Source organism: Hyphomicrobium sp. DY-1 (assembly GCF_047497105.1).
Lineage (GTDB): Bacteria > Pseudomonadota > Alphaproteobacteria > Rhizobiales > Hyphomicrobiaceae > Hyphomicrobium_B.
The window spans coordinates 4150528-4206197 of sequence record NZ_CP134870.1 but is presented as its reverse complement, the minus strand read 5'-3'; the positions used below and the strand labels follow the sequence as shown (position 1 = coordinate 4206197).

The 55670-nt window shown below is 61.0% G+C and carries 55 protein-coding genes (2 of these 55 only partly in view); 23 read left to right on the top strand and 32 right to left on the bottom strand.

Translation table 11 applies throughout. The features are described from left to right. The 3 genes from RLW41_RS20385 to RLW41_RS20375 all read right to left on the bottom strand — a co-directional run. Window positions 1-251, bottom strand: partial view of a peroxiredoxin gene (locus tag RLW41_RS20385; protein ID WP_414462672.1) — the 5' end (the start) only. 295 nt of this gene lie to the left of the window's left edge; 251 of the gene's 546 nt are visible here — the first part of the coding sequence; it begins with the start codon at window positions 249-251; its stop codon lies off the left edge, out of view. A 132-nt stretch (window positions 252-383) separates the two neighbouring features. Next, complete coding sequence (locus tag RLW41_RS20380) at window positions 384-1259, bottom strand: ParA family protein (RefSeq protein ID WP_414462671.1); 876 nt, start codon at window positions 1257-1259, stop codon at window positions 384-386. 174 nt (window positions 1260-1433) lie between these two features. Further along, window positions 1434-1622 carry a hypothetical protein gene (locus RLW41_RS20375; RefSeq protein WP_414462670.1) on the bottom strand — a complete coding sequence of 63 codons (189 nt, stop codon included), beginning with the start codon at window positions 1620-1622 and terminating at the stop codon, window positions 1434-1436. 212 nt (window positions 1623-1834) lie between these two features. Here RLW41_RS20375 and RLW41_RS20370 point away from each other — a divergent pair, with 212 nt between their 5' ends. After that, window positions 1835-2263 (top strand): hypothetical protein, encoded by a 429-nt coding sequence (locus RLW41_RS20370; protein WP_414462669.1) that lies wholly within the window; start codon window positions 1835-1837, stop codon window positions 2261-2263. A gap of 11 nt (window positions 2264-2274) precedes the next feature. Here RLW41_RS20370 and RLW41_RS20365 read toward each other — a convergent pair whose 3' ends face one another. The 4 genes from RLW41_RS20365 to eno all read right to left on the bottom strand — a co-directional run bounded on the left by RLW41_RS20365 (window position 2275) and on the right by eno (window position 5646). Next, a complete protein-coding gene (locus RLW41_RS20365; RefSeq protein ID WP_414462668.1) occupies window positions 2275-3267 on the bottom strand; it encodes an SDR family oxidoreductase in 993 nt (330 codons plus the stop codon). A gap of 20 nt (window positions 3268-3287) precedes the next feature. Further along, on the bottom strand, window positions 3288-3782 hold the full coding sequence (locus RLW41_RS20360) for a hypothetical protein (protein ID WP_414462667.1): 495 nt from the start codon (window positions 3780-3782) through the stop codon (window positions 3288-3290). A gap of 108 nt (window positions 3783-3890) precedes the next feature. Continuing rightward, window positions 3891-4205, bottom strand: coding sequence for a hypothetical protein (locus RLW41_RS20355; RefSeq protein ID WP_414462666.1), 315 nt, complete (start codon window positions 4203-4205; stop codon window positions 3891-3893). A 154-nt stretch (window positions 4206-4359) separates the two neighbouring features. After that, window positions 4360-5646, bottom strand: a complete 1287-nt coding sequence (eno, locus tag RLW41_RS20350; RefSeq protein WP_414462665.1) for a phosphopyruvate hydratase — start codon at window positions 5644-5646, stop codon at window positions 4360-4362. Between the two features lie 154 nt (window positions 5647-5800). Here eno and RLW41_RS20345 point away from each other — a divergent pair, with 154 nt between their 5' ends. The 3 genes from RLW41_RS20345 to RLW41_RS20335 are packed head-to-tail and all read left to right on the top strand — an operon-like array spanning window position 5801 to window position 7102. Beyond that, complete coding sequence (locus tag RLW41_RS20345) at window positions 5801-6160, top strand: GFA family protein (RefSeq protein WP_414462664.1); 360 nt, start codon at window positions 5801-5803, stop codon at window positions 6158-6160. Then, complete coding sequence (queC, locus tag RLW41_RS20340) at window positions 6141-6878, top strand: 7-cyano-7-deazaguanine synthase QueC (RefSeq protein ID WP_414462663.1); 738 nt, start codon at window positions 6141-6143, stop codon at window positions 6876-6878. The genes RLW41_RS20345 and queC overlap by 20 nt, the downstream gene beginning before the upstream one ends. After that, window positions 6857-7102, top strand: coding sequence for a hypothetical protein (locus RLW41_RS20335; protein ID WP_414462662.1), 246 nt, complete (start codon window positions 6857-6859; stop codon window positions 7100-7102). The genes queC and RLW41_RS20335 overlap by 22 nt, the downstream gene beginning before the upstream one ends. A gap of 180 nt (window positions 7103-7282) precedes the next feature. Here RLW41_RS20335 and RLW41_RS20330 read toward each other — a convergent pair whose 3' ends face one another. Both RLW41_RS20330 and RLW41_RS20325 read right to left on the bottom strand, forming a co-directional pair. Then, on the bottom strand, window positions 7283-7771 hold the full coding sequence (locus tag RLW41_RS20330; protein WP_414462661.1) for a PaaI family thioesterase: 489 nt from the start codon (window positions 7769-7771) through the stop codon (window positions 7283-7285). A gap of 12 nt (window positions 7772-7783) precedes the next feature. Then, window positions 7784-8491 carry a queuosine precursor transporter gene (locus RLW41_RS20325; protein ID WP_414462660.1) on the bottom strand — a complete coding sequence of 236 codons (708 nt, stop codon included), beginning with the start codon at window positions 8489-8491 and terminating at the stop codon, window positions 7784-7786. A gap of 64 nt (window positions 8492-8555) precedes the next feature. Between RLW41_RS20325 and queE the strand changes: the two genes are divergently transcribed. The 3 genes from queE to queF all read left to right on the top strand — a co-directional run bounded on the left by queE (window position 8556) and on the right by queF (window position 10129). Next, entirely contained in the window at window positions 8556-9188 is a 633-nt protein-coding gene (gene queE / locus RLW41_RS20320; protein WP_414462659.1) for a 7-carboxy-7-deazaguanine synthase, read from the top strand. An 86-nt stretch (window positions 9189-9274) separates the two neighbouring features. Then, a complete protein-coding gene (locus tag RLW41_RS20315; protein ID WP_414464623.1) occupies window positions 9275-9661 on the top strand; it encodes a 6-pyruvoyl trahydropterin synthase family protein in 387 nt (128 codons plus the stop codon). 6 nt (window positions 9662-9667) lie between these two features. Next, window positions 9668-10129 (top strand): preQ(1) synthase, encoded by a 462-nt coding sequence (gene queF, locus RLW41_RS20310; protein ID WP_414462658.1) that lies wholly within the window; start codon window positions 9668-9670, stop codon window positions 10127-10129. Between the two features lie 42 nt (window positions 10130-10171). On the opposite strand, the gene RLW41_RS20305 is transcribed toward queF, so the two are convergent. The 3 genes from RLW41_RS20305 to RLW41_RS20295 form a co-directional block, all read right to left on the bottom strand. Continuing rightward, on the bottom strand, window positions 10172-10471 hold the full coding sequence (locus tag RLW41_RS20305; RefSeq protein WP_414462657.1) for a hypothetical protein: 300 nt from the start codon (window positions 10469-10471) through the stop codon (window positions 10172-10174). Between the two features lie 235 nt (window positions 10472-10706). Beyond that, window positions 10707-11630, bottom strand: coding sequence for a pirin family protein (locus RLW41_RS20300; protein ID WP_414462656.1), 924 nt, complete (start codon window positions 11628-11630; stop codon window positions 10707-10709). 34 nt (window positions 11631-11664) lie between these two features. Continuing rightward, the gene (locus RLW41_RS20295; protein ID WP_414462655.1) at window positions 11665-12126 is read right to left on the bottom strand and encodes a thiol-disulfide oxidoreductase DCC family protein; all 462 of its coding nucleotides are present in this window, start codon (window positions 12124-12126) and stop codon (window positions 11665-11667) included. Window positions 12127-12294: 168 nt separating this feature from the next. Between RLW41_RS20295 and RLW41_RS20290 the strand changes: the two genes are divergently transcribed. From RLW41_RS20290 to RLW41_RS20280, 3 genes are all read left to right on the top strand, one after another. Further along, window positions 12295-12717 (top strand): lysozyme inhibitor LprI family protein, encoded by a 423-nt coding sequence (locus RLW41_RS20290; protein WP_409559850.1) that lies wholly within the window; start codon window positions 12295-12297, stop codon window positions 12715-12717. A 269-nt stretch (window positions 12718-12986) separates the two neighbouring features. Further along, window positions 12987-13481 carry a DUF992 domain-containing protein gene (locus RLW41_RS20285; RefSeq protein ID WP_013947579.1) on the top strand — a complete coding sequence of 165 codons (495 nt, stop codon included), beginning with the start codon at window positions 12987-12989 and terminating at the stop codon, window positions 13479-13481. Window positions 13482-13799: 318 nt separating this feature from the next. After that, window positions 13800-14198 carry a hypothetical protein gene (locus RLW41_RS20280; RefSeq protein ID WP_414462654.1) on the top strand — a complete coding sequence of 133 codons (399 nt, stop codon included), beginning with the start codon at window positions 13800-13802 and terminating at the stop codon, window positions 14196-14198. An 18-nt stretch (window positions 14199-14216) separates the two neighbouring features. On the opposite strand, the gene RLW41_RS20275 is transcribed toward RLW41_RS20280, so the two are convergent. From RLW41_RS20275 to speB, 3 genes are all read right to left on the bottom strand, one after another. Next, window positions 14217-14915, bottom strand: coding sequence for a ParB-like protein (locus tag RLW41_RS20275; protein ID WP_414462653.1), 699 nt, complete (start codon window positions 14913-14915; stop codon window positions 14217-14219). 135 nt (window positions 14916-15050) lie between these two features. Further along, a complete protein-coding gene (locus tag RLW41_RS20270) occupies window positions 15051-15362 on the bottom strand; it encodes a hypothetical protein (protein ID WP_013947576.1) in 312 nt (103 codons plus the stop codon). A 127-nt stretch (window positions 15363-15489) separates the two neighbouring features. After that, complete coding sequence (gene speB, locus RLW41_RS20265) at window positions 15490-16515, bottom strand: agmatinase (RefSeq protein WP_414462652.1); 1026 nt, start codon at window positions 16513-16515, stop codon at window positions 15490-15492. A 219-nt stretch (window positions 16516-16734) separates the two neighbouring features. On the opposite strand from speB, the gene RLW41_RS20260 reads away from it, so the two are divergent. After that, entirely contained in the window at window positions 16735-17034 is a 300-nt protein-coding gene (locus tag RLW41_RS20260) for a hypothetical protein (RefSeq protein ID WP_414462651.1), read from the top strand. A gap of 173 nt (window positions 17035-17207) precedes the next feature. On the opposite strand, the gene RLW41_RS20255 is transcribed toward RLW41_RS20260, so the two are convergent. Further along, window positions 17208-17468 carry a hypothetical protein gene (locus RLW41_RS20255; protein WP_414462650.1) on the bottom strand — a complete coding sequence of 87 codons (261 nt, stop codon included), beginning with the start codon at window positions 17466-17468 and terminating at the stop codon, window positions 17208-17210. A 149-nt stretch (window positions 17469-17617) separates the two neighbouring features. Here RLW41_RS20255 and RLW41_RS20250 point away from each other — a divergent pair, with 149 nt between their 5' ends. Further along, window positions 17618-17965, top strand: a complete 348-nt coding sequence (locus tag RLW41_RS20250; RefSeq protein WP_013947571.1) for a DMT family protein — start codon at window positions 17618-17620, stop codon at window positions 17963-17965. A 135-nt stretch (window positions 17966-18100) separates the two neighbouring features. Here RLW41_RS20250 and RLW41_RS20245 read toward each other — a convergent pair whose 3' ends face one another. Continuing rightward, entirely contained in the window at window positions 18101-19150 is a 1050-nt protein-coding gene (locus tag RLW41_RS20245) for a hypothetical protein (RefSeq protein ID WP_414462649.1), read from the bottom strand. A 210-nt stretch (window positions 19151-19360) separates the two neighbouring features. Between RLW41_RS20245 and RLW41_RS20240 the strand changes: the two genes are divergently transcribed. Next, window positions 19361-19747 carry a YidB family protein gene (locus RLW41_RS20240; RefSeq protein ID WP_414462648.1) on the top strand — a complete coding sequence of 129 codons (387 nt, stop codon included), beginning with the start codon at window positions 19361-19363 and terminating at the stop codon, window positions 19745-19747. Window positions 19748-19756: 9 nt separating this feature from the next. On the opposite strand, the gene RLW41_RS20235 is transcribed toward RLW41_RS20240, so the two are convergent. The 3 genes from RLW41_RS20235 to RLW41_RS20225 form a co-directional block, all read right to left on the bottom strand. Next, window positions 19757-21400, bottom strand: coding sequence for an isovaleryl-CoA dehydrogenase (locus RLW41_RS20235; protein WP_414462647.1), 1644 nt, complete (start codon window positions 21398-21400; stop codon window positions 19757-19759). Window positions 21401-21421: 21 nt separating this feature from the next. Next, entirely contained in the window at window positions 21422-21856 is a 435-nt protein-coding gene (locus tag RLW41_RS20230; protein ID WP_409559841.1) for a GNAT family N-acetyltransferase, read from the bottom strand. 87 nt (window positions 21857-21943) lie between these two features. After that, complete coding sequence (locus tag RLW41_RS20225; protein WP_414462646.1) at window positions 21944-24046, bottom strand: alkyl/aryl-sulfatase; 2103 nt, start codon at window positions 24044-24046, stop codon at window positions 21944-21946. Between the two features lie 611 nt (window positions 24047-24657). Between RLW41_RS20225 and RLW41_RS20220 the strand changes: the two genes are divergently transcribed. Together RLW41_RS20220 and hspQ are read left to right on the top strand one after the other, a co-directional pair. Then, window positions 24658-25719 (top strand): HpcH/HpaI aldolase/citrate lyase family protein, encoded by a 1062-nt coding sequence (locus RLW41_RS20220; protein ID WP_414462645.1) that lies wholly within the window; start codon window positions 24658-24660, stop codon window positions 25717-25719. A 50-nt stretch (window positions 25720-25769) separates the two neighbouring features. After that, window positions 25770-26102 (top strand): heat shock protein HspQ, encoded by a 333-nt coding sequence (hspQ, locus tag RLW41_RS20215; protein WP_414462644.1) that lies wholly within the window; start codon window positions 25770-25772, stop codon window positions 26100-26102. 264 nt (window positions 26103-26366) lie between these two features. On the opposite strand, the gene RLW41_RS20210 is transcribed toward hspQ, so the two are convergent. Continuing rightward, window positions 26367-27179, bottom strand: a complete 813-nt coding sequence (locus RLW41_RS20210) for an invasion associated locus B family protein (RefSeq protein ID WP_409559837.1) — start codon at window positions 27177-27179, stop codon at window positions 26367-26369. Between the two features lie 344 nt (window positions 27180-27523). Here RLW41_RS20210 and RLW41_RS20205 point away from each other — a divergent pair, with 344 nt between their 5' ends. Continuing rightward, entirely contained in the window at window positions 27524-29314 is a 1791-nt protein-coding gene (locus tag RLW41_RS20205; protein ID WP_414462643.1) for an extracellular solute-binding protein, read from the top strand. Continuing rightward, complete coding sequence (locus RLW41_RS20200; RefSeq protein WP_414462642.1) at window positions 29311-30843, top strand: class I adenylate-forming enzyme family protein; 1533 nt, start codon at window positions 29311-29313, stop codon at window positions 30841-30843. Before RLW41_RS20205 ends, RLW41_RS20200 begins: the two co-directional genes overlap by 4 nt. 46 nt (window positions 30844-30889) lie before the next feature. Here RLW41_RS20200 and mfd read toward each other — a convergent pair whose 3' ends face one another. Beyond that, the gene (mfd, locus tag RLW41_RS20195; protein ID WP_414462641.1) at window positions 30890-34375 is read right to left on the bottom strand and encodes a transcription-repair coupling factor; all 3486 of its coding nucleotides are present in this window, start codon (window positions 34373-34375) and stop codon (window positions 30890-30892) included. 9 nt (window positions 34376-34384) lie between these two features. Further along, the gene (locus RLW41_RS20190; RefSeq protein WP_414462640.1) at window positions 34385-34732 is read right to left on the bottom strand and encodes a succinate dehydrogenase assembly factor 2; all 348 of its coding nucleotides are present in this window, start codon (window positions 34730-34732) and stop codon (window positions 34385-34387) included. A 127-nt stretch (window positions 34733-34859) separates the two neighbouring features. Between RLW41_RS20190 and recG the strand changes: the two genes are divergently transcribed. Next, a complete protein-coding gene (recG, locus tag RLW41_RS20185; protein ID WP_414462639.1) occupies window positions 34860-36974 on the top strand; it encodes an ATP-dependent DNA helicase RecG in 2115 nt (704 codons plus the stop codon). 160 nt (window positions 36975-37134) lie between these two features. Here recG and RLW41_RS20180 read toward each other — a convergent pair whose 3' ends face one another. The 4 genes from RLW41_RS20180 to glmU form a co-directional block, all read right to left on the bottom strand. Next, window positions 37135-37965: a DUF502 domain-containing protein gene (locus RLW41_RS20180; RefSeq protein ID WP_013947558.1), complete on the bottom strand. Its 831-nt coding sequence runs from the start codon at window positions 37963-37965 to the stop codon at window positions 37135-37137. Window positions 37966-38010: 45 nt separating this feature from the next. Beyond that, window positions 38011-39384 (bottom strand): SPOR domain-containing protein, encoded by a 1374-nt coding sequence (locus RLW41_RS20175; RefSeq protein ID WP_414462638.1) that lies wholly within the window; start codon window positions 39382-39384, stop codon window positions 38011-38013. 120 nt (window positions 39385-39504) lie between these two features. Continuing rightward, complete coding sequence (glmS, locus tag RLW41_RS20170) at window positions 39505-41325, bottom strand: glutamine--fructose-6-phosphate transaminase (isomerizing) (RefSeq protein ID WP_414462637.1); 1821 nt, start codon at window positions 41323-41325, stop codon at window positions 39505-39507. Between the two features lie 128 nt (window positions 41326-41453). After that, window positions 41454-42815 carry a bifunctional UDP-N-acetylglucosamine diphosphorylase/glucosamine-1-phosphate N-acetyltransferase GlmU gene (gene glmU / locus RLW41_RS20165; RefSeq protein ID WP_414462636.1) on the bottom strand — a complete coding sequence of 454 codons (1362 nt, stop codon included), beginning with the start codon at window positions 42813-42815 and terminating at the stop codon, window positions 41454-41456. Window positions 42816-43177: 362 nt separating this feature from the next. Between glmU and RLW41_RS20160 the strand changes: the two genes are divergently transcribed. Beyond that, window positions 43178-43987 carry an SPOR domain-containing protein gene (locus tag RLW41_RS20160; protein ID WP_414462635.1) on the top strand — a complete coding sequence of 270 codons (810 nt, stop codon included), beginning with the start codon at window positions 43178-43180 and terminating at the stop codon, window positions 43985-43987. 91 nt (window positions 43988-44078) lie between these two features. Here RLW41_RS20160 and RLW41_RS20155 read toward each other — a convergent pair whose 3' ends face one another. Beyond that, window positions 44079-45041 (bottom strand): neutral zinc metallopeptidase, encoded by a 963-nt coding sequence (locus tag RLW41_RS20155; RefSeq protein WP_414462634.1) that lies wholly within the window; start codon window positions 45039-45041, stop codon window positions 44079-44081. Window positions 45042-45179: 138 nt separating this feature from the next. Further along, window positions 45180-46622, bottom strand: a complete 1443-nt coding sequence (locus tag RLW41_RS20150) for a malonyl-CoA decarboxylase (protein WP_013947551.1) — start codon at window positions 46620-46622, stop codon at window positions 45180-45182. 86 nt (window positions 46623-46708) lie between these two features. Between RLW41_RS20150 and RLW41_RS20145 the strand changes: the two genes are divergently transcribed. The 3 genes from RLW41_RS20145 (at window position 46709) to RLW41_RS20135 (ending at window position 50023) form a co-directional block, all read left to right on the top strand. Continuing rightward, window positions 46709-47206 carry a hypothetical protein gene (locus tag RLW41_RS20145; protein WP_013947550.1) on the top strand — a complete coding sequence of 166 codons (498 nt, stop codon included), beginning with the start codon at window positions 46709-46711 and terminating at the stop codon, window positions 47204-47206. A 337-nt stretch (window positions 47207-47543) separates the two neighbouring features. Continuing rightward, a complete protein-coding gene (locus RLW41_RS20140) occupies window positions 47544-48989 on the top strand; it encodes a YcjX family protein (protein ID WP_409559824.1) in 1446 nt (481 codons plus the stop codon). Then, a complete protein-coding gene (locus RLW41_RS20135; RefSeq protein ID WP_414462633.1) occupies window positions 48986-50023 on the top strand; it encodes a YcjF family protein in 1038 nt (345 codons plus the stop codon). The genes RLW41_RS20140 and RLW41_RS20135 overlap by 4 nt, the downstream gene beginning before the upstream one ends. A 28-nt stretch (window positions 50024-50051) precedes the next feature. Here RLW41_RS20135 and mdoH read toward each other — a convergent pair whose 3' ends face one another. From mdoH to RLW41_RS20120, 3 genes are all read right to left on the bottom strand, one after another. After that, window positions 50052-52025 (bottom strand): glucans biosynthesis glucosyltransferase MdoH, encoded by a 1974-nt coding sequence (gene mdoH / locus RLW41_RS20130; RefSeq protein ID WP_414462632.1) that lies wholly within the window; start codon window positions 52023-52025, stop codon window positions 50052-50054. Continuing rightward, entirely contained in the window at window positions 52010-53584 is a 1575-nt protein-coding gene (locus tag RLW41_RS20125; RefSeq protein ID WP_409559821.1) for a glucan biosynthesis protein, read from the bottom strand. Before RLW41_RS20125 ends, mdoH begins: the two co-directional genes overlap by 16 nt. A gap of 182 nt (window positions 53585-53766) precedes the next feature. After that, entirely contained in the window at window positions 53767-54123 is a 357-nt protein-coding gene (locus RLW41_RS20120) for a hypothetical protein (RefSeq protein WP_414462631.1), read from the bottom strand. 557 nt (window positions 54124-54680) lie between these two features. Between RLW41_RS20120 and RLW41_RS20115 the strand changes: the two genes are divergently transcribed. Next, window positions 54681-55670, top strand: partial view of a porin gene (locus RLW41_RS20115; RefSeq protein ID WP_414462630.1) — the 5' portion only. The gene runs 333 nt beyond the window's last position; the window shows 990 of its 1323 coding nt (coding positions 1-990); its start codon is at window positions 54681-54683; its stop codon lies off the right edge, out of view.

Genomic DNA, 55670 nt, shown 5'->3' with positions numbered 1-55670 from the left:
AACTGCCCCATCGCCTCAGCGAAATCGTGCGCCTCCTCGGTGCAGCCCGACGTGAAGGCCTTCGGATAGAAATAGACGACGACGGGCCCTTTCTTGAGCGCCTCAGGCAGGGAGAACGTGAATTGCTTGCCTCCGAGTGACGCCTGCGCCTTGAACATCGGCGCCTTGTCACCGGGCTTGAGCTGTGCCAGCGCCGGCGTCGTGACTGCCGCTAGAGAAATCAGCAGGTATCCCAGGAAACGGATCAGCATGATTGGTCCCCTCACTTATCAAAACCCAAAGCCGAAGGGCGATCCGACCTTGGCTCGAATAGCCGGACTTATAGCGCGCGCATCGGGTTCCGGCATCCCCAAATGGTCGCTGATCCACTCAGTATCCGACTATCAGCTATTTGCGCTCACGCGCTCGACAACCGCCTTCGTCAGCGCCACGACATCCGCCAATGCGTTGCCGTATTTCTGCCGCGCCGTCCGCAGGTTGCCCATCCCCGGATGCGCGGCAGCGTTCTGTAGAGCCGCCGTATAAGGCACCGGTCGGGAGATCGCGTTGAGGTGCGCCAGCCCTTCTTTGATGTGCTGGAGCATCTCGCGTTGTAGAGAATTCGTCGCCTGATACTGCGTAATCAGCGGATGTACCTTGACCTGCGCCGCAAGATCGAGATCGTCCGCGAGAATAAACTTCAGGAAGTCCGTCAGTGTCGAATAGGCATTCGTCTCAAGGCTCGTCGGCGCCAGGATATGATGCGCCAGCCGGATGCCCGCCAGCGCGAGCGGTCCTGGCCCCGCTGGACAATCGACCAGAACGGCATCGTATTCGTCATCGAATTTATTCAGCTCTGCGCGCAGAGCCTTAGCAAGCTGCACATCGAGGCGGTCGCGCCGTCGTTTCCGGTGCGCCGAACGTTCGAAGTCGGCCATGTCACCTAGCAGTTCATGGTTCGACGGCACGATATCGATAAAACCTTTTTCCCGGTCCTGAAGCTCGACGAGATCGCTCGCAGCCACCCGATGCGAAGCAAGACGGATATCGCGTCCGCGCGCAAAGGCCTGAAGCATGGCGCCGAGGCCGATCCGCCTCTCGCGTAGTTCCTGCTCCGCGTCGATTCCGAGCAGCGCCTTTGTCGCCCCGGCCTGCGGATCCATGTCGAGCACGAGCACGCGAGCGCCGTAGGATAGCGCCAGCCCATCGGCCAGCATCATCGTCGTCAGCGTCTTGCCGACGCCGCCTTTCGGATTGGCGATCGCAATCGTAACGCTCATCGCCACACTCCCCGGCCCACCAGCCAGGACGTCAAAGTGTTGTATAGAAGCCCGACGAGACCACGCACGAGCATACCGGAACGCCCCCAGCTCCCCGGAGAGACACTACGTTCCACATCGAGCAAATGCCAGCGCGGCGATGCCACAACGCGCGGGCTGACAAGGTAAACGGGCCTATTTGCCGCCGACCGGGCGGCGTGACGGGCCGTCGTCGTACCGCCACGGGCTATTTTTGCGCGCCCGCTCTCTGGCGACTTCAGGATCGATCTTCGGCCGCTTGTTGACGGGCGTCTGCACCGGGGTTGGCGTCACCTCCGCATCCGGTTTGCGTTCGCGCCGATGGACCCATCCGAGCATGCTCATCAAAGATAGCCTTCACGATAACATTGCCAGTCGCCGTTCGGCGCGTGGCGCCCCTTCGAGTGGCACCGAAGAATCAAATCGATCATAACAAACGGACACCGCGGGCGCGCATGTCATAAAACTGGAAGTTTGTTATCTGCGCGTCCCACTCACGGCATATTTCGCACATCATTGCTGTCGTGCGAACGATCCCGCTGCGAGATGCTATTGAGATGAGATTAAGATCGGCTGCCAGGTTTGCGATTGCAGGTGTCATCGCTGCCGTGCTGTCCGGATGGCTCAATCCACCGACGGACGCTTGGGCCAAACACAAAAAGCCGAAAAGTTCTTCCGCGGCCAACAGCGATCCCTGCGCCGAGCCGACAAAATTCGTCAACGACCAGCTCGTAAAAATTCGCGCCCTACAGGCCTCTCAGGCAGCGCGACCGACCAACACCGTTTTCAGCTTGTTCAGCTCGAACGCGCACGTCGATCCCGACAGTTACGCGCAAATCGCTAATTTGCGTCGCGACGCCGATACCGTGAACGAGATGCTGCGTACCGGCGGCTGCAAACCGATCGATATCGATCTGGTGCTCAAAAACATGCCGGCCCCGGCGCCGACTCCGGCAACACCGAGCCATAAGAAACATCGGCAGTAAGCGCGATTGCGTTAAGCGCCATAACCGCCGATGACGGGAAGTATTTCGCCCGTGATGTAGCTTGAGCAGCAGGGCGCTGCCATGAATACGAACGCGGGCGCGATCTCTTCCGGTTGTGCCGCGCGTCCCATCGCCGCCGACGTTCCGAACTTGGCAACATCCTCGGCCGGACGATCGGCAGGGTTGAGCGGCGTCCACACCGGCCCCGGCGCGATGGCATTGACGCGAATGCCGCGCTCTATGAGTTGAGACGACAGCGAACGCGTAAACGCATGAATGCCGCCCTTGGTCATCGAATAATCCAGCAACTCTTTGCTGCCTTCGATGCCGGTCACCGATCCCGTCATGATGATCGCAGAACCAGAAGCCATATGTGGAACGGCAGCCCGCGCCATGTAGAAATAGCCGTAGAGATTTGTCTTCAGTGTCCGATCGAAATGCTCGTCGCTGAGGTCGAGAATATCCGACGTGTGCTCCTGGAAAGCCGCGTTGTTCACGAGCACGTCGAGCTTGCCGAGCGTCTTCACCGTTTGCGCGACGGCATCTTCGCAAAATTTGGAATCCGACACATCGCCTTCGATCAGTAGGCAGCGTCGTCCTTCCTTTTCGACGGCTTCCTTCGTGTCGAGCGCATCGTTGCGCGATTCCAGGTAACAGATCGCGACGTCGGCGCCTTCGCGCGCAAATAGCACCGCGACGGCCCGGCCGATGCCGGAATCCCCGCCCGTGATTAACGCGACGCGATCCTTGAGCTTCGCCGAACCTTGATATCCCGGCGCATCATACATCGGCGCAAGTTGAAGCGCGGCTTCATCGCCGGACTTTTCCTGATGCTGCGCCGGAAAATGCGAAGGGTATTCGCGCGCCCCCGCCTGCATGACCGGCTTTGATTTTTTCTTTTTCTCCTGCCCGGCTTCCTTGGCATCCAGGAGATCGACCTCATCCTGAATGTCGCGGCCTTGTTGCGCCGTACGCTCAGGTTCTGACTTTGCTTGCGTTGCCATGATTATCCTTCGCAAATGGACTAGTGGCCGCCGCCCGACGAAGCTCCGCCGCCTGCGCTGCCGCCCGCACCACCGGCGCTCCCACTTGCACCCGAGCCACTTGACGCGCCCGTTCCCGGCGATGATCCGATGCCGGACGTCCCGGTGCTCGTGCCGCTGGTGGAAGGCGCCCCGCGCATGATCGTGTTGTAAGACGATCCAGACGGCCCCGGATGCAACGCGTCCGCATCAGGATTGCGCACCGAGGCGCTGGTGCCATCTTCAATCTGCAGTCGTTGCGGACTGGGCGCCGCCGGATCGAGCCGATGCCGTTCAACCGGTCCAGCCGCGCTGCCCGGCGCTTCCGTCGTCGGCTGCGAGCTTCCGCGGTTGGCGGGCATGTTCTGATCGCTGGCGTTCTGCTGCGTCACGCTTTGTTGGATACGCATGCTTTCCGGCAGCGTGCTGTCCTGTGCCAACGCTGATGCAGCAGGAGCGGCGATCAGAGTTAGGGCTATCGCTGTTAAATGTTTCATGTCGCAGCTCTCCTTTGCGAGGCAAACGACCTGACAGCGCGACAGTTCCAACAAAGAAAAAGCCCCGACGCGGGGCTTTAACAAATGGCTTGCATGAAGACGTAGGCGTCAGCCTTTTTGCGGCCTCGCATCCGTCAATCGCTTCGCGCCACGATAGAGAAACCAGATTGCGAAGAACGGCGACAGCACTGTTAATATCGTGACGTCCCAGGTCAGGCAGATGGTACGCTTCACCGCCACGAAGAGTGGCGATTGCGGCTCTTCGAACTCGCCCGGAATATAGTTGCTCGCAACAGTCGGTTCCGAAATCTCGACCGGCACCGACCTGCGAACTGTTCGTGGCGTCCACGATTTACGCCGGAAATTCTCGACCCGTCGCGGGCGAGCAATCACCTGCTGAGCCAATACTCTCGATTGTCGCATTACTAACCCACCCTCTTACTCGCGGCAGAAACGCTCGCGAGGGGCAAAACGTTCCGACATCAGATCAGCATAGAAGATCGCAAGCGAAAGTGACGGAAAGTCGGTGAAAAACGACCTCGGTTCCGTAATGTTCGAAAAAAACGGCCCTTAAAGTTTATGCTGAGGCACGTTTAATTACTGATCGTCCAGCATAAACGGCGACATCGCCAAGCTCTTCTTCGATGCGGATGAGCTGGTTGTACTTTGCCAAACGATCCGAACGCGACAGCGATCCTGTCTTGATCTGACCGCAATTCGTCGCGACCGCGAGATCCGCAATCGTCGAATCTTCGGTCTCGCCGGAGCGGTGCGACATGACGGCAGTATATCCGGCGCGCTGCGCCATGCTGACCGCATCGAGTGTTTCGGAGAGCGAGCCGATCTGATTGACCTTCACGAGGATCGAGTTGGCCGTCCCCTTCGCGATGCCGTCCGCAAGCCGTTTCGTGTTCGTCACGAAGAGATCGTCGCCCACAAGCTGCACGCGATTGCCAACAAGATCGGTCAGGATCTTCCACCCGGCCCAATCGTCTTCTGCCATACCGTCTTCTATCGAGATAATCGGGAAACGGTTGACGAGATCTTCGAGGTATTTGGCGTTCGCCGCGCTGTCCAGCGATTTGCCGTCGCCGGCAAGCTCGTACTTGCCATTCTTGAAGTATTCGGTCGAGGCGCAATCGAGCGCCAGCATCACGTCGTCGCCCGGCTTGTATCCTGCCTTCTCGATCGCCTTCATGATGTAGCCGAGCGCCTCGTCGGCGCTTTTGAGGTTTGGCGCGAACCCGCCTTCATCGCCAACCGAAGTGCTGAGGCCGGCGTCATGCAGGTTCTTCTTCAGCGTCTGAAAAATTTCCGAACCCATCCGGATCGCATCGGCGCAGGTCTCCGCCGCCACCGGCATGATCATGAATTCCTGAATGTCGATCGGGTTATCGGCATGCGCGCCGCCGTTGATGATGTTCATCATCGGCACCGGCAGGATGTGCGCATTGACGCCGCCGACATAGCGATAGAGCGCCAGGTTGTTCGCAATCGACGCTGCCTTGGCGACGGCCAGCGAAACGCCGAGGATCGCGTTGGCGCCGAGACGGCTTTTGTTATCCGTACCGTCGAGCTGGATCAGTGCCGCGTCGATACCGCGCTGGTCTTCCGCGTCCATACCCGACAGCGCATCGAAGATCTCGCCGTTGACCGCATCGACCGCCTTCTGCACACCCTTGCCCTGATAGCGCGCCTTGTCCCCGTCGCGCAGTTCGATGGCTTCGTGCGCGCCGGTCGAAGCGCCCGATGGCACCGCCGCGCGTCCCTCCGAGCCGTCTTCCAGCACCACATCCACTTCGACTGTCGGATTGCCACGGCTGTCGAGAATTTCGCGGGCAATGATGTCAACGATGGCGGTCATGAGCGTTTCCGATATTTTCTGGTTGGCTTGTCGAGAGACGACGGGTGTGACAGGTTCGGGCGGGTTTTAGCCGCAATCGCTAATAAGGCAAAGTCCCTGCGGGCAGTCGAACGCCTACCCGAAAGGACATTTACCCGAGAACCAAGGTATACCAATGTCGGAAACGAAGAAGTGGACCGGAGGTTGCCACTGCGGCCGCGTCCGTTTTGAGGCGGAGCTGGCCCTCGAAGGCCTGAAAATCTGCAATTGCTCCTTCTGCCAGAAGCGCGGCGCCATCATGGGCTTCGTACCGGAGAGCGCTTTTTCCCTTTTATCGGACAAAGACGCACAGGCCGAGCACCAGTTCAACAAGAAGGTGATCCACCACACCTTCTGCCCGGAATGCGGCATCGGCTCCTATTCCTACGGCACCACACCGAGCGGCGCGACGATGGTCGCCGTCAACGTCCGCTGCCTTGATGGTATCGACGCGGCGTCCCTGAAACCGACGCTGTATGACGGCAAGAGCCTCTGATCGTACCCCCATGACGACACCTGAAACATCCGCGCTCGTATTGTTCTCAGGCGGCCAGGATTCGACCGTCTGCCTCGCCTGGGCGCTCGCGCATTACGACCGCGTCGAAACGATTGGGTTCAAATACGGCCAGCGCCACAGCGTCGAGCTTGTCCAGCGCGACGTCGTTCGCGACAAGCTCGCGAAGTTGGGAAAGGTCGGCGCCCGGCTCGGGCCTGACGCGGTGCTCGATCTTCCTGCCTTACAGAGCATCAGTGACACGGCGTTGACACGCGAAACAGAGATCACGTTCGCGGCGACCGGCCTGCCGACGACGTTCGTGCCGGGGCGCAATCTCTTGTTCCTCACCTACGCTGCGGCACTGGCCTACCGGCGCGGCATCACCACCCTCGTCGGCGGCATGTGCGAGACCGATTTCTCCGGTTATCCCGACTGCCGCAACGAAACGATCCAGACGCTCGCGCAGGCGATCTCGCTCGGCCTTGCAACGCCGATGACCATCGAAACGCCGTTGATGTTCATCGACAAAGCCGGAACTTGGGCGATGGCGTCCGAACTCGGCGGCGACGATCTCATCAAGATCATCATCGAGGATACGCACACCTGCTACATGGGCGACCGCACCAACCGTCATGACTGGGGGTACGGCTGCGGCATCTGCCCTGCGTGCGAGCTGCGCGCGAAAGGCTGGATCGAATGGCAGTCTCAGCAGACCTGAAACGCGCCGTTGATCTCGCCATCGCAGGCGATTGGGACGGCGCCCACCAGATCGCCCAACGCGACGAGCGCGCTCCGATGCATCGCTGGCTGCACGCCATTCTGCACAAGATCGAAGGCGACGACTTCAACAGCCGCTATTGGTACCGCGGCTCGGGGCATTCCTACGAAGATTTCCCCTCGCCTGAAGCCGAGCTTCAGGCGATCGCCGAAGCGTTAGAGTGATCCGGCCTTATATCGAGGCAGAACAACGTCATCCCGGCGCAGGCGGGGATCCAGTCGAACCGCTGCACCGCAAATGTCGATCGTTGTCTGGGGGCCGGCCTACGCCAGAATGACGATACTGAAGAGACGGCGTAAACCTAGAACAGGTCATCTCCGATCTAAATCCGAGGATAACAAACATCAAAAACTGAAAACCAGACACGTCGTCGTTGCATGCGCGATGAGCTTGCCGCGCTTGTCCGTCAAACGTCCCTCAGCCGTGGCAGCGCGCCGCCCACGGCTCATGATGAGCCCTTCCGCACGCACGAGACCGGTATCCTTCGTCATCGGCCGCAGCAGCGAAATCTTGAACTCCATCGTCGTGAAGCCCGTGCCTTTCGGCAGCGTCGAAAGCACGGCGCACGCCATGCAGGAATCGAGCAGCGTCGCCGTGTAGCCCGCGTGCACGGTCGCGATGGCGTTGTAATGTCCGACCTGCGGCTCGGACTCGAACACCGTCCGTCCCTCTTCCGCCTCGACCATCTGAAACCCGAGCGTGGCCTCGATCGGCATTCTCGGCACGTCGCCGCGCATCATCGCTTCGAGGTACTGCAGCCCGCTCATCGACGCCATCGTCGCGACGTCGATGATGGCGTGATGCTCTCCTGCGGACATGCTTTCGTCAGCCAATATGAAGCTCCCTCACGCGTCCAGCTTGAACGGATTGAAATCAGTGTGGCGGTCGAAATAGTCCTCGTTCTCCGCCCGCTTCAACGCGGCGACCACGCGCACCGTAATCGGCAGGAACACGATCTCGACCAGTGTCTTCACAACGAACTGCGAGATCATCAACGTCAGCACGAGATCGTTCGGCATGATCCCAGAGTTGTAGAATGCTAACGGATAGAACAGCGAGGAATCGACCGCCTCGCCCGCAATCGTCGACGCCACGAAGCGCCAGCTCATGTGCCGCCCTTCGCTGCGCACCTTCATCTTCGCGAGCACATAGGAATTGACGAACTCGCCGCAGAAATACGCGATCATCGAAGCACCCGCGATCCGCCACGTGTTGCCGAAGGCGACTTCGTAGATGTGCTGGTTCGGCCATCCCGGCGCTGGCGGCAGCGCGACGATCACGGCCGCCATCACCGCCGCAAAAATAAGCGCCGCAAAACCTGTCCAGATCACCCGGCGGGCGCGCGCGTAGCCATAAACCTCCGTCAGCACATCGCCGAAGATGTAGGAGATGGGGAAGAACAGGACGCCTGCTCCAAACGTTACCGGCCCGATGACGGGAAGCGTCAAGGTCGCGGCCTTGGCTGGCCCGATCAAATTCGAGCATATTAGGACGACGACAAAGGCGACCATGACGAGGTCGAAATACCGATAGGTGCGCTGCTCGGTCACCATTGCCCCCTCTGAGACTTGGATAAGTCGCACTTGACTGGCGCCCCCGGCGCCGTAGGTATCCGGCATGTATGCCGTCAAAGAAATCTTCTATACGCTACAAGGCGAGGGTGCGAACGCCGGGACGCCTGCGGTGTTTTGCCGGTTCGCGGGCTGCAATCTCTGGAGCGGCCGCGAGCAGGACCGCGCCAAAGCCACCTGCCAATTCTGCGATACCGATTTCGTCGGTACGGACGGCCCAGGCGGCGGACGCTTCGACACGGCCGAAGCCCTCGCCCGCGCCTGCCGCGACGCCGCGATGCCCGCAACGGATGCGCCGAAGTTCGTTGTTCTGACCGGCGGCGAGCCGATGCTGCAGGTGGATCAGGACCTCGTGGATGCACTCCACGCCGAAGGCTTCCGCATCGCCATGGAGACGAACGGCACGCTCCCCGCGCTCGATACCATCGACTGGGTCTGCGTCTCGCCGAAAGCGGGTTCCGAGCTGAAACAGCGCCACGGCCACGAGTTGAAGCTCGTCTTCCCGCAAACGGGCATTGATCCGGCCGGCTACCTCGATCTCGCCTTCGAGCAGCGTTTCCTCCAGCCGATGGACGGACCCGATCAAGTCGCAAATACCCAAGCCGCTATCGCCTACTGCAAGGCCAATCCGGCCTGGCGGCTGTCGGTGCAGACCCACAAATTGCTCGGGATCCCTTAACGTTCGGGCTTTCCGCGCCTGTTTGGCGCGGATTTGGCCTGCTACCGGGGGTGGCGGACGCCGGGAAAATCCCCTATTTGAGCGCCATGCAGATCTATAAGGAATTCCGGTTCGAGGCGGCCCATTTTCTGCCGTCGGCACCGCCAAGCTCGCCGAATTCGCGCGTGCATGGCCATTCTTTCCGTGCGCGCATTGTCATCGACGGCGAACCCGGACCAAAAACGGGCTACATCTTTCATTTCGATGAGCTTGCCGCCGCGCTTGCCGACACCGAAGACGCGCTCGACCACCGTATGCTGAACGACATCGACGGCCTCGAAGCCCCGACGCTCGAACGCATCGCCATGTGGATCTGGAACCGCCTCGCCAACCGCATCCCCGGTTTGGCCCAGGTCGAAGTTCACCGCGATAGCTGCAACGAGGGTTGCATTTACCGTGGGCCCGCGCCCGAAACGCGTCTGGCTGCGGAGTAACGCGCCATGGCGGCATCGAAGCCGGACGTCACGCAGCTCGGTAAACAGGTCGGCATTCCCGAAAGCCCTGAGAAAGCCGAGCTTGAGCGCGTTGCCAATCCGCACACCGATACGGATTATGTCGCTCGCTTCACGGCGCCGGAATTTACCTCGCTTTGTCCGGTGACCGGCCAGCCCGACTTCGCCCATCTCGTCATCGACTACGTGCCGGGAAAGTGGCTGCTCGAAAGCAAGTCGCTGAAGCTTTACCTCGCAGCATTCCGCAATCACGGCGCGTTTCACGAGGACTGCACGGTTGCGATCGGCAAGCGCATCGCCGCGCTCATTAAGCCGAAATATCTGCGCATCGGCGGCTACTGGTATCCGCGCGGCGGCATTCCGATTGACGTCTTCTGGCAAACAGGCGCGGCGCCGGCGGACATCTGGCTGCCCGATCAAGGCGTCGCGCCCTACAGGGGACGAGGCTAAGCTCGTCCCGTCCCCCTGAGAGAGTTCGCTGTCTAGGTTCGATTACCAGCGATTGTAGTAACCGTGGCGCCAGTGACGGCGATACGGACGATATCCGTAGTAGTACGGCCGCCCGTAGTAGCGGCGCCGCCAGTATGGACGGTGGCCGTAATAGCCACGACGCCAGTAGCGATGGCGGCCATAATATCCGCGCCGGTAGTACGTCTTCTCGACCGCGCTATTGCCGCTCTTAGCGACCGCGTCGATTGCGGCGACGTTGCCGCCGACCGCTGCAGCCTGAGCGCCCGTCGCCGCGAAGCCGAGGCCCAACGCCAGGGCGACGGCTAGGAACAAGTTTCGCATTTTGGTCTCCCGAGATTGTTGCTTCACGAGTTCGCTTGTCCCTTCACACCGCCCACCCAAATGCGGATCTGTGAACTGACCAGCGGAGTGATCCGCACCCACCACGGAACACCAACTCAGGATGAAATATGAGCGTCCCTGCCGCCGGATTTGCGACCCGCAAGTGAACCGCAGCTAACACGCTGCTTTATTCAAAAAAAATCGCCACGCGCGGAACTTTAAGATGAGAGTCCGGTTAGCGGTCGTCCGGCAGCGGAATAAATTCCTCCGCGTCGCCTGGGACAGTGTCGAAACGGCCTTGCCGCCACTCGTCTTTCGCCGCCTCGATGCGGTCCTGCGATGACGACACGAAATTCCACCATATGTGCCGTGGCCCATCCATCGGCTCGCCGCCGAGCAGCATGAGTCGTGCATTCGACTCCGCAAGAATGGAAATCCGGTCGCCCGGCTTGAAGACCAGAAGCTGTCCGGCGTCGAACGACTGCCCGGCAATGTCAATGCGGCCCGACGCGATATAAACGGCACGCTCGTCGTAATCGGGATCGAGCGGCAGAACTGCGCCCGGCGCCAGCATTGCTTCCGCATAGAACGAGGCGTGCGGAAACTCGGCAGGCGACGTCTCTCCGTAAAGACTGCCCATGATGAGGCGCACGCGCTTTCCATCGCCTTCCAGCCGAGGCAACGCGGCGACGTCGAGATGCACGAAGCTCGGCGCCGCCTCTTCGTGCGATTTGGGCAGCGCCATCCACGACTGGATTCCGAACAGGTCTTGCCCAACGGCGCGCGCCTCGGGCCCCGTACGTTCGGAATGAACGATGCCGCGCCCCGCCGTCATCAGATTGACCTCGCCGGGCCGAATGGACAACGCCGATCCAAGGCTGTCGCGATGCGTGATCTCACCGTCGAACAAATACGTCACGGTCGCCAACCCGATGTGCGGATGCGGCCTGACGTCGATCCCCTTCCCTGCAATGAACTGCGCCGGTCCCATCTGATCGAAGAAGATGAACGGCCCGACCATCTGCCGCTGCGCCGAAGGCAAAGCGCGACGCACCGAGAAGCCGCCGAGATCGCGTGCCCGCGGCACGATCACTTGCTCCACCGCATCGCAAGATTGCCAGTCGCCCGGAATCGGATCGTTATGGGTCAGCCAGCTCATCGATGCCTCCACTGCTTAAACGTTTGAAAGACCTTCATGGTCCGACGAGAAAGCGAGACATCTCGCTCGGCGTCGGACGTCGGCATGCCTGCCGCTCCCCGAACCACTTCAGTCTGTTGCGCTGGACCCAATCATAGATCCGGTCGCCGATGGCATCAGGAACAACGCGCCCGGCAAAACCGAGGAACCGCCACGGTTGCGGCAGCGTCCGCGCCGCCGCGAGAACACCGGCCCATCGCGTATAGGGCAAACCGTCCCTGAGAACCATGAACGTATCGAATGCCGCCGCGTCGAGGCCGTAATGCCGATAAAGCGATTGCGGCAACGGATCCTGAATGATGGCGAAGCGGGTCTCGCCCTTAGGATCGCGCTCAAGCATCCACTGCACGCCGCCCGAGCACAGCACGCAGAGCCCATCGAAAATCACGATCGGACGCGTGTCGTCGAACGGCGGCACAGCCGCATCGTCGCGATAGCTGTAAGCTTCGGCACGCATCGGATCTCTCATCCCCAGACAATGTGGGGGTTACGGTAAAGGACGGCAATTGCAGAGAAAACGTTTCATTCGCCATGCTGCCGAAATCTTCGCTCCGACAGCCTTCCGATAGGGCGCCGCTCCGTCTAACACATCGGCTTGAAACCGCAGCCGCCCGGAGTTCGCCCCATGCCACATCTCGACGCCAGAACGCTTTGCATGATCGTCGGAGTTTCATCGCTCGCGTTCGCCGCACCCGCCACAGCCGACGAACCGATCGATTGCGCCAAAGCGGAATCGACCGTCGAAATCAATTTCTGCGCCGACAAAGAATATCAAGCCGCCGACAAGGCCCTGAACGCTGCTTACGCTTCGGCGTTGAAGGTCACCCGCGCCCGCAACCTTGAGAAGCCCTACGACGCCAAAAGTTTCGAAGAGGCGCTGCGGGGCGCACAGCGCGCCTGGGTCGCCTACCGCGATGCCGACTGCAAGGATGTCATGGCGCAGGTCTGGACGAACGGCACCGGTGCGACCTCCGCGATTCTCGGCTGCATGACCGACAAGACGCTGCGGCGCACCAAGGAATTGAAAGAGATGCTGGAACCGCAGTAGGCGCCCGACTCGCTCAAGATTGAACGGCGCATAAAAAGTCAATTATCTGTGGCGTCATCCGTCTAATTGATAAGCATCAATTGGCGTCCGCTTCCATCCGAGGTACGTCTGCACCACATCAGTTGCAGCCACTGTTGGGTGCCTTTAGGAAGCTACCTCACAGTGTCAGTACGGGGCTCGAAATATCCGACCGTTTTGAGTTTTCTTATCTGCGTCGTCCGTGGCCAATAGTGGCTGCGAACGATCGAGCGATGTCAGGAGAGACGACAATGACCCTTTCGCCCATCCGTTTGCGCCTGTTGGCAGGCAGCGCCGCGCTCCTCGCAGCAGCGCTCGCAACGGTTTCGCCCGCATCAGCCGACCCGAAAGTCGCGCTCGGCACGCTGACCTGCCACGGCCATGGCGGCGTGGGCCTCATCTTCGGTTCGAAAGAGAGCATGAACTGCGAATTCACGACGGCGGTCAGCGGACGCGTGTTCCCCTATCACGCGACGATCACCCAGGTCGGCGTCGACATCGGCTTCACCGGCGCCAGCACGCTCGTCTGGACAGTTCTTGGCGGCACGAACGCCATGCCGGGCGACGCTCTTGAAGGAAGCTACGGCGGCGTCACCGCGGGCGCAGCCGTCGGCATCGGTGCGAGTGCCAACGCTCTCGTCGGCGGCTCGAATCAGTCCGTCGTACTCCAGCCGGTCAGCGTCGAAGGCCAGACGGGTCTCAATCTCTCAGCGGGTGTTGCAGGCTTGACGCTGACGCGGTCGTAATCGATCGCCAGTCGCGGCTCGCTCTTACCTTGTTGGTGATGACGTCACCGGCTGAAGCCAGACGCATCGTCCTTACGCGGCGGTGTTAACGCGCGATCCGCGACGGCTTGATCTTCCCGAAAAAAATAGCGCTCCGCATCTCGTGCGGGGCGCTTTTAATTTGCTCGCCGATACCCAAACGAACCACGACGAAAGTCTGCATGCCGACGACTCAAGCTGTGCATAGATCATTCGCTGAGTATATCTGCAACATTTTTTAGCCATGCGAATCAAGCGGTTTGGTCTACTAAGGCTCAACAACCCTGCGAGGAGAAACCGATGACGGACCTATCCAAAAACGTCGAAGAAATGTTGAGCCGCCTCGCCGAGAATGCCCGCACCGAGCAGGACTTCGTCCGCACGCTGTCCGATGCGCTACGCCGCGTCGACGAGCAGTTGCTGCGCGACGTCCGCAACGTCTCACTGCAGCATGAGCTTCGCCGCGAAGCGATCCTCGGCGAACTTCAGGAACTGGCTTCCCGTCTTTGCGCGCTGCCGGTGCGCGGACCCGCTCAGCCTGTTCAGGCCATCGATCAGCAGGACCATCATCATCAGGTCCAGGGCGAGATCGAACCGCCGCCGGGCATGGCAGTCGGAGCCGACTGGCGCCAAGCAGCTCAGAACATGCAGAACATGAACGACGAGTTCGAGTTCAGCTTCAACGCACCACGCCACTGATCTGCAGCGCCGGCCGCTTCAGCGGCCGATGAAACCCGGCATTCTTGCCGCCTCTCGCGACCGGGCAAGCCACATGGCCCGGTCGTGCGCATAGTCAAAATCGCGCCGGACCGTCGAACGCGGGATGCGCGTGCGGAAGAAATCTGCCCATCGGAATTCGGCATAGGGCTTGCCCGTCTTGGCAAAGCCACCCGCCCCTCTCACCGACCACGCGAGATCCCGGTACGGATCGCACCGCATATCGTCGAGCCGCTCGGGCAGTTTCGTCGGAGCGACCGCGCGGCCATGCCCGTCGTAAGCGTGCAGCAATCCGAGCCCGGCCATCTTCTGCAAAAATCTCTTGCGCGGCAGATGCGAGAGATCGCCGACCACCGTCACGAACGCCTCTTCGACGTCGCTTTTGAGCAGCGCCAGACTCAAATGATGATGATCGATAATGAAGAGATCGTCGTTCGGCCCGCGGACGGCAGGGATCGGCCGGTCTTCCAGAAAGCGGCGGAGCTTGCGGTTGTTTCGCGCCCGCCGCTCCACTTTCTCGCGCTTGGCGGCGACCGCCCGCATGCCGACCGCCATTTGCGTCGGCCGCAATTCTTCGAGCGGCACGCTCAGCAGTTTTGATTTTCGAGGCTGCACCCTGATGGGCGGCAGCGAGACAAGGAAAGGAGGGACTACTGGCGACGCGAACGCCGGTTCACGCGAGACGGCAACCAACGACATGACTTCCCAGAGTGCGAATTGAACAGTGGCTTAATCATTTCGTCGCCATGGTTAAAATTTCATTGCCACCCGTTCGCACACGCGCATCGTCCGCCGCCGAGCGCGCCTAAAACACCTTTGAGATACCGGAATATTTTACCGCGCCGCCGTCTCGGAGATGCCGCGCCGATGAGCCACCTCTTTGGCCGACACTTCACCTGCCGCAACCAACGCATCGACACATCGCTTCGAAAGCCCGGCACCGACGGCCCGCATGCACGACCGCACCTGCGGACTGTTCGGGCTATAGGCGCTGCAATGCGCATAATAGTCGGTTGCACACGCGATCTGCACACGAAGACTGACGGCATTGGCGTTGCTCGCAAGCAGTGTGGCCGTAGCCAGCGCTATGATCGAGACGCCTGCCGAACGGGTGCCGGTTCGCAGCACACAGGTCCAAGACGCCATGGGAAACCTCCTTCTCGTCGCTGAAAGAGAGCCACCACGGCTCTCGGGACGAGGAGACATAGCGGCAGGCAGCAGCCTCCCGCTGTTCCCGGCGAAACGGGTCATCCGTATGCAAACGATGCCAATGTCAGTCGGGAGCGTTTCCGACGCGCGGAACCGGATATGAGGCCGCGACGGCCCCGTTTTGCCGCGCGACCCGGCACGCCTGCTCATAGACGACCGTTGCGGCCGCCAACGCCGTGACACCGCCTTGATCGTACGACGGAGCCACCTCGACGACATCGCAGCCGACGATCTTCAAAACATCGAGTTGCCGTAACATGGCGAGCAGCTCCCGCGGCATCAGCCCGCCCGTCACCGGCGTGCCCGTTCCCGGCGCGAAAGCCGGATCGAGACAATCGATATCGACCGTGAGGTAGCAAGGACTGCCACCGGCAAGTGCCTTCACCATCGATGCGACGGCCGATGCGCCTTTATCGGCGACGACCATGTTGTCGAAAATGTTCATGCCTTTCGGATCGTCCACCCATGTCCGGATGCCGATCTGGCTCGACTTTACCGGATCGATCAGCCCGTCGTCGATCGCCTGAGCGAACATCGTGCCGTGATTAAGTTCGACGCTGCCGTCTTTGCCGACTCGCGGCGTCCACGTATCGGTGTGCGCATCGAAATGGATGAGCGTCAGCTGGCCGTGCACCTTCGCGTGCGCTTTCAGCAGCGGATAGCTGATGAAATGATCGCCACCCAGCGAGCACAAGAATGCGCCCGTTTCGACCACCTTGGTCGCCGCATCTTCGATGGCAGCCGGGATTGTTTGCGGAAAGCCGTAATCGAGCCAAGCGTCGCCGAGATCGACAACATTCACATAGCTCAGTGGATTGAATCCACCTGGATAGGCCTTGAGCTCGGCAAGTTGCGCCGATGCGCACCGAACCGCATCCGGCCCCAACCGTGCGCCGGGCCGGTTCGACGTCGCGATATCGAGCGGCACACCGAGGACCGCGAAATCACCCGCCTTCGCCTGCTTTACGCGCGGCGACCTCAGGAACGTGTGCGTCCCTGAATAGGTTTGTTCGGAAGAAAGACAGTCGGGAGAAGGAGATGCGGTCCACGCGTTCGCGTGCACACCGCCGGGAATGGTACCGGAATGCATGACGACCTCGATTGTATACGATGTCGTCCGGCCGACACCTTCACAATCTACCGGGCCGAGCCCGGTGCCTCCGTTTCGCGGCCCAAGGAGAATGCCTGACCCAATATTCTAGTCAAGCCCTCAAACGCATGGCTGCTTTTCCGGCAAAAAGGGGCCTAAAAGAACCGCTTCCCCCGTCAGCGCGTTAGCACAGGAGAATAGGCTTGATGGATGCAAACCATGACCGATCTCGTCGATCTCGATGCTGAAAGACTGCTGCGCGCCGAGCGTGCTGCCGAGCTGGCACGCGCCGAACTTCTAGCGAAATGCGAAGCGGCCATCGAAGCCGTCGGCAACGACGTCGCTGGATTTGCGCTGATCGTGTGGAACGGCAACGGCGAGATGCGAACGGTCTACGACGCCTCGAAGGGACCGATCGGAGCCGCCCTTCTCCCGACGCTTGCATCGGATGCTCTGAACCGGCACGTCGCGGTCATGCTGGCGAAAGACGAAGCTGTCGACGATTCAAGCACAAGCTGATGGGTCGTGAGCTGCAAACAACGCAAAACAAAACCCAGAGCGTGCGCTCTGGGTTTGTGCGTTCAGGCTCCCTCGGGGCTTAGTGAAGGAAGCCGAACAGATGCAGACCGATGATGACGACCAGCGGAACGCCGGCGAACCAAAGGATGAGATCGCGTGCCATTCTTTTCTCCTCAATGCTTGATCGGTGATGTGGGAAGCGGCTCGTCCGGAACGTCGCGGTGCGGTTCGTCGTTTCGCGCCGGTTCGTCTGCACGAGCATTTTGCGCGAGGCTGAGAACCGCATCGAGATTGCGCCGCGCGTCCGCCAAATGTCGTTTGGCTTCGTCCCGGCGCAGCACAACACTGTTTTGAGCAGCGCTGCGTAAGTCCTTCTCGAGTTCCCAAAGCGTTTTAAGGAGCTTCGGAACCGTTTCCTGAATGCTGCGAGACATCCATCCACCTCGTCACGTGCAACTGAGGCGTGAACGCGTGCGGATTATTTCCGGTTCCGTTTTTTGGTGATCCGTCGTAGGCGGTAAATTTCGAGGGAACAAAAAGCCTCGAACGTGAATTCTGCAACGCGCCCCATAACGGACAACCAATGATCCCTCAATCGCTTCTGCCCATCGTCCTGCTGACGATGTCGAACGTCTTCATGACCTTCGCTTGGTACGGTCACCTTAAATTCACGAACAAGCCGCTGTGGCTTGTCATCATCGTGAGCTGGGGCATTGCATTCTTCGAATACTGCTTAGCAGTTCCCGCCAACCGCTACGGCAGCGCGGTCTATAATCCCGCCGAACTGAAGACCATGCAGGAAGTCATCACGCTGACGGTTTTCTCGATCTTTTCCGTCACGTATCTTGGTGAAACCCTCACCATCAATCACGCCGTCGGCTTTGCATTCATCGCCCTCGGCGCGTTCTTCGTCTTCAAGGCGCCGCTGTAAAAGCGCGACTTCGCGACCAAGCGAACTCGACCCACCACCATCCTCGGCTTTATGCCGAGGATCTATCGTGCAGCAATGCGGGTCTGGAAACGGCATCCAAGCACGACGCCAAGGGATTGAGCCAAATATGCTCCGCTATTTGTTGAGCGGCACGTTCAACTGCAACTTGCTCGATACGCTCTGCGCTTCATCAGCAACGCCGAAATTATCGACCCCGGCCGAAACGCTCAGCGAGTACGCGCTTGAATCCGTGTAGGTCACACCCGCGCCGACCGATTGCGTCGCATCGAACGAGGTGTCGATGCCGTCCTTGTGCGACGTCGAGAGATCGAACTCGCGCTGATAGCTGAGATAGGGCGAAAGCTTCGAGCCATCGTCGAGCTTGAAATCGTGATTGATCTTCGGCGCTAGGATAAAAGAGCTGCGTTCGTCAGCGCCCGTCGACTCTGCGAATTCGGCATTCCCGGTTTGCCATTGCGTGCGCGCGTCGAAACTCAACAGGGGCGTCGCTTGCAAGGTCACGTAGGCAGAAGCCTTCTGATCCGCGACGACGCCCGGCGTGCCGTAATTACGCGTATCGCCGCGCTCGATCGAGACGCCGACCTTCGCCGCCTTGTTGAAATTATAGTCGGCGCCCAGCCCCGTCCGCGTCGACTGATCGGGCGACCCGTTGTAGCCGTTGAGATCGACGTTGGTCCAAACGTCGAGCGGAGTCTTACGTTCGACGGGCGCCGACGGCATTGCGAAGTCGGGTTTGATGGTCTCGCCGAATGCGGGCTGCTCCAGCGTCACGGACGCGCTGCGCTTGTTGTAGTCGCGCAAGGTGCCAAGGCTGGTCCGCACCGAAACGCCGGTATCCGTCGTGCTGAACGTCGCGGGAATGTCGTTGGTGTCGGTCGCAATCCAAGGAATGCCATCCGACTTCGGCGCCGGCTTCTTCGGCTGCGGCAAGTCCGATGGCTGCGTGCTGAGGTCAAGCTCCACACTGTAGCCTTCGCACGGCTGAAACGTCGTGAGCGCCGTCGTCGTCGTCACGTCCGCGCAGTCGTCGCCGCGGGCGGCGGCGGTGGCGGCAACAAGTGCGGCGAGGCTCACGCAGCCGAGACGCAGGCTGCGATATCTCAGGGAGGCGATTGAGGTTTTCACGATCATGAGTGCGAGGTAGCCACGAACTTTGATCATCATGTGGCGATATGGTGAATCGCCGGCCGCCGAAACCCTCCTATGCCATTCGTTAATAGGTCGTTTTTCCTAGACAGCATTTACGGCAATGTCGCACAGTTTTGGTATACTGTGAGTTTGGTTTCCTGCACGAAACGCGTGCGCTCGCACCCGCTAATGCACGTAGAATTTGCAGTCGCCATCGGCAAAAATTATCACCAGAAAGGGCAATGCATGACCTGGAGCGACGCGCTGAAGGGAGTTGTCGGCAATCTCGTTGGACAAGCCGAGCAAGCAGCCCTTCACGATCTCATCAAGGGCGTTCTCGGCACCGAAGGGCTGCAGACGATCCTTTCCAAATTGCAAAGCGCCGGTTTCGGCGATCAGGTGCAGTCGTGGTTCGACAAGAACAAGGACAGCTTGCCGATCACGCCGGACCAGATCAAGACCGCGCTCGGTGATGAGCACGTTCAGCAGATCGCGAAGTCGCTCGGCATTCCGGTCGATGCCATCCTGGCAGCCCTCGCCAAGGAACTGCCGCAGGTTGCAGAGACGGCAGGTCCTGCCGCAAATCCTTCGGCGTCGGCGGATGCATCATCCACGCCCGACCCGAAAGGCTGATCGGACGCCTTAATTCAAGGCCGGAGCCGCGCGTTCGATGATGGCCCTGGTGTCGGTTCCCGCCGGTAATAATCCGAACGCGCCGCCTGCCTCGCCCGCAAGACGCGTCGCGCAGAACGTCTCTGCGATTTCGCTCGGCGCGTGCCGGATCAGCAGCGCTGCCTGCAAGGCCAGCACCAGACTGCGAACGAACACCCGCGCCTGCGCTTCATCGAGGCGCCCTGCGCTCTCCTGAAGCTTTGTAACGAACGCCGCCAGCCTGCGATCCGCCGTCGCCGCCTCACGCAGTTCGGCCTCCAGCATGTCCATCGCCGTCTTCGATCGCGTCAACGCCCGCAGCACATCCAGGCACATGATGTTGCCCGAACCTTCCCAGATCGAGTTAAGCGGCATCTCGCGATAGATGCGCGCCAAATTGAATTCCTCGACGTAACCATTGCCGCCGAGCACTTCCATCGCCTCAGCCGCGAACGCCGGACCACGCTTGCAGATCCAGAATTTCGCGGCGGGCGTCACTACGCGCCGATAGGCGAGCGACGCTTCGTCGTCTTCGTCGTAGGCGCGCGCAAGCCGCATCGTCAGCACGGTCGCAGCCTCGGATTCGATCGCAAGATCGGCCAGCACGTTCGCCATCAACGGCTGATCGACGAGAAACTTCTGAAACGCCCGCCGGTGCCGCGCATGGTGGATCGCCTGTGCCAAACCCTGACGCATCAAGCCCGACGTTCCGATGGCGCAGTCGAGCCGCGTATAATTGCCCATCTCGATGATGGTCGGAATGCCCCGCCCTTCCTCTCCCAGAAGCTCCCCGTGCGCGCCCTCGAACTCCACTTCGCTCGACGCATTCGAACGATTGCCGAGCTTGTCTTTCAACCGTCGAATGTGGATCGCATTACGCACGCCATCGGGCGTCCAGCGCGGCACGAGAAAGCACGTCGGACCAGCAGCCGTTTGCGCCAGCACGAGGAACGCATCGCACATCGGCGCCGACATGAACCACTTATGTCCGCTTAGCTTGTAGAAGCGACGTTCCCCGATGCTGCGATAGAACTCCGCGCGCGTGACGTTGGCGCGCAAATCCGAGCCGCCCTGGTTCTCCGTCATCGCCATGCCGATCAGCGCCCCGGTCTTTTGCGCGACGGGCCGGAAATTCGGATCGTATGTTCGCGAGTAAATTCTCGGCAGCCATTCGTCTGCGATGGCGGGCGCGTGTTTCAGCGTCGCGACTGACGCATACGTCATCGACACCGGGCAGTAGACCCCGCTTTCGATCTGCGCCAGCATGAAACAACCCGCCGCCCGCGCGACATGCGCACCTTTCCGCGGCTCGGCCCACGGCGCTGTGTGCAGCCCGGCCTCCAGCGCCAGCCCCAAGAGCTTGTGCCAACTCTGATGAAAGTCGACCTCATCGAGACGATGACCATAGCGGTCGTAGATCTTGAGTTCGGGCACATGGCGGTTGGCTTCCGCGCCTACCGCGATCATCTCCGGCGTTCCGAGTTGCCGCCCGAGCATCGCGAGACGCGCGGCCGCCCAGCCTGCATTCTCGCGCGCCAAAGCCTCGCCAAGCACCGTGTCGCTCGACAGCAGATTGTAATTTTCGAGCGGCGGCGGCTGGTTTGTAACGTCGATCATCGGCGCACCTTCGGGCATGATGCGGCACTCTCGTTGCGGCTAAATCGACATTTCCAGCTGCACCTGATCGCGCCGTCCGTCAGCATAGCCTTTTTCTGGACTGAAGAAGCCCCGGTTGACGTTGATTATCCGGAAACCGCGACGAACATAGAAATTGATGTTGTCGGTTTCCCACGCGCCCGTGCCGACAATCAGGCGGCCAATCTTATTCGCACAACAATGATAAACCACAGCTTCGATCAAGCGCGTGCCGAAACCCTGCCGTTGAAATTCGGCGCGAACCGCGAGGCTCACCAGTTCGGTATACCCCACATCATCGAAGACAAGCGCCAAACCGGCAACCGACGTGCCGTCATACGCCGCAAAGACTGTCCCCAATTGGTAGTAGCTTTCGATTTGGCTGTCGGACTCGTCGGCAAGCCGAAAGAGCGGCAGCAATTCAGCTCGGCTGCCCTCATAGATTTGAATAGTCACACGGTCGCTCCTGTTCCCTAGTGAAGTACGCGAGCGACGCGCGAACTGTTTCGTCGGGACAGGTCAGACGGGCATTGACGCCAGCGGCTACTCCGCGACGATTTTCTCCGGTACCGCCTGGTATGGATCGGCATGTGCGACCGACGCAGTTCGAGCTTTTGTGCCGGGCATGATTTCAAAGCGCGGGTCGAAGTCAACCATCGTCGCGGCTAACTTGCCGAGAATTGAAATATCGCCTTCGAACGTCGCCTTGCCTTCTGCAATCTGCTCATCAAGCGACTTCACACCCATCATCGTCAGCTCGAGATCGGCCCTGTTGATCTTGAGCGTCAGATCGGCCTTCGCCGCTTGGTGCCCCTCGATATTGGTCAGCGTGGCATTTGCCAATTCCACGACAAACTTTTCGCCATTGTCCGGCGTGATCAAATTCATCGTGAAGTTGAGACCTTCGGCCTTCCGGCTATCCATCCGGATGCCAAGAAAGTTCAAGAACAGCTCGGTCGACATCGCGCGGATGACGTCCGGAGAGCTGGAGTTGGCAGTCTCGCCTTGGGGTATTCCGGAGCGCAACTCATAAGCTGCTGCGAGGAAACTGTTCCGCAGGCCAGGATTTTCCTGCTGATATCCGAGCTGCTCGAAAATATCGGCCAGCAAATCCTTGGCATCCGCGTTTTCCGGCTCGGCCTGCACCAGCTTGTTCACGATTTCCGACGCGAGAAGATATTGACCGGCATCGTGAAGCTCGCGGCCCTTGTCGATGATCCTGGACGAACCGCCCATCATCTCGACGTAAAGCGGCGCAGACTCTTCGGGCGACAGCGGTATCAAACTCGCCGGGTTACAGTCCCAATAACCCAGATACCTCTGAATCACGCCGCGCGCATTATTCTCCGCCGAGCCGTGATATCCGCGGCAATGCCACTTCTGCAGAATGCTTTTCGGCAACGCGTACACGTTATGGATCTGATTGATCGTCACGCCCTGGTTGGCGAAATGCAGCACTTGGTTATTCATGTGCGCATAAAGATCGCGCTGATCGCGCAGCACTTCCTGCACGCGATCGTTGCCCCATCGCGGCCAGTGATGCGAGGCGAACATAACCTCTGCTTCCAACCCAAACAGATAGAGCGACTCGTTGATGTATTTCGACCAGCGCAACGGATCGCGCACCTGCGCGCCGCGAAGAGTGTAGATGTTGTGCAGCGACGCGACGACATTTTCCGCCATCCAAAGCGCCTTCAACTCCGGGATGTAAGTGTTCATCTCGCGGGGCGCTTCAGTATTCGGCGTGCTCTGGAAAATCATCCGAACGCCGTCGACCTCAAACTCCTCAATTGCCCCCGAGACATAGCGGTTGGGCGCGATCAGCCCAGTCGCTCCGGCAGAGACGCCTTGGCCAAGACCTTGCCCGACATAGCCGTAGGGACTGGCGGGAAGCAGCAGTCCGTATTGATAAAAAAGTCGCCGGTTCATCGCGTTCCCGGCATAGACGTTCTCAGAGATCGTGAAATCCATGAAGTCGATTGGCGCGATCAACGCGACCTTGCCCGAGCGCACATCCGCCTCATCCACGATCCCGCGGACACCGCCCCAATGGTCGCCGTGCGTGTGCGAATAGATGACGGCTGTTACCGGCAATCCATTCCCCACATGCTTCTGAAAGAGCTGCCATGCCGCGCGAACGGGTTCAGCCGAGACGAGCGGATCAAACACGATCCAACCGGTCTTGCCGCGCACGAATGTGATGTCGGACAGGTCGACGCCCCGCACCTGATAGATGCCGGGCACAACCTCATAAAGACCGTAGTTGTTGTTCAATCGGGACTGGCGCAGCAACGACGGGTGGATACTGTCGAAATCGCGGTCCTCGTTCAGGAATTGAAATCGCTCCATGTCCCATGCTGTGTGGCCGGCGTCGGCCATGATCTTGAGATCTGGCATCGGAGCGATAAAGCCCTTCGCCAGCTCGTCGAAATCGCGTTTGTCGGCAAATGGCAGCGCGCTTTTCGACTGCTCCAGAATTGCCTTCGTAAATTTCGATGGCGCTTTGCCCTTGGGATGGAAATGTCCAGGCACCGGAGCAGCCTCTTCGGCCCACGACGAAGTCGCCTCCAGCACGAAATTCGATCCGACCACAAATGCCGCTCCAACAGCAGGAACGGCCTCAAGGAACGCCCGTCTCGTCGTCATTGCCAACTCCCCGGTTACCAAAACTGCGGGCGGCATTGAACCAGTGGCAATACGTGCACGGATTGATTTAGGGCAATAGAACGGGAGACAAGAACAAGCAACGACCGGTAATCGACGGGCTTTGATCAAAAAACTTATCCCCGCTCGTGCCGCAGGCCGCATACTGACCCCACCTCGCCTCGAAGATACGACGGACAGTCTCGAGACCGTTTGGAGATTGGGGGTGAGCGGCTGGTCGAACGTTTGCGGCACAAGGGGGTAACGGCCCGAGGCCCGAACGGAGCGAACCGTCCGGTGATCCGCGCGAATACGGTACCAACCGTCGGAGGAGTAAGGAACCTCCCATGCCGGACCGGTCGATCAGAATCCCAGCTACGGAGCGCGCCAAGGCGCTGTTTCATTCTTCGGAACGAGAACGGCACCAGGTGCCGGCGCGCTCCGTCTCCGATTTTCCCGCCGGTGCGACAAACACGCGGCGGCGAGAGTGTGTGGCGCGCCTTGCGGCCAGCTCCCCGCAGAGGAGTCGCAAGGCGCCCTCAAAGAGTTGACAGCCGCCGCACGTCCCCTAAAGGATGCACGATCCTCCAAACGTTTGAACAGGATAGCTGCCGATGGCTTCGACGCGCACGCCCGCCAAGCACTTTTCGCCCCTCGCCATTGGCGCGCCGGAGCCCTATCGCGCACTGCCCGTGAAGCTCGAGCGCATGATCCATTTCGTGCCGCCGCATAACGAGAAAATCCGCTCCAAAATCAAGGACCTGGCGTCTCAGGTCGACGTCGTGCTCGGCAATCTCGAGGACGCCGTGCCAATGGACCAGAAAGAGAACGCCCGCAAAGGCTTCATCGAGATGGTCCGCGACAACGACTTCGGTGCAACCGGCGTCTGGACCCGCATCAACTGCCTGAACTCGCCTTGGATTCTCGATGATGTCACCGAAATCGTCGCCGCCGTCGGCAACAAGCTCGACGTCATCATGCTACCCAAGGTCGAAGGCCCGTGGGACATCCACTACCTCGACCAGCTTCTGGCCCAGCTCGAAGCCAAGCATGGCGTCAAGAAGCCGATCCTGATCCACGCCATTCTCGAGACCGCCGAAGGCGTCAACAACGTCGAAGCCATCGCCGCAGCCTCGCCGCGCATGCACGGCATGAGCCTCGGCCCGGCCGACCTCGCCGCCTCCCGCGGCATGAAGACGACCCGCGTCGGCGGCGGCCACCCCGATTACGGTGTGCTGGCCGACGCCCAGAAGGACAATACGTCAGCACCGCGCGCCTTCTACCAGCAGGACCTTTGGCACTACACCGTTGGCAAGATGGTCGACGCCTGCCTCGCCTACGGCCTGAAGCCGTTCTACGGCCCGTTCGGCGACTTCTCCGACCTCGCCGCCTGCGAAGCCCAGTTCCGGAATGCTTTTCTCCAGGGCTGCCTCGGCGCCTGGACGCTGCACCCCACCCAGATCGAAATCGCGAAACGCGTGTTCTCTCCCGATCCGGTCGAGGTGAAATTTGCCAAGCGCATCCTCGACGCCATGCCGGACGGCACCGGCGCCGTCATGCTCGACGGCAAGATGCAGGACGACGCCACCTGGAAACAGGCGAAGGTCATCGTCGATCTGGCCAAGATCGTGGCCTCGAAAGACGCCGAGCGCGCGGCACTTTATGGCGACCTCTAGGGCGTGGATATGGGCTTGCGCACGGGCCGCAACCGCCACACATTTACGCCATGAGTGACATTAAGCATGCAAAGTTCGCGATCGGTCAGGTCGTCCGCCATCGGCTTTATCCGTTCCGCGGACTGATCTTCGACATCGATCCGGAGTTTGCGAACACCGAGGAGTGGTGGCTGTCGATCCCTGAAGAGGTCCGCCCTCACAAGGACCAGCCCTACTATCACCTCTTCGCCGAGAACGCCGAGACGACCTACCTCGCCTACGTGTCCGAGCAGAACCTGCTGCTCGACGATACGCAGCAGCCGCTGCGCCATCCCGACATCGAAGATCACTTCATCATCGACGGCAACGGCGGCTATCGGCTTCGCCCCGAAGCGAATAACTGACCCCTCTCACCTGACGTCGTCTTCGTAACATCGTCATTCTCGATCGGACGAGCCTGCGAAGCCGATCGGGAATCCAGCGTAAGACGCTCCGAAGGCTCAAGCCCTCCCTCACCCTGCCCCTTCTCGCCAAGGAGAGAGCGCCCTCAGATCAGTCCGAGAGAGCCAACCTCTGCCTGCCCGGACAGCATCCCGTACCCACGCAACAAAAAAACCGCCCCGAAAGGATCGGGGCGGTTTCGATTTAGAGTAACGCTGGTCCGACGATTACTTCTTCGTCGAGCTCGTCGTCGTCGGCGCCTTCTCGATCGGAGGCGCGCCCGGACCATCGAGCGGCAGATTCTTCATCTCGTTGGCCTTCCACTTCTCGGCCGCCTGCTGCTGACGCTGGCGGATTTGCGCCATCAGCTGGCTGCGAGCTTCGGCGTATTTCTTGTTGTCGACCGGAGGACCTGCAGCGGCTTCGTTGTAGCCGTCGAGCGGAACCGGGAAGCCGATCGGCTGCGCCGCAGCGTTCATGGCCAGAACCATGATGCCGCCGCCCGTCGACATTTCCTTCAAGATCTCAGGCGTCGCTTCCGTCTCGGCCGTGCAGCCTGCCGGATGGCAAAGCGCATAACGCAGTTCGATAGGCTTCAACTGCTTCTCGTCGATCTTCTCGCCCTTCGAGGCAGCGGCCCACTGGGCCTTCGTGTAAACGGCAGCGCGAATGCCCGGCGGGATGGCCATGCCGAGCGGCACCATGATCATCAGCGACTTCTTGGGCGAGCCCTCGACGGTGCGGATCGCCGCCGAAACCAGAACCATGCCGGTATTGCCGTCGAGACGCTCATGATGCGTGAGGCAGAGCGACTTCTCGGTCTTGACGTCCTTGCCGTCGGGCCCCTTCGTGACGACAGGCGCCTTCTCGCAAAGCTTGACCCATGCGCTTTGGGGTTTAGCAGCGGCGGTCTTCGCAGGCGCCGGCGCCTTTTTGGCGTCCGCGGCCTGAGCGCCGGCGGACGCAGCAGCGATTACCGCCAACATAGCAACGGCTGAAACGAGCGCCCTACCGCCCGTGCGCAATACTGCGTTTGCCATCAACGTAAAAATCCTCGCTTGTTTTGAACCAGCCCCGCCGGTTCGTCCCCTCAAAGTCGCCGCGCCGTTTGCTCGACATTGCAAGCTCGCGCAGACCCGGCATATACCTCTTGCCGTTCCTGAGCCGAGTAAGGCTCCGAATACGGCAATCCCGTGACCGGATCGAGCCCCTATTGGGGGCTTTTCCGCAGCCTTCTCAAACGTGGCCGCTCTGCAACTGCGACAAGCTGGACAGCAGGTCGAAACCGCCGCTAGAACATGCCCACGGCTTATTCGATGGGCATCTTGAATGCCGGGAATTATCCCGCTTTACCAAACACGTGGACGGCTTTCTGGTGCCTGGAATGTCATTTGGGAAATTCTCTCTCGCACTGCTGCTCACGGTCACGCTTGGCTGGAGCGCTGAGGCCGCTCCGGTTCGCGCCGTTGCACTGCACGGAAAACCGCTCTTTTCGGACAATTTCACGGCATTCCCCTACGTAAATCCGAACGCGCCGAAAGGCGGCAAGCTGACGCTCGGCGTCCTCGGCTCCTATGAAAACGTGAACCCGCTGATCGTCGGCGGCACGCCCGCATCCGGCATTCGGGAATTTGTCATCGAAGGTCTGATGGCGCGCAGCCTCGATGAGCCCTTCACCCTCTATGGCCTGCTCGCCGAGACGATCGACATCGCCGACGACCACAAATCCGTGACGTTCGCCATTAACCCAGCCGCGCGATTTTCCGACGGCCAGCCGGTCACCGCCGAAGATGTCCTCAACTCGTTTCAGCTCTTGAAGGACAAAGGCCGCCCCAATCACCGGACCTATTTCGCCAAGGTCACGAAAGCCGAAAAGATCGGCGACCGCAGCGTTCGCTTCACATTCGAAGACGCCAGCGACCGAGAATTGCCATTCATCCTCGGCCTGATGCCGGTCTTCGCCGCCCACGCGACCACGCCGGAGAAATTCGAAGCTGCCTCGATGACGCCGCTCGTCGGCTCCGGCCCCTACACGGTGTCGAAAATCGACGCCGGACGCTCGATCATCTACCAGCGCAATCCGGACTATTGGGGCAAGGATCTGGCCGTTAATCGCGGCCGGTTCAATTTCGACGAGATCCGCTTCGATTACTACCGCGACGCCTCATCCATGTTCGAAGCCTTCAAGGCGGGGAACATCGACCTGCGCCTGGAAGAAGACCCCGGCCGCTGGGCCACGGGCTATAATATCCCCGCCGTCCGCGACGGGCGTATCATCAAAGCTGAGTTCGACATCGGCTTACCGGCAGGCATGACAGCCCTCGTCTTTAACACCCGCCGGCCCATCTTTGCCGATCCCATGGTCCGGCACGCTTTGATGATGCTTTTTGATTTCGAATGGTGCAACCGCACGCTTTACAACGGTCTCTATAAGCGCACCGAAAGCTACTTCGAGCGTTCATATCTCGCCTCCACCGGCCATTCCGCCGACGCTTACGAACAAAAGCTGCTCGCGCCGTATCCGGATGCCGTTAAGCCCGAGATCATGGCTGGCACCTATCGCTTCCCGACGACTGACGGCAGCGGCCAGGACCGCCCGACCCAACGCGCAGCCTTTGCGCTTTTGAAAAAGGCGGGCATGGTCCTGAAAGACGGCCGCATGATCAACGGCAAGACCGGCCAGCCTCTTTCTTTTGAAATTCTTGCCAACAGCAACGCCCAGGAAGCGTTGTTGCTGAGCTATGCGCGAAGCCTCGCACCGCTCGGAATCCAGGCGCGCGTCCGCCTCGTCGACAGCGCCCAGTATCAGGCGCGGTTGACCGAATTCGATTACGATATGATCCAGAACACCTGGTACGCATCGCTCTCTCCCGGCAACGAACAGCTCTTCCGCTGGTCGGAAAAAACGGCTGGCGCAAAGGGCTCGTTCAATTTCGCCGGCGTCAGAAACCCAGCCGCCGACGCGATGATCGACGCCATGCTCGCCGCCAACACCGAAACGGATTTTGTCTCTTCCGTACGCGCATTGGATCGCGTCCTGCTGTCGGGCGACTACGTCGTGCCGCTGTTCTACACGCCGCGCCAATGGGTGCCCTATTGGGCGCGCCTCAAGCATCCCGACAAGACACCTCTTTTCGGCTATTCCGTCGACACATGGTGGACCGAGCCGAAATGACACCGTTAGACGGCACGCCCTTCAACATGGCGGACTACGCTATCGGTCGGGCCGCACGCAGCACGCCCGATAAAACGGCGCTGCTCGTCTACGATACCGCGACGCCCGAACGGCCGCAGGAAAGCTGGACGTTCGCCGAGATCGAAGACGCTATCCTGCGCCTCGCAGCAGGACTGGCAGAGCGCGGCCTAAAGCCCGGCGACCGCATCGCCATTCGCCTTGGTAACTCCAGCCAATCGGCGTTGCTGTTCTTTGCGGCGATGGCCGGCGGCTTCATCGCTCTCCCCTTGTCCGATCAGTTGACGGCAACGGAACTGAAATCGCTTCTCGAAGACAGCGGCGCCGCGGCGATCGCAACATCGTCGCCGCTCACCGATGACATCATGCCTGGCGCGATCGTCCTGACATCCGCTGACGTCGCTTTACTGATGCGCGGACCGACGCGCGCCGACTACACACCGACCGCCACCGACGATCCCGCATTCCTGATCTACACCTCCGGCACGACGTCGAAACCCAAGGGCGTGCTGCACGCACAGCGCTCCGCTCTCGGCCGCCGCCCGATGTATCAGGGCTGGTATGGCATCACGCCTGATGACCGCATGCTGCACGCAGGTGCCTTCAACTGGACGTTCACGCTTGGCGTCGGCCTGACCGACCCGTGGGCGAACGGCGCAACGGCCATTGTCTGTACCGGCGATAAGGCGCCCGAGCTTTGGCCAGCCCTCATCGCTTCAACCGGCGCGACGCTGTTCGCCGCCGTGCCCGGCGTCTATCGCCAAATTCTGAAATACGCGCGCCCCGAACGCGGCACCCTAGGCCGGCTTCGCCACGGATTGACGGCGGGCGAAACGCCGCCGCCCGGTTTGATCGAGGAATGGACCGCAACCACCGGCCTGCCGCTCTACGAAGCCCTCGGTATGAGCGAGATCTCGACGTACATCTCGACAGGTCCAGACGTGCCCTATCGCTTCGGCACCGTAGGCAAACCGCAGGCGGGCCGTCGCATCGCGATCCTTCCCGCAGAAGGCGGCAATCAACCGTTGCCGACTAGCGCCGAAGGCCTGATCGCCGTCCATCGCTCCGATCCCGGCCTGATGCTCGGCTATTGGAACCGCCCAGACGAGGAAGCTGAAGTCATGCGCGGCGAGTGGTTCGTTGGCGGCGATCTCGGTTCCATCGACGCCGATGGCTACGTCACGCATCTCGGCCGCGCCAACGAACTGATGAACGCAGGCGGTTATCGCGTCTCGCCGCTCGAAATCGAAGCGGCGCTCGCAGCGTGCCCTGGCGTGGCCGAAGTCGCGTGTTCAGAAATCCGCATACGGAGCGATGTGTCGATCATCGGCGCGTTCGTCGTCGGCAACGATGCAGCGAAGATCGACGCCGACACCGTCAAAGCCTTCGCCTCCGAACGCCTCGCTGCCTACAAGGTGCCGAAAGAAATCGTCTTCGTCGACAAGCTCCCCCGCACCGCCAACGGCAAGGTGCAGCGCAAGGCGCTCGCACCGCTGCTTCAGTCGAAATAACCGTCATCCCGGCAAAGACCGGCATGACGGTGTCGAAGACAAAAACCTAAGCCGCCTTTTTGGTTTTCGCGGCGAGGTCGGCGAACTGCTGCACCAGCGCACGCACGCCCTTGAGACGCAGCTCTGGCAAGTCCCAATCCGAGCGATAGACGAGCCGCTGATCGGGCTGCACCTTGAGAAGGCCGCGCGAATTCTGCACGAGCGAGATGAGTCCTTCGGGGTTCGCAAACCGCCCCTTGTAAAGCGTGATGACGGCGCCCTTGGGACCCGCATCGACCTTCGCAATGCCCGCCGTGCGGCACAGGCCTTTGATCTCCATGACGTCGAGCAGATGGCCAACTTCGTCCGGCAGCGGACCGAAGCGATCGACCAATTCCGCTGCGAACGCATCGATCTCGGAGCGCTTTTCGAAACTCGACAAACGCCGATAGAGACCGAGGCGAAGTTGTAGATCCGTGACGTAGCTTTCCGGAATCATGATCGACGTACCGAGCTGGATCTCCGGGCTCCACTTGTCGTCCGCTTCGAGATCGCCGCCCTTCATCGCCGCGACCGCCTCTTCGAGCATTGACTGATAAAGCTCGAAGCCGACCTCGCGAATATGACCCGACTGTTCTTCGCCGAGCAGGTTGCCTGCGCCGCGAATATCGAGATCGTGCGACGCCAGCGAGAAGCCCGCGCCAAGCGTATCGAGCGATTGCAGAACCTTGAGCCGCTTCTCCGCGCCCTCAGTCAGCTTTTTATCCGGCGGCGTCGTGATGTACGCGTAAGCGCGCGTCTTGGAACGGCCGACGCGTCCGCGAAGCTGGTAAAGTTGCGCCAAGCCAAACATATCGGCGCGGTGCACGATCAGCGTATTCGCATTCGGCACGTCGAGACCGGATTCGACAATCGCCGTTGAAAGCAGAATGTCGTACTTGCCCTCATAGAACGCCGTCATGACGTCTTCGAGTTCGGTCGGTGACATCTGCCCCGTTGCGCGCGCAAACGCCAGATCGGGCACCGCTTCGCGCAGGAATTCCGCGATGTCGTCGAGATCAGAAATACGCGGCGCGACGTAGTACGTTTGGCCGCCACGGAAGCGTTCGCGTCTGAGCGCTTCCTTCAAAATCACCGGATCGAATGGCGAAATAAACGTGCGCACCGCGAGGCGATCGACCGGCGGTGTGGTGATGAGCGAAAGTTCGCGCACGCCCGTCAGTGCAAGTTGCAGCGTGCGCGGGATCGGCGTCGCCGACAGCGTCAGCACGTGCACATCCTCGCGCATCTTCTTCAGGCGTTCCTTGTGATTGACGCCGAAGTGCTGCTCCTCGTCGATAATCAAAAGCCCAAGCCGTGCGAAGTCGATGCCCTTACCAAGCAGCGCGTGCGTGCCGACGACGATGTCGACGTTGCCCGACTTCAGTCCCGCCTTCACCTCGGCGAGATCCTTCGCACTGACCATGCGGGACGCCTGCGCGATCGTCACGGGCAAGCCCTGGAAGCGCTGCGCAAATGTGCGGAAGTGCTGTCGCGCTAGCAGGGTCGTCGGCACCACGACCGCAACCTGCAAACCGTTCATTGCAGCAGTAAACGCCGCGCGAATGGCGACTTCCGTTTTGCCGAAACCGACGTCGCCGCAAACAAGGCGGTCCATCGGCTTGCCCGACGCCATGTCGGCAAGAACGGCATCGATGCTCGCCGCCTGGTCCTCCGTCTCCTCGTAGGGAAAGCGCGCGACGAACTCATCGTAAGCGCCGGTCGGCGGAATAAGCACGGGCGCTTCCCGCATTGCCCGCATCGCCGCGATCTTGATAAGCTCGTTGGCAATCTCGCGCAGCCGCTTTTTGAGCTTGGCCTTGCGCGTCTGCCAGCCGACGCCGCCGAGACGGTCGAGCTGCGCGTCACCTTCGTCCGAGCCGTAGCGCGACAGCAGCTCGATGTTTTCGACCGGCAGGAACAGCTTGTCGCCACCCGCGTAATGCAGTTCCAGACAGTCGTGCGGCGCGCCGAGCGCCGTGATCGTCTGCAAGCCGTGGAAACGGCCGATACCGTGATCGCTGTGCACGACGAGATCGCCGACCGAAAGGCTCGTCGCCTCGGTGAGAACGTCGGCGGCTTTTTTCGCGCGGCGTCGTTGCCGCACGAGCCGGTCACCCAGAATGTCCTGCTCGGCGATGACGGCGAAGTCTGGCGTCTCGAAGCCTTCCTCGATGCCGAACACCGCGAACGCCGTCTCCTTAGGGCGCATCGCCTGCACGCCAGCGAAGTCGTCGACCTTTACGGCGTCCTTCAACCCATGATCTTCAAGCAGCGTTATGAGCCGCTCGCGCGCGCCCGGCGTCCAGCACGCAAGAATAACGCGCCGATTGTCGCCCTGAATGCGCCGGATATGTCCGACGGCCGCATCGAACACGTTCGCATCCGGATTGGCGCGCTCGGCCGCAAACGTGCGCCCGCGCTTACCGTGCATCTGGTAGACATTCGTCGTACCCGGATCGTCGAACGGCGTCAGGCGCGAAACGGTCCGCGCATCGAGCGCCGCCTTCCAGTCCTTGCCGTCGAGGAACATCTGATCGGGCGGCACCGGCTTGTACGGCGGCGCGCCGAAACGCTGGCCTTCGAGCGAGTCGACGCGCGCCTCATAGTGCTCTCGGATCTGCTCGAAGCGCCGCTGGACCGCTTCGTCTGCAAGATGATCGAAACTGATGCCTACACCCGGGAGGTAATCGAACAGCGTCTCGAGGTTCGGATGAAACAGGGGCAGCCAGTGCTCCTGACCGACATAGCGGCGCCCGCTGCTGACCGCCTCGTAAAGCGGATCGTCGCCCGTGTTGCCGCCGAACAGCGCGACGTAGCGCGTGCGGAACAGCGCCGTCGCCGCCTCGCCGAATGCCACTTCGCTGACCGGCATCAGCGAGAACTTCGGCACCGGCTTCTGCGAGCGCTGCGTCTCCGGATCGAACGCCTTGACGGACTCCAACTGGTCGCCGAAGAAATCGAGGCGGATCGGCAGGCTTCGTCCCGGCGGATAAAGATCGACGATACCGCCGCGTTGCGCATATTCGCCGGGCTCCATCACTGTACTGGAGCGATCGTAGCCGTAGGACTCCAGTCGCCGGATCAGGTCAGCCGGATCGAGCCGCTGCCCTGGCGCAATCGTCTTCACCGCCCCGCGGATGAAACTGCGTGGCGGCACGCGCTGCAAAATCGAATTGACCGTCGTCAGCACCAGCGTCGGCTTTTTGCGTCCGCCGACCGCGAGCTTGCCAAGCGCCGTGATCCGCTTCGATACAATCTCCGGATTGGGGCTGGTGCGGTCGTACGGCACCGTATCCCACGACGGGAACGGCACGACCGAAACATCGGGCGCAAAGAACGCTACCGCCGCCTGCAATTCGTCGAGCCGCCGGTCGTCGCGAGCGACATGCAGATGAATGCCCGGCAGATCGCCTGAGCGCGCAGCCTTCGTCACGTCCGCAATGACGCGGCCGTCGAAGCCTTCCGGAACGCCTGAAAAGATTGCGCGTGAATTTTGAACGTCTGTCGTCATCAACTCGTCTTAGCTCGCCGTGGCGCTGAGGCCATGAAAGGCGCGAATGTCATTCACAAGATCTTCGAACTCGATGCCGGCAAAACCCTCGCCCGAAAAAATCCATTGCTGCAGCGCCGGATCGGGGATGGTCAGGAACCGCTCGAAGCGCGCGATCTCCTCGCCAGAATAGCCCGGCAGCCGGTCATCGGCATAACGTCCGACAAGAACGTCCATTTCCTTCGTGCCGCGGTGATGCGCGCGGTAAGACGCCCGCCGCCTGCGCGTTTCCAGTTCATCGGTCATTTGCAGCTCGGGTTGCATGGCAATGGTATAAAGCGCCGCCGGCAGCTTGACGGAGTGCCGGCCGGCCGTCACGGTGCGCCATTCGCGAAGGGCTCGTATAGCGCCCGCAGCTTGGCTCGCCTAGCGCGGCGGGCGATGCTTATTGCCGCGACCTTAGGGCGCGGCCGCGAATCTGAACAACCGCAGGCCCCTTTCGACGATGCGACCAGCCCTCCTGAACCCGCTTTTCGCATCGGCACAGACGCTCGGCGGCATCGGCCCTCGCCTGATCCTGCTGCTGAAAAAGTGCCTGGCGCTGCCCCCCGGCATCTCGGAGCCTCGCGTCATCGACGTGCTCTGGCATATGCCGACTGGCGTCATCGACCGCCGCAGCCAGCCGCGCCTGACCGAGGCCATCCCCGGCACCATCGTCACCCTGGAACTTCGCGTACTGAAGCACAAACCCTCGCCACGCGGAAACACCAAGGCCCCCTATAAAGTCACCTGCGAGGACGATACGGGCCGTATCGATCTGGTGTTTTTCCATGCAGAACACAAGTTCATCGAGCGGCAGCTCCCCGTCGGCGAAATCCGTTTCGTCTCCGGCCGCATCGAGCGCTACGGCGAGAACCTGCAGATGTCCCACCCGGATTATATCGTCTCGCCGGAAGCGCGTGACGAGATGCCGATGCTGGAGCCTGTCTATCCGCTCACCGCGGGCCTCTCCGGAAAGATCGCGTTGAAAGCCGCACGTCAGGCCGTCGATCGCGTCCCCGAATTTCCCGAATGGCAAGAGGGTCACTGGCTGAAGGCCCGCGACTGGCCGAATTTCAAGGACGCGATTTCCCGCGTCCATCGCCCCGACGACGCGCAGGACGTTTCGAGCGGTGCTGCGCCATGGCAGCGCCTCGCCTTCGACGAGCTTCTGGCCGGGCAGCTCGCCTTCGCGCTGGTCCGTCGCAACCTCAAGACCGAGCGCGGACGCCGGTTGTCGGGCAACGGCGAAATCCGCGCCAAGATCGCCGCCGCGCTTCCCTTCTCGCTGACCGGGTCACAGAAGAACGCGCTTGAAGAAATTTCGGCCGACCTCGCAGCTTCCCACCGCATGCTGCGTCTGCTGCAGGGTGACGTCGGCTCCGGCAAAACCGTTGTCGCGCTGATGACGATGGCGGTCGCGGTGGAAGCGGGCGCCCAGGCCGCGATGATGGCGCCGACCGAAGTTCTCGCCCGCCAGCACATCGACACGATCGCGCCTCTCGCAGAAGCCGCCGGGCTGCGCCTTGCGCTTCTCACGGGTCGCGAGAAGGGCAAAGCCCGCGACGCCGTCATCTCGCGCTTGGCATCGGGCGAGATTGACATTCTCGTCGGCACGCACGCGCTGTTTCAATCCGATGTGATCTTTAAGGATCTCGCGGTTGCCGTCATCGACGAACAGCATCGCTTCGGCGTGCACCAGCGCATGGCTTTGCAGTCGAAAGGCACAAATGGCGACACCAACGTCCTCGTCATGACCGCCACGCCCATTCCGCGCACACTGTTGATGACCCATTACGGCGACCTCGACGTCTCGAAGCTCACCGAAAAGCCTGCCGGACGCAAACCCGTCGTCACCAAGGCCGCGCCGCTCGAACTGCTCGAACGCCTGATCGACCGCATCCGCGTACAGCTTGAGGAAGGCGCACAGGTCTATTGGGTCTGCCCGCTGATCGAAAGCTCCGAGCTGACCGATCTCGCCGCAGCGGAAGAACGCTATGCCTATCTCCGCCAACTCTTCGGCGACACGGTGGGTTTGCTCCACGGCGGCATGAGCGGGAAGGAGAAAGACGAGACGATGGCCGCGTTCGCCGCGAACCGGCTCAAAATTCTCGTCGCAACTACCGTTATCGAGGTCGGCGTTAACGTGCCGAATGCCAACATCATGGTGATCGAGCATGCCGAGCGCTTCGGCCTCGCCCAGCTGCACCAGTTGCGCGGACGCGTCGGCCGCGGTGCGCGGGAATCCTTCTGCATGCTGCTTTATAAATCGCCGCTCGGCGAGACCGCCGAAGCACGCCTCAAGATGATGGAAGAAACCGAAGACGGCTTCAAAATCGCGGAGAAGGATTTGGAGCTGCGCGGCGGCGGCGAAATTCTCGGTGCGCGCCAAAGCGGTGACCCGGGGTTCCGCATCGCAGATGTTCCGGGACGCGATGCCCTCCTCGAAGCGGCACGCGACGACGCGGTGCTAATACTCGAAAAAGATCCCAACCTCGTCTCACCGCGCGGGCAAGCGCTGCGTACGCTGCTCTATCTCTTCGAATGCGACGAAGCCGTCCGCCTGTTTCGCGCTGCGTAGATCGGCCGAAGACACGCAAGCGCTCACCGCGTCCCAACGTTCAAGATCGTCATCAAAATTCCCCACCCCCTTGCGGGGAGGGGTTAGCGGTGGGGGCTATAGCCCCCCACCACGCGCTTTGCGCCACCCTCCCCGCAAGGGGGAGGGTTCAATCGAATATCTAAGCAGCCGGCTTGTCGCCACCGCGCCGGAAGCGTGATTTTTTCTTCGCGGCAGCCTCAGCAAGAAGCTTGAGCTTTTCCTGCTCGGTATTCGGCATGACGATGCCGCCCGATAGAATAATCTTGGCCGCTTCCTCGACCGTCATGTTCAGGAACACCACGTTCGAGCGCGGCACAAAACAGATGAAGCCCGTCGGCGGCACAATGCCGGTCGGCATGAAGACGGTCAGCAGATCGCCCTCACCGCCGGGTTGCACGTCCTTGATCTCGCCGGTCGTCTCCCCCGTCACGAACACGAGGCTCCAGATCTCTTTCGAGGGGAATTCGATCATCCCCACCTTCTGAAAGCTCTGGCTTGGACCCGTTGTCGAGATCACGCTCTCAAAGATCTGCTTAAGCGCGCCGTAAACGTTACGGACGATCGGCGTGCGCGACATCATCAGTTCGCCGGAAGACACCAGCGCACGGCCGAGAAGGTTTGCAGCGAGCGCGCCTATCAGCGTTAAACCGAAAACCGCGATGACCAGCCCGAAGCCTGGAACCGGAAACGGCAAATAGGTGTCGGGATTGAACCAGGTCGGCAAGAGCGGCTTGATCCAGGCGTCGATCCAATGGATCACGCCCCACATCAGCCAAAGCGTAATGGTGACGGGGCCGACGATGACGAGGCCCGTCAAAAACGCGTTGCGAAAACGCGAGCCGAGCCGCCAGCCTGTTTTTCCGCTGTCGCTCGCAAGGCGCTTGAGGCCCGCTGTCAATTGCGCGTCGGACGGCGTAACGCCCATCACGCGACGGACATCGTGCTCAGGATCAACCGGGGGAGGAACCATTCTCTCCTACTCGAGCATCAGACCCGACGGAGGGACGGGCATCCCTCAGTTTGTCACGACCAGACAGTCAAGGCCACTGCTTCTGAGTTTGTTGCAGAGGCTTCGCGGCTCGGCTTGCGAAGCGTAGCCGCCGATACGAACCCGATAGAAGGTGCCCATGCTGCCAATCACTGCGGAATCGACGACCGGCCGATGATTGCCAAGCTCCGCACCGTGCTCCGCCATGAGCTTCTGAGCCAACGCATCGGCCTGAGCCTTCGAGCGCAGCGCTGCGATATGGATCTTGAACTTGCCCTTCGTCACGACAGGCGCAGCAGGTTGCGCTTCTCGCGAATAGGACGCCTTCTCGGCGCGGATCACATCATGTTGGCCATGGTTTGCAACAGTCGTCGCACTGCTCCAGCTTGATGTCTCGGGCGCAACCGCAACGGTCGATGCCGTCGTCACGCCAGCCGGTGGCGGTGCTGCGGGCGCCGGCGCAGACGAGCCGCCGCCGCTGAACATGTTTGAGAAGAAACCGGACACATTCCCCGGAATGGCGGTGACCGTCTGAGTGAACGACGATCCTGTGCTTGGCGCTGCTGCGACAGGCGCGGGCTCCGGTTGTGGCTGCGGCGTGGACGACTGTCCCCAGCCGAAGAAGCCCGCAATGCCCGATGACGCAGGCTTTGCCGGGGTCCCGGCGACACTGCCAGCAGCAGCAGACTGAAGTGTCGTTTCGCCATTGACGGGCGAAGGCGTGCTCTCAGCCGACGCCGCGTCCGTATTGGCGGCTGCCTTCTGGGCATTGGCGGCCTCGGCGACGGCCGCGGCCGACAGCCCTGCGGAACCGGCGTTCGGTCCTGGCGCTGCATTCGCAGTCACATTCGACGCCGGTGCTGAAGCGACGGCAGGTGTGCCGATAACGCGCTGGTCGGGTCGGCTGCCGGTATCCGAAAGGCCGGCCATGCTGTAGGCCTCTGACCGCTCGGCCATCGCCGACTTCTGCTCATCGGGGCTCAATCCGTTTTTCAGCCAGATCGCGCTTGTGAGATCGGAAATCGCCAGACCTGCTTGATTGTCCTTTTTGTAGGCCCGGCCGCGTGTAAACATTGCCTTGGCCAATTCCGGCGACGACAGCTTGCCGGATTTAATCGCCACCGATAGCTGTTCGATCGACGGCTTGAATTTCCCGGCGGCATAAGCCTTGAGGCCAGCATCATAGGCTTTTTTGGCCGCTTCGGTCTCGGCAGCCTTCTGAGCGGCATCGCCACCCGCACCAGCCTGCGGACCTTGCGCCGACGGACCTGCAGGCCCGCTCGCTGCTTTTGCCTTACGCGCCTCGCCGATAGACGGCCAAACCGCAAGGGTGCTTGCAAATACGCACGCCACAGTAGCAGCGAGCGCCGCCTGGCGCGCGAGCACTTGGAATTGCGTCATCTCCCGTACCTTCCCCAATGGTCACGTTCTGAAGTGGCGTAACCCTCCCTTCGCGCTGATAATTGAACCAGCGGAACGAGGCGAATTAAGGGCCCCCACCCCCAATGCGCCGGCTTTGGGCTACTCCACCGTAACTGACTTCGCCAGATTCCTGGGTTGGTCAACGTCGGTCCCCATCAGCACCGCCGTCTGATAGGCGATGAGCTGAGTAGGAACAGCATAGATCATTGGCGCGACAAATGGGTCAACCTTTGGCATCGGGATATGCCCGGCAAGTTTACATCCGGCCTTGTCCGGATCGGCATCCGAAATCAGGATGACCTGCCCGCCCCGCGCCGCGACCTCCTGAAGGTTCGAAACCGTTTTCTCGAACAGTTCGTCCTCCGGTGCCACCACGACGACCGGCACGCTTTCGTCGATCAGCGCGATGGGGCCGTGCTTCAGCTCGCCAGCGGCGTAGCCCTCGGCGTGGATGTAAGAAATTTCCTTAAGTTTCAACGCGCCTTCGAGGGCGATGGGGAAGCTCGATCCGCGCCCCAGGTACAGCACATCGTCCGCTTTTGCCAGTTCGTGAGCGACGGCCAGATAGGCCTCATCGCTCCTCAGAATGGACGCCACATGCCGGGGCACTTCCATCAGAGATTTGATGAGAGATGCCTCCTGCTCAGCCGTGATCGTGTTCCGCGCCCGGGCGATCGCAATTGCGAGACAGGCCAGAACCGAAAGCTGGCAAGTGAACGCTTTTGTCGACGCAACTCCGATTTCCGGCCCCGCCAGCGTCGGCAACGCGGCATGTGATTCGCGCGCGATCGTCGACGTCCGGACGTTCACGATGGACGCAATACGCTGGCCGTTGGCCTTGGCGTACCGAAGCGTCGCGAGCGTGTCGGCCGTCTCGCCGGATTGAGAAACGAAGACCGCCAAGCCTTTTTCCGGCAGCGGCGCCTCGCGATAACGCATTTCCGATGCGACATCGATATCGACCGGGACGCGTGCGAACCGCTCGATCCAGTATTTTGCGACGAGCCCGGCATAATAGGCCGTGCCGCACGCCGAGATCGTAACCCGGCTGATCGTCGATAGATCGACGCCGAGATCGGGAAAACGTACGCGCCCAGCCGTCATGTCGAGGTAATTCGCCAGCGTGTGCGAAATCACCTCCGGCTGCTCGTGAATTTCCTTCGCCATGAAATGGCGATAGTTGCCCTTGTCGATCAACAGAGAGCTCGCAACGGCTTTGACGAGCGGCCGCTCGACGCGGACACCGTCGATATTGAAGATCTCGGCGCCCGAACGGCGCAGAACAGCCCAGTCGCCTTCCTCGAGATAAGTGATTGCATCCGTGAACGGCGCAAGGGCGATGGCGTCCGAACCGAGATACATTTCGCCGGAACCGTGCCCGATTGCGAGCGGCGAACCCTTTCGCGCCGCGATCATCAGATCCTCTTCACCCGCAAAAATGATGCCGAGCGCAAAAGCCCCCTGCAAATGCTGCAAAGCATTGCGGACGGCCTCGATGGGCTTCGCACCTCGATCCATCTCTTCCGTGATGAGATGAACGACGGCTTCGGTGTCCGTGTCAGTCTCGAACTTGTGGCCCTTCGCCTCAAGCTGCGTCCGCAGCTCGCGGAAATTCTCGATGATGCCGTTATGGACGACGGACACCTTGCCGGTCATGTGCGGATGCGCATTGCGCTCCGTTGGGCGTCCGTGCGTCGCCCAGCGCGTATGGCCGATGCCTGTGCGCCCTCCCAGCGGCTCAGAGATCAGCCGCTTTTCGAGATTGCGAAGTTTGCCCTCGGCACGCCGGCGCTCAATACCTGTGCCTTCGACCGTCGCGATGCCGGCCGAATCATATCCACGGTATTCGAGCCGCCGCAGGGCATCGACCAGATTGGTCGAAACCGACGATTTCCCGAGAATTCCGACGATCCCACACATTGGACCGGTCCCCCGAATGCGCTTCCCCTTATCCGACGATGAAGCCGGTTAAGGATGTTCTCAAATCACAGTATATTTCAAAGCCCCGCACGTGCCGAGCGCACGCCAATTCCGCAACTGGTTAACAGTTACTTTTTTTGCGCCGCTTTGCGACGGGACATCATGATGCGGAACTTCTCCGCCCACCCAGGACGCTCCTCCTGCGCACTCCGCTCCAGCGCCAGCGCGCCGGGGCTGACATCCTTGGTGATGACGCTTCCTGAACCGATGTAGGCGCCCTTCCCGATCTTCACCGGCGCCACAAGCGACGAATTCGATCCAACGAAAGCTTCCTCTCCAACCTCTGTCAGCTGCTTGTTAAAGCCATCGTAGTTGCAGAAGATCGTGCCCGCGCCGATGTTCGCCCGCGCCCCGACGCTGCCATCGCCCAGGTAGGAGAGATGATTTGCTTTGGCTCCTGCCCCGAGCGTCACGTTCTTGACCTCGACGAAATTGCCGATGTGAACGTTCTCGCCGAGACGCGCTCCCGGCCTCAGCCGTGCGAATGGGCCAAGTCTGACACCCTTGCCGACGACTGCCCCCTCGACATGGCAAAACCCCAGTATTTCGGCACCTTCTTCGACAGTGACGCCTGGCCCAAATATGACATTTGGCTCAATCCTGACGTCGCCCGCGATCCTGGTGTCGAAACTCAGCCAGACCGTCTCCGGCGCAATCATCGTCACGCCATCGCGCATGAACTTCGAACGCATACGCCGCTGCCATATCGCTTCGGCCTGCGCGAGTTGCTCTCGGCTATTGACGCCAACGACATCGTCCTCGTCGCATACGACGACCGTCGCACGCACACCGGCCTCGCGACCGACCGCAACGGCGTCTGTGAGATAGAATTCGCCCTTCGCATTGTCGCAGCCGATGCGCGCCAGAAGAGCGGCGAGGTCCGGCACTCGAAAGGCCATGACACCTGAGTTGCAGAGATCGATATTCCGCTCCGCATCGCTCGCGTCCTTCTCCTCACGGATCGCTGTCAACGTGCCTGTATCGTCGAGCAGCAATCGGCCGTAGCCCGTGGGGTCCTTCGGCCGAAAGCCCAGCACCGCAATCCCAGCACCACCATCCAGAGCATCGCGCATCTCGGCGATCACTTCCGGCCGGACGAGCGGCGTATCGGCAAACAGCACGATAACGTCGAGACCTTTGCTATCCGGAAACGCAGGTTTGGCCGCCAGCACAGCATCCGCCGTCCCGCGTTGGTTCGCCTGCTCGAATATCTGAACATCCGGGACGAGCCGTTTCGCTTCTGCAGCAACGGCCTCAGCACCGGGAGCTACCACGACAGCAAATCTGCCGCCGGTCGAGGACGCCGTCCCAAGAACGTGCGCCAACATCGACTGCCCGGCAATCTTGTGAAGCACCTTTGGCAGCGACGACTTCATCCGTGTGCCCTTGCCAGCGGCAAGCACGACATAGAGACAGGGCCGGGGACTCATGGATGACCTTGCGTTTCAACTACAGCCTGGGTCGGAACGCGAACGCCAAGATGCCCGCGCGCACAGCCCACTCCTGCCATACCGCCTGCCCTCCATGCGCTGCAAGGCCTGCATCCGCAACCGCTTCAGTCTCCTTGGAAAGACGGCTTGACCAAATGCCGCCACAGCCGCTTTGCCGTGGTTTTACTGACGGATAGCCGATCTGCAGCATCTCGGCCTTCGTCCACAGCTTCGCGCATGTTTCCCCCGCCATGCCATTGCGGCAGCCGCAAGGCCGAACCAACCTCATCCACGTAGTGAAAATGATTCGGGGAAGCTCCGCTCGCCCGGAGCACCCGCAAGGCAGTAGGACGACACACGCCATGACGAAGCCCGCAACCGATAAGCCGATGCGCCCGAAAGCCAACGCTTCGCCCTATTCGGCCGCTTGGGCCGTACTTGGTGTTGCAGGCCTTGGCTATCTTGGCATCGCGTTTTTTGCGCCGCAGCTCCTTCCCGATCTGTCGCATGGCCGTCAGCACGCCGCCGAGACGACCGTCATGAAGGTGTCCGCGGACGTCGAGACCCTGAAAGCGTCGCTGAGCAAGATCGAAAGCGATATTTCGATAGTCAAAGCCGACGTCGCAACGCAAGCGACCCAGACCGAGCAACTGAGTTCGCAAGTGGCAGCGCTTGACGACAAGGTCCGCGTCGCCCAGGCGCAGACACCGGCTGTGACCACCACCGCATCGGCCGCTCAGCCCACGGGGACGGACGCCGCCCCGGTCGATGACGCAGATGGCGGCCCTGCTCCGCCGAAGATCATCAACTCGCCCCCGCGCGTCGGCGCGCCGATCGAAACCGGCAGCGTTGATAAGAAATCTGCAAACAAGCCAATTTCGTTCGGTCCGGCCGTCGTGAAACCGGCACCGCACCCCTACGGCATCCAGATCGCAACCGATCCTTCGATCGACGGTCTACGGATCACTTGGGGAGCCCTGTCGCAAATTCACCCCGAGCAGCTCAGCCAATTGAAAGCCCGCTATGCCGACGTTGGTACCGCAGGCAATCCCAATTACGGTTTGATTGCCGGACCGGTAAAGTCGAAGGCTGAAGCACGTAAGCTGTGCAAAGAGCTTCTGGCGCAATCGATCAGCTGCAAGGTCAGCGATTATCGCGGCAACGTGCTCTAAAACTCTAAGAAAGCGGCGGGCCTTCTCTATTTGGTTGCCCGCACAAAGAAAGGGGCCGTCGGGAACGGCCCTTTTTCATGGACTCGGCGAGTTATGGGCTGGCCGTGTTGAACGTATCGCACGCATCCATGCGACCCGACTCCAGACCGGCTTTGAACCAGTGGACGCGCTGTGCTGCCGTGCCGTGCGTGAACGCATCGGGCACGACCCGGCCCGTCATGCGCCGCTGGATCATGTCGTCACCAATCTGAGACGCAGCGTTGAGCGCCTCTTCGACGTCGCCCGGCTGTAATCGCTTCTTCATCTGATCGTTGAGATTGGCCCACACACCGGCCAGGCAGTCCGCTTGCAGTTCGGTCCGAACCTGAATCTGGTTGGCCGTCGCTTCGTCGCCTGCACGCTCCTTCAGCTCCTGCACCTTCTGCAAAATGCCGAGCTGGTTCTGTACGTGGTGCCCAACCTCGTGCGCAATGACGTAAGCCTGCGCAAAATCTCCGGCCACGTTGAAGCGGCGCTTCAGCTCGTCATAGAATGCAAGGTCGATGTAGACCTTCTGATCGAGCGGGCAATAGAACGGCCCCATCGCCGTCTGGCCGACGCCACACTGCGTACGCGTCGCGCCGTTGTAGATGACGAGCTTAGGATCGGGATAATTGCGTCCGAAGCTCTTGAACACCGACGTCCAAACGTCCTCGGTGTCGGCAAGCACCTTGCCGATAAACTCCTTCTCGGCGTCGTCATTGTTCGCCGTTTTCGACTGGGATCCCGGCAAACCCGGAATGTTCGACGGCGAACGATCAGGCCGCTCCGTCGTCTGTGGCAGTTGCGGCATCTGAATCTGGCTGTTCGGTCCAAGCAGAACGTCGAGCGGGTTGATGCCGAAGAACAGCATCACCGCACCGATGATCAGCAGCGTTGTAATGCTGAACCCGCCGCGGCCGATCGGGATTTGAATGCCATTGCCGCCCGGAAACTGAAAACCTCCGCCGCCGCCGTCTTGACCGCGACGGTCCTCGACATTGCTGCTTTCCCGGTCATTTTGATCGTAGCGCATCGCGGACCTTCATTATGACGATTGCATTACGATCCGGCAGCCGAACATCAGCGCAGAGCGCAACGCTTTGCGCCCATACTGCACGGGGAAATAGCCTTTACAAGGGCCTCCTTGGTGGCCCCGGGCAGCGCAGTGCGACTAGGATTGCGGTTCCTCGCCGCGAACACGCTTCGTCTTCGAAACACCCGGCAGCGCCAGTAGTTCTGGCATTGCAGCAAGGCCTTTTGTCTTCGCCAGCGGCCGCAGAAGCCCACGGACGGCGCGTGAGGCAGCGACAGTTCCCTGATCTGCATATGCCTCGTGATTGCGCTCGATCTCTGCAAGATCGTAGCGATAGTTGACCATCAGGCCATGCGCCTCACGCAGCCCCTTTTCGGATGTATCGCCCAGCCAGTTCAGCCGTTCGAGCCGCGCGCCGTTTCCGAGATGAAAGCGCGCAACCTGATCGACGGGGCGTTCATCGCTCGAGCGCGCAGAGAGATAATAATAGGCGGCAAGCCCCATCAGTGCCGACTTCAGTTCGTCCGTGCCGGGTGCATCCTTGACGGCATCCTCGACCCAGCGCGGATCGCGCAGGCGCGTGAGCGCCTTGCGATCCTCGGCGCTGACCGGCACGTCGCTGCCGCTTGCCAGCGCCCGATCGACCCAACGCGCGAAACTCGGCGCCGGCGATAGCGTCACGAACGTCTTCAATGTCGAAACATCGCGCGCCAGGTCTTCGACCACCTGCTTCAGAAGGAAGTTGCCGAACGAGACGCCTTTGAGGCCCTCCTGGCAATTTGAGATCGAATAGAACACGGCCGTCGTCGGTGGCGCATCATCGTCCGTTGAACGGCCGTCGAGCACGGTCGAGATCGCATCGGGCGTATCGCGCATCAGCGCGACCTCGACGAAGATCAGCGGCTCATCGACCAGCGCCGGATGAAAGAACGCGAAGCAACGCCGGTCCTTCGGATCGAGACGACGGCGCAAGTCATCCCAGCCGCGAATTTCGTGCACCGCTTCGTATTGAATGATCTTTTCCAGGATCGCCGCCGGCGTTTGCCAGTCGATACGGCGAAGCACGAGAAAGCCGCGGTTGAACCATGACCCGAGCAGTCGTTCGAGATCACGATCAACGGCAGCCAGCCCCTCGTCCGACTTGATATGACGAACAAGGTCAGCCCGCAGCGCCACAATTTCGGCGGTCGCTCCGGGCGCCAGGTTGAGCCGCCGGAAAAATTCCAGTCTCGGGCTATAGGAGGCTCTCTGCAGCCGCCCGAGCGTTTTCTCTGATGGGTTGTCGAGGTAATTCCGCGCCGCCTCGGCAACGTCGGCGGCGTCGGGTTGCAGATCCTCCGCGAGAAAATGATAGAACGCCAGCCGTTCCTCGCTGCTCGCCTTCTTGAGCTGATTGAGAAGCTGCCGCGCAATCGCGACCCCAGAGGCTTCACCCCGGCCGGACATCAGCGCCCGCGACAGAACCTCAATCGACTCTCCCGCGCTGTCGCGGAACAGCGCCTTCGGCAGCAGCGCCCGCCCCTGCTCGGCAACGGTGGCCATCAATTCCTGAAAGAACGAGACGTTGACGCGGTCTGCCATGGGTGTGGATCGGGCTCCTGTCGTTAACGTTTGCTTAACCGTATCGGTCGAGCATCCCGTCGTTGCTTGTATAGGGCATTTTCCCCATGACCGATCGCTTTTCAACCGGCTCACCGTCGTCGAGTCTCGGCGCGGCAAATAACGACACCGGCCGCGTGGCCTTTTGCGGCCCGTATGTGCTCTCCGCGATCACCGGCTACGGCATTTCGAAGATCGAAGATGTCATTCGCGAAGGGCGCGAGTTGCCTCCGCACCGCAAGCCGGTCGTGCGCGGAACCTATTCCGACGAGGTCGAAGCCGCGCTCGCCTATTTCGGTTACCGCATGGAGCTGAAAGAAAGCCACATGCACCGCGCCAGGAAAGAACGGCCGACGTTCTGGACGTGGATGCAAAAACCCAGAAGCGCCTGGGCCTATTACATTTTGGCCATCCACAAGGGTAAGGAGGGCCACTGGATTCTCGTGAAGGGCGTCAAGATGTGCGACACCTTCACCGAAGGGAAATGGACATTCGTGGTCGACGGCCCCCATCGCGGCTGCCGGATCATGGAAATATTCGAAGTGCGCAAGGCCCACGACGCCTGATTTCGCTCCTGAACCGACAGTTTCCTTCCATGAACGCCGCCTGAACCTGCGCGTCAGGGCTTATTCAAACCTTTGAGCCTATGGTCCTTCCAACACTGGTTGTGGGGGACTTGGCAAAGGAGAAAGGCCGTGTCCGAATTTCTGCGTTCCGGCGCCATCATGCTGATGGCCGTCGCGGTAATGGCTGCAGGCGTTATCGTCTTTTTCTACGGTTGAGCCGCGGCACTTGATATGGCGCAAGACCGGCGCCCGAAACGTCTTGTCGCGACCTGCAAGTTACGCCACTTAAAGGGGGGCCTTTCCGGGCCCCTTTTTCATTGGCGACACGCGGCACCTCTTGGCTGATATCTCATACTCTCTCATCAAAGATGCGCAGGCGCGCCTGACCGATTACCTGACGCCGTCGATCCGGCTCGGCGTGACAGGCCTGTCCCGCGCCGGCAAGACGGTCTTCATTACAGCGCTCGTCCGTAATCTTGTCAGCGGCGGCCGCCTGCCCTTTTTCGCTGCCGACGCTGAGCACCGCATCGTCCGCGCCTACCTCGAACCCCAGCCCGACGACAGCATTCCGCGCTTCGACTATGAGGCGCATTTGGCGGACCTGCTCGCAACACCGCCGCGCTGGCCCGAAAGCACCCGGCGCATCTCGGAGTTGCGCGTCACCATCGAATACCGCTCGGCTTACGCTCTTAAGCGCCTCGCCGGATATTCGAAGCTGCACGTTGATATCGTCGATTACCCCGGCGAATGGCTGATCGACCTGCCGATGCTGGAGCAGGACTTCCGCGCTTTCTCGGCTGGCGCCCTGGCGCTCGCACGTTCGCCGTCGCGCGCCGAGTATGCCAAGCCGTTTCTCGATTTTCTCGCCGGCACCGATCCGGCCGCCGCCGAAGACGAGCAGATCGCCATTACCGGCGCAAAACTCTTCACGGCTTACCTGCGCGCCATGCGCGATAGCGGCGCCCAATCGACGCTCGCCCCTGGCCGCTTCCTGCTGCCGGGCGAACTCGACGGCTCGCCCTTGCTGACATTCTTTCCGATGCCGCTGACGTCTGAAGAACGCCCGCCCCGCGGTTCGCTCGCCGCGATGATGATGCGCCGCTTCGAGAGCTACAAGTCATCCGTCGTCAAACCGTTCTTCAACGATCACTTCGCCAGGCTCGACCGCCAGATCGTGCTGGTCGATGTGCTGACAGCGCTGCATCGCGGAGCCGACGCCGTTGGCGATCTCGAACGCGCCATGACCGATATTTTGCGTGCCTTCCGCCCCGGCGCCAACTCATGGCTTTCGATGTTCCTCGGACGGCGCATCGACCGTGTCTTGTTCGCAGCGACAAAGGCCGACCACCTTCCCGCCTCCAGCCACGATCGCCTCGAGGCTATCCTGAAAGAAATCGTCGACGAAGCAGTGAAGCGCGCGCAAACCGAAGGCGCGGGCGTTCATGCGCTTGCGTTGTCAGCCCTGCGCGCCACCCGCGAGGCGACCGCCAAGCAAGGCAGCGAAAGCCTCCCCTGTCTCCGCGGTACACCGATCAAAGGCGAGCGCATCGGCACCGTGACGTTCGACGGAACGGCCGAAGCCGCAATCTTTCCGGGCGACCTTCCCGCCGACCCGGCCGCTGCGCTGAACGCTGCGCGCCACGCAAAATCGGCCTCTCTTGAACTCGTCCGCTTCGCACCGCCGAAGCTCATCGATACACTGCCCGACGGCAAACCAGCCGCCTTCCCGCATATCCGGTTGGACCGCGCACTCGATTTCCTGATCTCGGACTATCTCTCATGAGCTTCGAGGACAACGCCCCGCCGCCGCGAAAACCCCGTGTCTTCAAGGCAGACGACATCACCGAAGATACGGACTTCACCGCCGACGACATTCGCGACGGCGGCGCCGTGACGTCACGGCGTTCGGACGTTCCCGCACGGCGTTTGTCGGTCAACGATATCAATCGTGGCTTCCGTTTCGGCAGCGTCATGCTTTCAGCGATGGCGGCGCTAGCATCGATTGCGGCAGGACTCTGGTTCACGCGCTTCGTTTCAATCGCGCTCGAACGTCAGGACTGGGTCGGCTGGGTCGCCTTCGGACTGATGGTCATCATCGGACTGGCCCTGCTCGGGATCGTCCTGCGCGAACTCCTCGGGTTCCGCCGCCTTGCACGCCTCGCAAAACTGCGTTCCCTCGTCCGCGCGACGCTCGCCAAGCCCGATGTCGCGGCCGAACGCAAAGCTGTCTCTGCCTTGCTCGCCCATTACCGCGGCCGTCCCGATCTTTCCTGGGGTTTGGCGCGGGTCAAAGACCATTCCGGCGATGTTCTAGAGCCCGGCGAGTTGCTTCGCCTATCGGATCGCGAGCTGCTGCGTCCGCTCGACGGCGAAGCCCGCAAGGTCATCCTGGCGTCCGCGAAACGCGTCGCAACGGTGACTGCGCTTTCTCCCATCATGTGGATTGCGATGGGCTACGTGCTTGTCGAGAACGTTCGCATGTTCCGCGCGATCGCGAGCCTCTACGGCGGACGCCCGGGTCTTCTTGGCGCCCTCCGCCTCGGACGCAACGTCATCGGCCACATCATCGCGACCGGCGGCATCGCCATGACGGACGACTTGCTCGGCCAATTCGTCGGGCAGGATGTGCTGCGGCGACTGTCGCGGCGTCTCGGCGAAGGCGCGTTCAACGGTGCACTCACCTCACGCCTGGGCGTAGTTGCCGTCGAGGTGATCCGGCCGCTCCCCTACCTCGACTCCGAACCACTACGCGTGCGCGAGATCTTCAACGAATTGGTCCGTTCGCTGCGTGGCGTTGACAAGCAGGCCGAAGGTTAGACAAGAGCATCTGCGAGAGGGCGGCTCGCTAGGCCGCTGCAGCGTCCGGCAGCGGGCTAAGTGCACCGGGCGTCGTCATCTTCCGTTCCCAATCGCGCGACCTGTGCCCGGCATCGACCAAAACCGGCGGCGGCCTGCGGTCTTCATTCGTCGCCAACGCCCACCGCTCGATGGGACCGGCACGGCGTGACGTCAGCCAGCTTACCGGTCCTGCCAGAATGAGCCCGCCGATCACCGGCGACATCCAGGCGAGAAGCGCCGGGGAAACCGTATATGTGATGGCCCCGACGATGCCGCCGATGGCGGTCTGCCAGCGCGCAAACCACATCGCATCATCAAACGTGATCGCACCGTCGTTGCGCTTCTGCGGCTTCCATCCGGAATCCCGCCCGGCGAGGATTTCGGCGGCACCGACTGTCTGCGTCACCATGAAGATCGGCGCGATGAGCATCGAATAGACCGTCTCGATCAGCACCCCGATTGTCACCCGAATGGCGCCAAAGAAATTCCGCTCCTTGCGCATCTGCTTCCAAGCGAGCAGCAGGCCGAGTGCCTTAGGCAATAGAACAACGACCATCGTGCCCAAGAACAGACGCAACGCAGCGCCAGGATCGATCGTCGGCCAGATTGGAAACAAGGTCTTGTCATCGCGGAAGTAGCTCGGAATCATCTGCTGGCCTTGCAGCGCCAGCACGACACCGACGATGAGCGACATCGCCCAGACGCCCGAAATCAGATAGGAAGCCGCTCCCATACCGAGGTGCAGGCGACCCATCGGCGTCAGCCCCGGTTGCGAGACGATGGCCAGATGCTGGAGGTTGCCCTGCGCCCAGCGCCGGTCCCGCGCCACCACATCGATGATGTTCGGCGGCATGCCTTCGTAAGACCCTTCGAGCGATGGCATCATGTGCACGCCATAGCCTGCGCGCTGCAGCAAAACCGCCTCGACGAAATCATGGCTCATAATGTGGCCACCGAACGGCTTGCGACCGGGAAGGTCAGGCAGCCCAGCCGCCGACGCAAACGCCGCCGTGCGAATGATCGCGTTATGGCCCCAGTAGTTGCCCTGGTCGCGGTGCCAGAACGCAATGCCTGCGGCCACCGCCGGACCGTAGGTATTGCACGCGAATTGCTGCAGGCGCTGCAGAAGCGTCTCGCCGCCAACCAGACGCGGTACGGTCTGAATGAGGCCTGCCTTGGGATCGCCTTCCATCGCAGCCGCCAGCGAAACCAGCGTGCCGCCCGACATCACGCTGTCGCCATCGAGAATAATGAAAGACTCATAAGAGGCCCCGAAACGCTCGACCCAGTCGGAGATGTTTCCAGCCTTGCGCGCCGTGTTCTTCATTCGGCGGCGATAGTAGACCGACGCGATATCGTCGAGTTCGAGCGCAAGCGCTCGATAGACGGCCGCCTCCTTCGCGCCATCCTCGTCGCCGCGCGTATCGGACAGCACAAACACGTCGAAATTATCATTGCGGCCGAGGTCTGCGAGTTCACGCACCATCGCCTCGATCGCACCCGCAATCCGCGCGGGGTCTTCGTGATAAACTGGAAACAGCAACGCCGTGCGCCCGGTCAGTGACGACGACGGGGGCGGCGGCTCGATGGTATCGGGCTGCTCGCCAATGAACAGCGGCAGAAATCCCAACGCCGCGCTCAGGCTGCCAATGGCGATCCATCCGAACGCGATCGTTGACAGAATGAGAAAGAGAAACTGGACCGGCGTAATGACGACGAACGACAGGATGCTGAACAGCTCGTGCCCAAAGGCGGCGGTCAGCACTGCAGCGCCAGCAAAGATCGCCGTACGCGGCACCCAATATCCGCGCCGCCGAACTTCAGTGCTCGCGTGCGCCGGCGTGGAAAAATCCTGCGTCGGCATATCGAGCGGCGCCGTCGGCGGTAAATGCCGCCACGGTCCCGCGTCGGGCGATGTTTTGGAATACGATGTGACTTCCGGCATCTCGCCTATGAAGTTCTCGTTTACGGCTTTGTCCATCGATAGAGCCAGGTCTCCGAGACGGGTTGATCGCCTGCCTTCAGAACGCAACGAAGTTCGATGAGTTCATTGTCGCCCGTGGCCAGATTAAACGAGACACGAACGCCGGAGATTTCAGGATTTCGCTGGACATTGATGTTGGAAATTTGACCAGCGCTCGCAGACAAATCCACGGCTGGCAGATCCTTCGCGTCCTTGACCGACGGTCCTGCCAGATCGATGACGAAAACAATGATGCCTGGCTTTTTGCCATTTCCCACACGCGTCTTGACGACGCGGGCGCCGGCCCAGGCTTCCGGGACATCCCTGCCCCAGTAGATCTTGTAGTTAAAGAGATGCGGACCGCCAGCTGCCAATTGCTTTGATGGTTTCCAATAGGCGGCGATATTATCGTGAATCTCATCTTCAATGGGGATCTCGACAAGCTCGACGAACCCTTCCCCCCACGGACCTTCCGGCTCGACCCAGACCGAAGGCCGACGCTCGAAATGACTTTCGAGGTCTTCGTAGTTGTGGAAGTCGCGGTCGCGCTGCCAAAGCCCGAAGCCCTTCGGGTCCTTGTCCATGAAGGCGCTGAGCTGCAGGGTCTTCGGATTGTTTAACGGCCGCCACAGCCGCTCGCCGCCGCCATTGATCATGGCGAGCCCTTCACTGTCGTGAACAGCGGGGCGAATGTCTTCGACCCGTCTCTGGCTCGATTGTCCATGGAAGAACATGCTCGTGAGCGGACCAATCCCGACATGGCTCAAGGCGACACGCGGATATAAGGTTGCCTCGACATCCATAACCGTCGTCTCTCCCGGCGAGATCGCAAACCGGTAGGCGCCGGTCGTCGACTGACTATCGAGTAACGCATGGATGACCAGTTCGGTTGCGATCGACTTCGGCCGTTCGATCCAAAAGCTACGGAAAAATGGGAACTCTTCGCCGCCGGGCTGCGCGGTATTGAGCGCCAGGCCGCGAGCCGATGCACCGTAGACCTGTCCACGGCCGACGGCTCGGAAGTAGCTCGCACCTTGGAAGACGGTGTACTCGTCGAAAGCGTCGGACCGGTTGATCGGCCCGTGGATACGAAACCCGGAAAATCCGAACGGCGCCGCATCGGGGCCCGGACCGATCAGCGGCCCAAACGAAAACAGCTTGTTGTCTGCAACCAGTCGAACCGCCTTACCGGCATCGACGATCCACAGATCGACCGGAACGTCATAGAGCCAGCCCATGGCAAACGGCTGAATCTGGAAATCGAGATGATCCCCTTTCCAGATCGCCTTCTCCGGCCGGAAGCGGATATCGCGGTACTGGCTGTAGCTCAGCTTATTGAACGGCGGCGGCAGATCCATCGTCGGCTTGACGAACGGCTGGTCCGAAAGCCGCTTGGCCTCCGTTTTTACCGTCGTCGTTCCGAAGGTCGTCCCCTGCTGGCTCTGTTGTGGCGCCGGCGACGCCCCATCCGCATAGGCATCTGTTACAGCCAACGCCATCTTGGCGAGGCCCATGGCAAAAGTTCCTGCGACCGCCTTCTCAAGCAGTACCCGGCGATCGACGATTTTTCCTGTCATTTCCGATATCAGCCAAACCTCGAGGCGCGCACGTTCCAGCCCAACGCTATCGCGAGACAGCACTGACGAACAGCCCACGACTGCTATCCAACGATTGTGGCAGATTTTCCACTCGCGAGACGTTGGCGTGTGACTTTCTCGTCAACGAATTATGAAGTTAGCAACCCGCCATTCGATGCATCCTACCGGGCAAGACCGCCCATAAAATCCCCTCGAAGAATTTTCATCATCAACCGTCGGCAGCCATAGGTTGCCCATACCCAAGCCTTTGGCTCCGGCAGTCCCAGCGGTCGGACGCCGATGCCAACATCAGGAAAGCCCTCTGGTCGATGCCCCTGCTGGTCCGCAAGCAGGTCGATTTCCTCAGACAGTTTTTTTATCACTGTCCACATCCCGTTATTCGCGCTCGTGCTGATTTGCGACCCTGCCGTGGTGGGCTTAAAGACCCTCCTAGCCGGATTAGTCGAAGCCGAACTCGCCTTTTTTGGGTGGATAAACGGCAAGCGCTCATCGACGCCAGCCTGCTTGCTCGACGCCATGCAGAACTGATTTCGCCAGGCGTTCGGGCACACTGATCGCTTCCAAGCCCAGTGCAGTGAACGCTTCGTGCTCGCGAGTTAGGCAGACCAGCCGGAAATGGTTGTCGTGACACACCCGTCGGCTTTTTTAGTAATAATCCCGGCCTTTGCATCTCGACGATGTCTTCAAAATCACTCAAAGAGGGACATGCGGACGCCGTTTATCCACATGACGACCGCATGAATCATCAGTGATTTTTCCTTCCCTGCCAGCATGACGAGGAAGGCACTTCGTCCGAATTTAGGTCGGCCCGTGACCGCCGTGTGGCAGCATCAACGCTCGTGACTTTTCCGTCACAAATCCCCGCAATTCCACAGCGGAACGCCCGTCCACTATTCCCCGACCGAATCAGATCTGCTTAAAACATAACCCTGAGCGGTGATTCGGGGGGAAACCCGTTGGCCGCAAAGACGGGTTTGAGGACGGGTAAAATAACACCACGGAAAGAAGAGTGTTGGGCCGGGCGCTGGCGCTCCTGCCTGTCATTCCTCAAGTCGAAGCAGACGGGAGTAGTTCTATGAACAAGTACAGTCTGAGTGCCCTGGCGGCGGCAGGCCTGATTGCGGGCAGCCTGTCAACCGGCAGTGCATCGGCAGCTGATCTCGGGGGGAACTGCTGCGCAGACCTCGAGGAGCGCATCGCAGAATTGGAAGCGACGACGGCACGCAAAGGCAACCGCAAGGTCTCGCTCACCGTGTCGGGCTGGGTTGGACAGCAGGTTATGTGGTGGGACGACGGCTCTGAGTCGAACGCCTACGTCACGGACCTCGGCTCAACGCTCGGCAGCCACGTGAAGTTCACCGGCCAAGCCACAATTCTTCCCGGCTGGACAGCAGGTTACGTCCTGCACATCGAAGCCATCGGCTCCGATAGCTTGACGACCAATCAAGATACGCCGGACGGCCGCAACGCACTAAGCCAGAGCGCCGGTCAGACGAACGGCGTTTCGACGCTGCAGTCCTTCTGGTTCATCAAGAGCGACCAGCTGGGCAAGGTCTCGGTTGGTAAGCAGTCCGACGCGGCTGACAACGCAGCGATCCTGGTTGACGGTTCGGGCTCGCTCGTTCCGGCAAACTGGGTGGCGTTCGACGTCAACAGCTTCGGCATCCGCACGAAGAACGGCATGTTCCTCGACGGCGCCGGCGGCTTCACAACTTCGGCCAATGCTTCGGCGGCAGTCTGGGGCGGTTCCTACTGCCAATCCGCAGGTGGTGCCTGGGGCGACTGCTTCGGCGTTCCGCGCAACGTCGTTCGCTATGACTCGCCGAGCTTCGGCGGCTTCTCGGTGTCGGCATCTTGGGGCGAAGACGACATCTGGGCCATCACCACGCGTTATGCCGGTGAATGGGCCGACTTCAAAGTTGCAGGCGTTGCGTCTTACGCTGAAAGCACCGACGAGAACCTGAATGCTGGTATTCAGGGCGTGACTCAGCGGTACTTCCAGGCCGGCGCCTACGTTGAACACATCCCGACGGGCTTGTTCGCCTACGGTGCTTACGGACACGAC

What these genes read in the sequence shown, in the direction of transcription:
- RLW41_RS20380 (WP_414462671.1), bottom strand. Translation starts at nt 1,259, where the DNA reads ATGAGCGTTACGATTGCGATCGCCAATCCGAAAGGCGGCGTCGGCAAG.
- RLW41_RS20375 (WP_414462670.1), bottom strand. Translation starts at nt 1,622, where the DNA reads ATGAGCATGCTCGGATGGGTCCATCGGCGCGAACGCAAACCGGATGCG.
- RLW41_RS20370 (WP_414462669.1), top strand. Translation starts at nt 1,835, where the DNA reads ATGAGATTAAGATCGGCTGCCAGGTTTGCGATTGCAGGTGTCATCGCT.
- RLW41_RS20365 (WP_414462668.1), bottom strand. Translation starts at nt 3,267, where the DNA reads ATGGCAACGCAAGCAAAGTCAGAACCTGAGCGTACGGCGCAACAAGGC.
- RLW41_RS20360 (WP_414462667.1), bottom strand. Translation starts at nt 3,782, where the DNA reads ATGAAACATTTAACAGCGATAGCCCTAACTCTGATCGCCGCTCCTGCT.
- RLW41_RS20355 (WP_414462666.1), bottom strand. Translation starts at nt 4,205, where the DNA reads ATGCGACAATCGAGAGTATTGGCTCAGCAGGTGATTGCTCGCCCGCGA.
- eno (WP_414462665.1), bottom strand. Translation starts at nt 5,646, where the DNA reads ATGACCGCCATCGTTGACATCATTGCCCGCGAAATTCTCGACAGCCGT.
- RLW41_RS20345 (WP_414462664.1), top strand. Translation starts at nt 5,801, where the DNA reads ATGTCGGAAACGAAGAAGTGGACCGGAGGTTGCCACTGCGGCCGCGTC.
- queC (WP_414462663.1), top strand. Translation starts at nt 6,141, where the DNA reads ATGACGGCAAGAGCCTCTGATCGTACCCCCATGACGACACCTGAAACA.
- RLW41_RS20335 (WP_414462662.1), top strand. Translation starts at nt 6,857, where the DNA reads ATGGCAGTCTCAGCAGACCTGAAACGCGCCGTTGATCTCGCCATCGCA.
- RLW41_RS20325 (WP_414462660.1), bottom strand. Translation starts at nt 8,491, where the DNA reads ATGGTGACCGAGCAGCGCACCTATCGGTATTTCGACCTCGTCATGGTC.
- queE (WP_414462659.1), top strand. Translation starts at nt 8,556, where the DNA reads ATGTATGCCGTCAAAGAAATCTTCTATACGCTACAAGGCGAGGGTGCG.
- RLW41_RS20315 (WP_414464623.1), top strand. Translation starts at nt 9,275, where the DNA reads ATGCAGATCTATAAGGAATTCCGGTTCGAGGCGGCCCATTTTCTGCCG.
- queF (WP_414462658.1), top strand. Translation starts at nt 9,668, where the DNA reads ATGGCGGCATCGAAGCCGGACGTCACGCAGCTCGGTAAACAGGTCGGC.
- RLW41_RS20305 (WP_414462657.1), bottom strand. Translation starts at nt 10,471, where the DNA reads ATGCGAAACTTGTTCCTAGCCGTCGCCCTGGCGTTGGGCCTCGGCTTC.
- RLW41_RS20300 (WP_414462656.1), bottom strand. Translation starts at nt 11,630, where the DNA reads ATGAGCTGGCTGACCCATAACGATCCGATTCCGGGCGACTGGCAATCT.
- RLW41_RS20295 (WP_414462655.1), bottom strand. Translation starts at nt 12,126, where the DNA reads ATGCGTGCCGAAGCTTACAGCTATCGCGACGATGCGGCTGTGCCGCCG.
- RLW41_RS20290 (WP_409559850.1), top strand. Translation starts at nt 12,295, where the DNA reads ATGCCACATCTCGACGCCAGAACGCTTTGCATGATCGTCGGAGTTTCA.
- RLW41_RS20285 (WP_013947579.1), top strand. Translation starts at nt 12,987, where the DNA reads ATGACCCTTTCGCCCATCCGTTTGCGCCTGTTGGCAGGCAGCGCCGCG.
- RLW41_RS20280 (WP_414462654.1), top strand. Translation starts at nt 13,800, where the DNA reads ATGACGGACCTATCCAAAAACGTCGAAGAAATGTTGAGCCGCCTCGCC.
- RLW41_RS20275 (WP_414462653.1), bottom strand. Translation starts at nt 14,915, where the DNA reads ATGTCGTTGGTTGCCGTCTCGCGTGAACCGGCGTTCGCGTCGCCAGTA.
- RLW41_RS20270 (WP_013947576.1), bottom strand. Translation starts at nt 15,362, where the DNA reads ATGGCGTCTTGGACCTGTGTGCTGCGAACCGGCACCCGTTCGGCAGGC.
- speB (WP_414462652.1), bottom strand. Translation starts at nt 16,515, where the DNA reads ATGCATTCCGGTACCATTCCCGGCGGTGTGCACGCGAACGCGTGGACC.
- RLW41_RS20260 (WP_414462651.1), top strand. Translation starts at nt 16,735, where the DNA reads ATGACCGATCTCGTCGATCTCGATGCTGAAAGACTGCTGCGCGCCGAG.
- RLW41_RS20255 (WP_414462650.1), bottom strand. Translation starts at nt 17,468, where the DNA reads ATGTCTCGCAGCATTCAGGAAACGGTTCCGAAGCTCCTTAAAACGCTT.
- RLW41_RS20250 (WP_013947571.1), top strand. Translation starts at nt 17,618, where the DNA reads ATGATCCCTCAATCGCTTCTGCCCATCGTCCTGCTGACGATGTCGAAC.
- RLW41_RS20245 (WP_414462649.1), bottom strand. Translation starts at nt 19,150, where the DNA reads ATGATGATCAAAGTTCGTGGCTACCTCGCACTCATGATCGTGAAAACC.
- RLW41_RS20240 (WP_414462648.1), top strand. Translation starts at nt 19,361, where the DNA reads ATGACCTGGAGCGACGCGCTGAAGGGAGTTGTCGGCAATCTCGTTGGA.
- RLW41_RS20235 (WP_414462647.1), bottom strand. Translation starts at nt 21,400, where the DNA reads ATGCCCGAAGGTGCGCCGATGATCGACGTTACAAACCAGCCGCCGCCG.
- RLW41_RS20225 (WP_414462646.1), bottom strand. Translation starts at nt 24,046, where the DNA reads ATGACGACGAGACGGGCGTTCCTTGAGGCCGTTCCTGCTGTTGGAGCG.
- RLW41_RS20220 (WP_414462645.1), top strand. Translation starts at nt 24,658, where the DNA reads ATGGCTTCGACGCGCACGCCCGCCAAGCACTTTTCGCCCCTCGCCATT.
- hspQ (WP_414462644.1), top strand. Translation starts at nt 25,770, where the DNA reads ATGAGTGACATTAAGCATGCAAAGTTCGCGATCGGTCAGGTCGTCCGC.
- RLW41_RS20210 (WP_409559837.1), bottom strand. Translation starts at nt 27,179, where the DNA reads ATGGCAAACGCAGTATTGCGCACGGGCGGTAGGGCGCTCGTTTCAGCC.
- RLW41_RS20205 (WP_414462643.1), top strand. Translation starts at nt 27,524, where the DNA reads ATGTCATTTGGGAAATTCTCTCTCGCACTGCTGCTCACGGTCACGCTT.
- RLW41_RS20200 (WP_414462642.1), top strand. Translation starts at nt 29,311, where the DNA reads ATGACACCGTTAGACGGCACGCCCTTCAACATGGCGGACTACGCTATC.
- mfd (WP_414462641.1), bottom strand. Translation starts at nt 34,375, where the DNA reads ATGACGACAGACGTTCAAAATTCACGCGCAATCTTTTCAGGCGTTCCG.
- recG (WP_414462639.1), top strand. Translation starts at nt 34,860, where the DNA reads ATGCGACCAGCCCTCCTGAACCCGCTTTTCGCATCGGCACAGACGCTC.
- RLW41_RS20180 (WP_013947558.1), bottom strand. Translation starts at nt 37,965, where the DNA reads ATGGTTCCTCCCCCGGTTGATCCTGAGCACGATGTCCGTCGCGTGATG.
- RLW41_RS20175 (WP_414462638.1), bottom strand. Translation starts at nt 39,384, where the DNA reads ATGACGCAATTCCAAGTGCTCGCGCGCCAGGCGGCGCTCGCTGCTACT.
- glmS (WP_414462637.1), bottom strand. Translation starts at nt 41,325, where the DNA reads ATGTGTGGGATCGTCGGAATTCTCGGGAAATCGTCGGTTTCGACCAAT.
- glmU (WP_414462636.1), bottom strand. Translation starts at nt 42,815, where the DNA reads ATGAGTCCCCGGCCCTGTCTCTATGTCGTGCTTGCCGCTGGCAAGGGC.
- RLW41_RS20160 (WP_414462635.1), top strand. Translation starts at nt 43,178, where the DNA reads ATGACGAAGCCCGCAACCGATAAGCCGATGCGCCCGAAAGCCAACGCT.
- RLW41_RS20155 (WP_414462634.1), bottom strand. Translation starts at nt 45,041, where the DNA reads ATGCGCTACGATCAAAATGACCGGGAAAGCAGCAATGTCGAGGACCGT.
- RLW41_RS20150 (WP_013947551.1), bottom strand. Translation starts at nt 46,622, where the DNA reads ATGGCAGACCGCGTCAACGTCTCGTTCTTTCAGGAATTGATGGCCACC.
- RLW41_RS20145 (WP_013947550.1), top strand. Translation starts at nt 46,709, where the DNA reads ATGACCGATCGCTTTTCAACCGGCTCACCGTCGTCGAGTCTCGGCGCG.
- RLW41_RS20135 (WP_414462633.1), top strand. Translation starts at nt 48,986, where the DNA reads ATGAGCTTCGAGGACAACGCCCCGCCGCCGCGAAAACCCCGTGTCTTC.
- mdoH (WP_414462632.1), bottom strand. Translation starts at nt 52,025, where the DNA reads ATGGACAAAGCCGTAAACGAGAACTTCATAGGCGAGATGCCGGAAGTC.
- RLW41_RS20125 (WP_409559821.1), bottom strand. Translation starts at nt 53,584, where the DNA reads ATGACAGGAAAAATCGTCGATCGCCGGGTACTGCTTGAGAAGGCGGTC.
- RLW41_RS20120 (WP_414462631.1), bottom strand. Translation starts at nt 54,123, where the DNA reads ATGGCGTCGAGCAAGCAGGCTGGCGTCGATGAGCGCTTGCCGTTTATC.